General features: G+C 60.3%; 56 protein-coding genes and 1 tRNA gene (1 of these 57 cut by a window edge). 23 read left to right on the top strand and 34 right to left on the bottom strand.

Annotated features, from left to right (window positions below):
• Nucleotides 1-60: 60 nt before the first annotated feature.
• Both BMZ70_RS25085 and BMZ70_RS25090 read left to right on the top strand, forming a co-directional pair.
• A complete protein-coding gene (locus BMZ70_RS25085; RefSeq protein WP_092280674.1) occupies nucleotides 61-474 on the top strand; it encodes a CopG family transcriptional regulator in 414 nt (137 codons plus the stop codon).
• Nucleotides 475-482: 8 nt separating this feature from the next.
• Complete coding sequence (locus BMZ70_RS25090; protein ID WP_229205587.1) at nucleotides 483-1634, top strand: extracellular catalytic domain type 1 short-chain-length polyhydroxyalkanoate depolymerase; 1152 nt, start codon at nucleotides 483-485, stop codon at nucleotides 1632-1634.
• On the opposite strand, the gene BMZ70_RS25095 is transcribed toward BMZ70_RS25090, so the two are convergent.
• A complete protein-coding gene (locus BMZ70_RS25095) occupies nucleotides 1635-1961 on the bottom strand; it encodes a hypothetical protein (protein WP_092280676.1) in 327 nt (108 codons plus the stop codon).
• Between the two features lie 20 nt (nucleotides 1962-1981).
• On the bottom strand, nucleotides 1982-2200 hold the full coding sequence (locus BMZ70_RS25100) for a cysteine-rich CWC family protein (protein ID WP_092280678.1): 219 nt from the start codon (nucleotides 2198-2200) through the stop codon (nucleotides 1982-1984).
• 165 nt (nucleotides 2201-2365) lie between these two features.
• On the opposite strand from BMZ70_RS25100, the gene argB reads away from it, so the two are divergent.
• On the top strand, nucleotides 2366-3259 hold the full coding sequence (gene argB / locus BMZ70_RS25105) for an acetylglutamate kinase (RefSeq protein WP_092281155.1): 894 nt from the start codon (nucleotides 2366-2368) through the stop codon (nucleotides 3257-3259).
• 52 nt (nucleotides 3260-3311) lie between these two features.
• Nucleotides 3312-3386 (top strand) — tRNA-Thr (locus BMZ70_RS25110).
• Between the two features lie 40 nt (nucleotides 3387-3426).
• Here the strand turns inward: BMZ70_RS25110 and BMZ70_RS25115 are convergent.
• Nucleotides 3427-4326, bottom strand: coding sequence for a TraB/GumN family protein (locus BMZ70_RS25115; protein ID WP_092280680.1), 900 nt, complete (start codon nucleotides 4324-4326; stop codon nucleotides 3427-3429).
• A gap of 25 nt (nucleotides 4327-4351) precedes the next feature.
• Here BMZ70_RS25115 and BMZ70_RS25120 point away from each other — a divergent pair, with 25 nt between their 5' ends.
• The 3 genes from BMZ70_RS25120 to pabB are packed head-to-tail and all read left to right on the top strand — an operon-like array spanning nucleotide 4352 to nucleotide 7532.
• On the top strand, nucleotides 4352-5077 hold the full coding sequence (locus tag BMZ70_RS25120) for an HAD-IA family hydrolase (RefSeq protein ID WP_229213615.1): 726 nt from the start codon (nucleotides 4352-4354) through the stop codon (nucleotides 5075-5077).
• A 23-nt stretch (nucleotides 5078-5100) separates the two neighbouring features.
• Nucleotides 5101-5676, top strand: coding sequence for a nucleoid occlusion factor SlmA (gene slmA / locus BMZ70_RS25125; protein WP_092280684.1), 576 nt, complete (start codon nucleotides 5101-5103; stop codon nucleotides 5674-5676).
• A gap of 11 nt (nucleotides 5677-5687) precedes the next feature.
• Nucleotides 5688-7532, top strand: coding sequence for an aminodeoxychorismate synthase component I (gene pabB / locus BMZ70_RS25130; RefSeq protein WP_092280686.1), 1845 nt, complete (start codon nucleotides 5688-5690; stop codon nucleotides 7530-7532).
• On the opposite strand, the gene BMZ70_RS25135 is transcribed toward pabB, so the two are convergent.
• Complete coding sequence (locus BMZ70_RS25135; protein ID WP_092280688.1) at nucleotides 7519-7878, bottom strand: DUF1428 domain-containing protein; 360 nt, start codon at nucleotides 7876-7878, stop codon at nucleotides 7519-7521. The two genes, pabB and BMZ70_RS25135, sit on opposite strands and share 14 nt — an antisense overlap.
• A gap of 25 nt (nucleotides 7879-7903) precedes the next feature.
• Nucleotides 7904-8857 carry a transcriptional regulator FtrA gene (gene ftrA, locus BMZ70_RS25140; RefSeq protein WP_092280690.1) on the bottom strand — a complete coding sequence of 318 codons (954 nt, stop codon included), beginning with the start codon at nucleotides 8855-8857 and terminating at the stop codon, nucleotides 7904-7906.
• Nucleotides 8858-8954: 97 nt separating this feature from the next.
• Here ftrA and BMZ70_RS25145 point away from each other — a divergent pair, with 97 nt between their 5' ends.
• Entirely contained in the window at nucleotides 8955-9347 is a 393-nt protein-coding gene (locus BMZ70_RS25145; RefSeq protein ID WP_092280692.1) for a rhodanese-like domain-containing protein, read from the top strand.
• Here the strand turns inward: BMZ70_RS25145 and BMZ70_RS25150 are convergent.
• On the bottom strand, nucleotides 9344-9949 hold the full coding sequence (locus BMZ70_RS25150) for a glutathione peroxidase (RefSeq protein WP_092280694.1): 606 nt from the start codon (nucleotides 9947-9949) through the stop codon (nucleotides 9344-9346). The genes BMZ70_RS25145 and BMZ70_RS25150 overlap by 4 nt on opposite strands.
• Nucleotides 9950-10077: 128 nt before the next feature.
• Here BMZ70_RS25150 and BMZ70_RS25155 point away from each other — a divergent pair, with 128 nt between their 5' ends.
• On the top strand, nucleotides 10078-11094 hold the full coding sequence (locus tag BMZ70_RS25155; RefSeq protein ID WP_229205588.1) for an extracellular catalytic domain type 2 short-chain-length polyhydroxyalkanoate depolymerase: 1017 nt from the start codon (nucleotides 10078-10080) through the stop codon (nucleotides 11092-11094).
• Here the strand turns inward: BMZ70_RS25155 and BMZ70_RS25160 are convergent.
• Genes BMZ70_RS25160 through BMZ70_RS25170 form a run of 3 tightly spaced genes read right to left on the bottom strand, consistent with a single transcriptional unit; the run spans nucleotide 11081 to nucleotide 15057 of the window.
• A complete protein-coding gene (locus BMZ70_RS25160) occupies nucleotides 11081-11923 on the bottom strand; it encodes a polyphosphate kinase 2 family protein (RefSeq protein WP_092280696.1) in 843 nt (280 codons plus the stop codon). The two genes, BMZ70_RS25155 and BMZ70_RS25160, sit on opposite strands and share 14 nt — an antisense overlap.
• Nucleotides 11924-11935: 12 nt before the next feature.
• Nucleotides 11936-13546, bottom strand: a complete 1611-nt coding sequence (locus tag BMZ70_RS25165; protein ID WP_092280698.1) for an NAD(P)-binding protein — start codon at nucleotides 13544-13546, stop codon at nucleotides 11936-11938.
• Nucleotides 13546-15057, bottom strand: a complete 1512-nt coding sequence (locus BMZ70_RS25170) for a polyamine aminopropyltransferase (protein ID WP_092280700.1) — start codon at nucleotides 15055-15057, stop codon at nucleotides 13546-13548. The genes BMZ70_RS25165 and BMZ70_RS25170 overlap by 1 nt, the downstream gene beginning before the upstream one ends.
• Nucleotides 15058-15119: 62 nt before the next feature.
• On the opposite strand from BMZ70_RS25170, the gene BMZ70_RS25175 reads away from it, so the two are divergent.
• The 6 genes from BMZ70_RS25175 to BMZ70_RS25200 are packed head-to-tail and all read left to right on the top strand — an operon-like array spanning nucleotide 15120 to nucleotide 18934.
• Entirely contained in the window at nucleotides 15120-15506 is a 387-nt protein-coding gene (locus tag BMZ70_RS25175; protein WP_092280702.1) for a DUF350 domain-containing protein, read from the top strand.
• 12 nt (nucleotides 15507-15518) lie between these two features.
• Nucleotides 15519-16547 carry an SPFH domain-containing protein gene (locus tag BMZ70_RS25180; RefSeq protein WP_092280704.1) on the top strand — a complete coding sequence of 343 codons (1029 nt, stop codon included), beginning with the start codon at nucleotides 15519-15521 and terminating at the stop codon, nucleotides 16545-16547.
• A 4-nt stretch (nucleotides 16548-16551) separates the two neighbouring features.
• Nucleotides 16552-18021, top strand: coding sequence for a DUF4178 domain-containing protein (locus BMZ70_RS25185; RefSeq protein WP_092280706.1), 1470 nt, complete (start codon nucleotides 16552-16554; stop codon nucleotides 18019-18021).
• Entirely contained in the window at nucleotides 18018-18197 is a 180-nt protein-coding gene (locus tag BMZ70_RS25190) for a hypothetical protein (protein ID WP_092280708.1), read from the top strand. Before BMZ70_RS25185 ends, BMZ70_RS25190 begins: the two co-directional genes overlap by 4 nt.
• Nucleotides 18194-18559, top strand: a complete 366-nt coding sequence (gene speD / locus BMZ70_RS25195) for an adenosylmethionine decarboxylase (protein ID WP_092280710.1) — start codon at nucleotides 18194-18196, stop codon at nucleotides 18557-18559. The genes BMZ70_RS25190 and speD overlap by 4 nt, the downstream gene beginning before the upstream one ends.
• A 9-nt stretch (nucleotides 18560-18568) precedes the next feature.
• Nucleotides 18569-18934, top strand: coding sequence for a VOC family protein (locus tag BMZ70_RS25200; protein ID WP_092280712.1), 366 nt, complete (start codon nucleotides 18569-18571; stop codon nucleotides 18932-18934).
• Nucleotides 18935-18937: 3 nt separating this feature from the next.
• Here the strand turns inward: BMZ70_RS25200 and BMZ70_RS25205 are convergent, their stop codons facing one another.
• Complete coding sequence (locus BMZ70_RS25205; protein ID WP_092280714.1) at nucleotides 18938-19567, bottom strand: glutathione S-transferase family protein; 630 nt, start codon at nucleotides 19565-19567, stop codon at nucleotides 18938-18940.
• Between the two features lie 87 nt (nucleotides 19568-19654).
• On the opposite strand from BMZ70_RS25205, the gene BMZ70_RS25210 reads away from it, so the two are divergent.
• The 4 genes from BMZ70_RS25210 to BMZ70_RS29010 all read left to right on the top strand — a co-directional run bounded on the left by BMZ70_RS25210 (nucleotide 19655) and on the right by BMZ70_RS29010 (nucleotide 21808).
• The gene (locus BMZ70_RS25210; RefSeq protein WP_307184376.1) at nucleotides 19655-20464 is read left to right on the top strand and encodes a helix-turn-helix domain-containing protein; all 810 of its coding nucleotides are present in this window, start codon (nucleotides 19655-19657) and stop codon (nucleotides 20462-20464) included.
• A 47-nt stretch (nucleotides 20465-20511) separates the two neighbouring features.
• The gene (locus BMZ70_RS25215; RefSeq protein ID WP_092280718.1) at nucleotides 20512-20835 is read left to right on the top strand and encodes a type II toxin-antitoxin system RelE/ParE family toxin; all 324 of its coding nucleotides are present in this window, start codon (nucleotides 20512-20514) and stop codon (nucleotides 20833-20835) included.
• Nucleotides 20807-21124 (top strand): helix-turn-helix domain-containing protein, encoded by a 318-nt coding sequence (locus BMZ70_RS25220; RefSeq protein WP_130301012.1) that lies wholly within the window; start codon nucleotides 20807-20809, stop codon nucleotides 21122-21124. The genes BMZ70_RS25215 and BMZ70_RS25220 overlap by 29 nt, the downstream gene beginning before the upstream one ends.
• 255 nt (nucleotides 21125-21379) lie before the next feature.
• On the top strand, nucleotides 21380-21808 hold the full coding sequence (locus BMZ70_RS29010) for a DUF433 domain-containing protein (RefSeq protein ID WP_229205589.1): 429 nt from the start codon (nucleotides 21380-21382) through the stop codon (nucleotides 21806-21808).
• A 48-nt stretch (nucleotides 21809-21856) separates the two neighbouring features.
• Here the strand turns inward: BMZ70_RS29010 and BMZ70_RS25230 are convergent, their stop codons facing one another.
• The 15 genes from BMZ70_RS25230 to BMZ70_RS25300 form a co-directional block, all read right to left on the bottom strand.
• Entirely contained in the window at nucleotides 21857-22279 is a 423-nt protein-coding gene (locus tag BMZ70_RS25230) for a F0F1 ATP synthase subunit epsilon (RefSeq protein WP_092280722.1), read from the bottom strand.
• A gap of 58 nt (nucleotides 22280-22337) precedes the next feature.
• Nucleotides 22338-23738 (bottom strand): F0F1 ATP synthase subunit beta, encoded by a 1401-nt coding sequence (atpD, locus tag BMZ70_RS25235; RefSeq protein ID WP_092280724.1) that lies wholly within the window; start codon nucleotides 23736-23738, stop codon nucleotides 22338-22340.
• Between the two features lie 30 nt (nucleotides 23739-23768).
• Complete coding sequence (gene atpG / locus BMZ70_RS25240) at nucleotides 23769-24644, bottom strand: F0F1 ATP synthase subunit gamma (RefSeq protein ID WP_092280726.1); 876 nt, start codon at nucleotides 24642-24644, stop codon at nucleotides 23769-23771.
• A 61-nt stretch (nucleotides 24645-24705) separates the two neighbouring features.
• Nucleotides 24706-26247: a F0F1 ATP synthase subunit alpha gene (gene atpA / locus BMZ70_RS25245; protein ID WP_092280728.1), complete on the bottom strand. Its 1542-nt coding sequence runs from the start codon at nucleotides 26245-26247 to the stop codon at nucleotides 24706-24708.
• A gap of 69 nt (nucleotides 26248-26316) precedes the next feature.
• Nucleotides 26317-26862 (bottom strand): F0F1 ATP synthase subunit delta, encoded by a 546-nt coding sequence (locus tag BMZ70_RS25250; protein WP_092280730.1) that lies wholly within the window; start codon nucleotides 26860-26862, stop codon nucleotides 26317-26319.
• Nucleotides 26863-26864: 2 nt separating this feature from the next.
• Nucleotides 26865-27335 (bottom strand): F0F1 ATP synthase subunit B, encoded by a 471-nt coding sequence (locus BMZ70_RS25255; protein ID WP_092280732.1) that lies wholly within the window; start codon nucleotides 27333-27335, stop codon nucleotides 26865-26867.
• A 40-nt stretch (nucleotides 27336-27375) separates the two neighbouring features.
• A complete protein-coding gene (atpE, locus tag BMZ70_RS25260; RefSeq protein ID WP_092280734.1) occupies nucleotides 27376-27654 on the bottom strand; it encodes a F0F1 ATP synthase subunit C in 279 nt (92 codons plus the stop codon).
• Between the two features lie 58 nt (nucleotides 27655-27712).
• Nucleotides 27713-28507, bottom strand: a complete 795-nt coding sequence (atpB, locus tag BMZ70_RS25265) for a F0F1 ATP synthase subunit A (RefSeq protein WP_092280736.1) — start codon at nucleotides 28505-28507, stop codon at nucleotides 27713-27715.
• 21 nt (nucleotides 28508-28528) lie between these two features.
• Entirely contained in the window at nucleotides 28529-28894 is a 366-nt protein-coding gene (locus tag BMZ70_RS25270) for an ATP synthase subunit I (protein WP_092280738.1), read from the bottom strand.
• A 184-nt stretch (nucleotides 28895-29078) separates the two neighbouring features.
• The gene (locus tag BMZ70_RS25275) at nucleotides 29079-31196 is read right to left on the bottom strand and encodes a cellulase family glycosylhydrolase (RefSeq protein WP_092280740.1); all 2118 of its coding nucleotides are present in this window, start codon (nucleotides 31194-31196) and stop codon (nucleotides 29079-29081) included.
• A gap of 79 nt (nucleotides 31197-31275) precedes the next feature.
• On the bottom strand, nucleotides 31276-32145 hold the full coding sequence (locus BMZ70_RS25280) for a ParB/RepB/Spo0J family partition protein (RefSeq protein ID WP_092280742.1): 870 nt from the start codon (nucleotides 32143-32145) through the stop codon (nucleotides 31276-31278).
• Between the two features lie 9 nt (nucleotides 32146-32154).
• Nucleotides 32155-32925, bottom strand: coding sequence for a ParA family protein (locus BMZ70_RS25285; protein ID WP_092280744.1), 771 nt, complete (start codon nucleotides 32923-32925; stop codon nucleotides 32155-32157).
• 112 nt (nucleotides 32926-33037) lie between these two features.
• Nucleotides 33038-33688, bottom strand: coding sequence for a 16S rRNA (guanine(527)-N(7))-methyltransferase RsmG (gene rsmG / locus BMZ70_RS25290; RefSeq protein WP_092280746.1), 651 nt, complete (start codon nucleotides 33686-33688; stop codon nucleotides 33038-33040).
• Nucleotides 33685-35610, bottom strand: a complete 1926-nt coding sequence (mnmG, locus tag BMZ70_RS25295) for a tRNA uridine-5-carboxymethylaminomethyl(34) synthesis enzyme MnmG (RefSeq protein ID WP_092280748.1) — start codon at nucleotides 35608-35610, stop codon at nucleotides 33685-33687. The genes rsmG and mnmG overlap by 4 nt, the downstream gene beginning before the upstream one ends.
• A gap of 168 nt (nucleotides 35611-35778) precedes the next feature.
• A complete protein-coding gene (locus tag BMZ70_RS25300; protein WP_092280750.1) occupies nucleotides 35779-36543 on the bottom strand; it encodes a sulfite exporter TauE/SafE family protein in 765 nt (254 codons plus the stop codon).
• A 123-nt stretch (nucleotides 36544-36666) separates the two neighbouring features.
• Here BMZ70_RS25300 and BMZ70_RS25305 point away from each other — a divergent pair, with 123 nt between their 5' ends.
• Complete coding sequence (locus tag BMZ70_RS25305) at nucleotides 36667-37824, top strand: iron-containing alcohol dehydrogenase (protein WP_092280752.1); 1158 nt, start codon at nucleotides 36667-36669, stop codon at nucleotides 37822-37824.
• On the opposite strand, the gene BMZ70_RS25310 is transcribed toward BMZ70_RS25305, so the two are convergent.
• From BMZ70_RS25310 to BMZ70_RS25345, 8 genes are all read right to left on the bottom strand, one after another.
• Nucleotides 37821-39830: a 3-hydroxybutyrate oligomer hydrolase family protein gene (locus BMZ70_RS25310; RefSeq protein WP_092280754.1), complete on the bottom strand. Its 2010-nt coding sequence runs from the start codon at nucleotides 39828-39830 to the stop codon at nucleotides 37821-37823. The two genes, BMZ70_RS25305 and BMZ70_RS25310, sit on opposite strands and share 4 nt — an antisense overlap.
• A 7-nt stretch (nucleotides 39831-39837) precedes the next feature.
• Entirely contained in the window at nucleotides 39838-40812 is a 975-nt protein-coding gene (locus BMZ70_RS25315) for a branched-chain amino acid ABC transporter permease (protein ID WP_092280756.1), read from the bottom strand.
• Entirely contained in the window at nucleotides 40812-41696 is an 885-nt protein-coding gene (locus tag BMZ70_RS25320; protein ID WP_092280758.1) for a branched-chain amino acid ABC transporter permease, read from the bottom strand. The genes BMZ70_RS25315 and BMZ70_RS25320 overlap by 1 nt, the downstream gene beginning before the upstream one ends.
• A gap of 115 nt (nucleotides 41697-41811) precedes the next feature.
• Complete coding sequence (locus BMZ70_RS25325; RefSeq protein WP_092280760.1) at nucleotides 41812-43008, bottom strand: ABC transporter substrate-binding protein; 1197 nt, start codon at nucleotides 43006-43008, stop codon at nucleotides 41812-41814.
• 21 nt (nucleotides 43009-43029) lie between these two features.
• Nucleotides 43030-43737, bottom strand: coding sequence for an ABC transporter ATP-binding protein (locus tag BMZ70_RS25330; RefSeq protein WP_092280762.1), 708 nt, complete (start codon nucleotides 43735-43737; stop codon nucleotides 43030-43032).
• Nucleotides 43737-44507, bottom strand: coding sequence for an ABC transporter ATP-binding protein (locus BMZ70_RS25335; protein WP_092280764.1), 771 nt, complete (start codon nucleotides 44505-44507; stop codon nucleotides 43737-43739). Before BMZ70_RS25335 ends, BMZ70_RS25330 begins: the two co-directional genes overlap by 1 nt.
• Before the next feature lie 106 nt (nucleotides 44508-44613).
• Complete coding sequence (locus tag BMZ70_RS25340; protein WP_092280766.1) at nucleotides 44614-46224, bottom strand: GMC family oxidoreductase; 1611 nt, start codon at nucleotides 46222-46224, stop codon at nucleotides 44614-44616.
• Nucleotides 46225-46234: 10 nt separating this feature from the next.
• Nucleotides 46235-47272, bottom strand: a complete 1038-nt coding sequence (locus BMZ70_RS25345; RefSeq protein WP_092280768.1) for an NAD(P)H-dependent flavin oxidoreductase — start codon at nucleotides 47270-47272, stop codon at nucleotides 46235-46237.
• Nucleotides 47273-47618: 346 nt separating this feature from the next.
• On the opposite strand from BMZ70_RS25345, the gene BMZ70_RS25350 reads away from it, so the two are divergent.
• Both BMZ70_RS25350 and BMZ70_RS25355 read left to right on the top strand, forming a co-directional pair.
• The gene (locus BMZ70_RS25350; protein ID WP_229205590.1) at nucleotides 47619-50282 is read left to right on the top strand and encodes a bifunctional diguanylate cyclase/phosphodiesterase; all 2664 of its coding nucleotides are present in this window, start codon (nucleotides 47619-47621) and stop codon (nucleotides 50280-50282) included.
• A 354-nt stretch (nucleotides 50283-50636) separates the two neighbouring features.
• Entirely contained in the window at nucleotides 50637-51323 is a 687-nt protein-coding gene (locus BMZ70_RS25355) for a 5'-methylthioadenosine/adenosylhomocysteine nucleosidase (RefSeq protein ID WP_092280770.1), read from the top strand.
• A 42-nt stretch (nucleotides 51324-51365) separates the two neighbouring features.
• Here the strand turns inward: BMZ70_RS25355 and putA are convergent, their stop codons facing one another.
• The gene (putA, locus tag BMZ70_RS25360; RefSeq protein ID WP_092280772.1) at nucleotides 51366-55019 is read right to left on the bottom strand and encodes a trifunctional transcriptional regulator/proline dehydrogenase/L-glutamate gamma-semialdehyde dehydrogenase; all 3654 of its coding nucleotides are present in this window, start codon (nucleotides 55017-55019) and stop codon (nucleotides 51366-51368) included.
• Between the two features lie 212 nt (nucleotides 55020-55231).
• On the opposite strand from putA, the gene BMZ70_RS25365 reads away from it, so the two are divergent.
• Nucleotides 55232-55586: the 5' portion of an Lrp/AsnC ligand binding domain-containing protein gene (locus tag BMZ70_RS25365; protein ID WP_008443393.1), read on the top strand. It continues 101 nt past the right edge of the window; the window shows 355 of its 456 coding nt (coding positions 1-355); the start codon lies at nucleotides 55232-55234; its stop codon lies beyond the right edge, outside the window.

The raw sequence follows: 55586 nt of genomic DNA on the forward strand, positions 1-55586 counted from the left end.
CTTGGGGAAGCGGAGGCGTAGACTACCATCCATATAGATGGCGATTAGATGGAGACAGTAATGGCTAAGCAAGAAATAAAGCTGAAGATCGCCGATTCGGAAAAAATCACCATCAATCTGGGCCCGGTCGACCTGGGACAGATCGACTTGCTGGTGCAAGAGGGATTTTATTCCAACCGCACCGACCTGATCCGCACGGCGATCCGCAACCAGCTGAACCAGCACGCCGAGGTGGTCAGGCAGACCGTGGCGCGCAAGAGCCTGGTCCTGGGCATGCAGCATTACTCGCGCGCCGACCTGGAGGCCATCCAGGCGGCGGGCGAGCGCTTGCAGATCCAGGTACTGGGCCTGGCCAGCATCGCCAGCGACGTTTCCGTCGAACTGGCGCTGGCCACCATTGAATCCATTTTCGTTCTCGGCTCGTTGCATGCCAGCGCGGTCCTCAAGACCGCACTGGCACCGCGCATCCATTAAGGAGTGCCATGAAGCTCAATATTCTCACCCAGATGCGCGAAGCGGCGCAGCAATTGCTCAGCAAGGGCATCCCTTTGCAGCGCGTATTCGACCGTCCCGCTCCGGCTCCGGCCATGCGCGATATTAACCCGCCGCCGCCCAATGCAGCGCCGACGGAACCGCCACCGGCCGCAGCGCCGCAGCCGCCGCCGCAACAGCAGCAGCAGCCGAATCCGGCCACGCATCCCAACGAATTCGCGCAAGACATACTGAACCGCATGGGGATCGCGATTGATCTAGGCTCGCTGCTGCATCCGGCACCGGTGGCGCCGCCTGTGGACGGCGCGCAATTTATCAACGGCAGCTACACCAATCACGCCGGTACGCGGAACTACAAGCTGTACGTTCCTGCCAGTTACCACGGACAAGCCATGCCGCTGCTGGTGATGCTGCATGGCTGCACGCAGAATCCCGACGATTTTGCCGCCGGCACGCAGATGAACCAGCTGGCCGAAGAAGTGGGTTTCTTCGTGGTCTATCCGGAGCAAAACGCCAATGCCAATCACTCCAAGTGCTGGAACTGGTTCAATGAGATCGATCAGAAACGCGGGCAAGGCGAACCCTCGATCATTGCCGGTATTGCGCAGCAGATTATCGATGAGTATCCGGTCAACGAGCGCCAGGTATATGTGGCCGGCCTGTCGGCGGGCGGGGCGATGGCGGTGATCGCCGGCACCTTGTATCCGGAATTGTTTGCGGCGGTGGGCGTGCATTCGGGCTTGCCGTTTGCGTCGGCGCAGGATTTGCCGTCGGCGTTGTCTGCGATGAAGCGCGGCGTACATCGCGCAACCAAGGCGGGCGATCCATCACAGCCGATTATCGTGTTTCATGGCGACAGCGACACCACCGTGCATCCGGTCAATGGCGAACAGGTGATGGCGCAGCGGCTGCATCATCATCGCGGCGCACGGCCGTCGGTGCAATCGGGCGCGGTGCCGGACGGCTACCGCTACACGCAGACCACCCACATCAAGCCAGATGGCACGCCGCTGGGGGAACATTGGGTAGTGCACGGCGCCGGCCATGCGTGGTCGGGCGGCAGCGCCTCCGGCAGCTACACCGACGCCAAGGGCCCGGACGCCAGCCGCGAAATGCTGCGCTTTTTCCGCACGGTGAGTTGACTACGGTCCGATGAACCGGAGCAGGATGGCAATGCTGGTAGTCATCTGGGCAATGAGTATTCCGGCTAGCCAGTAAAACTGCCGGTCCATCTGGTGTATTAACTGCCAATTGGATTTGTCGATCTTGTCGTCCAGGCTGTCACGGACGCCGTCAATCTTTTTATGCATGGTTTCAAACTGTGCCAGCATGGCCAGATGGTTTTGTTCCTGCGTGCGCTGCAGGGCGGTAAGAGCACTGGTGACGTTGTCCATTTGGGTCTCCAGCTTCACGATGCGGACGATATTCGTATCGTCTGCCGCGCCACTTTGCTTGTCAAGCGAGCTCATTTGCGTACTCCCGGTGGGGTTTATACGCTATTGTCGGACGGCGAACCGGGCTGGGTTTGAGCTTGCTCAACGATGTGCTGCTTCAGGCATGCCGGGCACCAGCAACTGGCGCCGGGGGCGGACGGGACGGCGACGGCGGGCGGCAGCGTAGTGCACCAGCACGGCTCGGCCGGCGCCGACGGATCGGCATCCTTCATGGCGCAGGAGAACTGCGCGCCGCAGCGGGAACAGGTACTCATGTTATTTCCAAGACAATCAAGAGCGCCCAGCCTACCCCAGCGCCCAAGAAAATACCACCATATGGCCCTATAATGCGTACTTGAGCGCCAACTGGCTGTAAAATTGCGCCCAAAATTCTACTTACCGGACTCGCCATGACCCAACTGACCAACCTGAACTTAGGCATGAATGACGATTTGACCGCGGTCTCCCCGCAGATCAAGGCGCAGATTCTGGCTGAGGCCCTCCCGTACATCCGCAATTACCACGGCAAAACCATCGTCATCAAATACGGTGGCAACGCCATGACCGAAGACCGCCTGAAACACGGCTTCGCGCGCGATGTCATTTTGCTCAAACTGGTCGGCATGAACCCGGTGGTGGTGCACGGCGGCGGTCCGCAGATCGACAACGCCCTGAAAAAAATCGGCAAGCAAGGCACTTTCGTGCAGGGCATGCGCATCACCGACGAAGAAACGATGGAAGTGGTGGAGTGGGTGCTGGGCGGCGAAGTCCAGCAGGACATCGTGATGTTGATTAATCACTACGGTGGCCAGGCAGTCGGCCTGACCGGCAAGGACGGCGGCCTGATCCGCGCCCGCAAGATGGCCATGCCGGACAAGGAAAACCCAGGCCAGACCCTGGACATCGGCTTCGTCGGCGAAATCGAAGCGATCAACCCGGCCGTGGTGAAAGCCCTGCAGGACGACGCCTTCATTCCGATCATCTCGCCGATCGGTTTCGGCCAGGACGGCCAGGCCTACAACATCAACGCCGACGTGGTCGCCGGCAAGATCGCGGAAATCCTGAAAGCCGAAAAGCTGATCATGATGACCAACATCGCCGGCGTACAAGACAAGCAAGGCAATCTGGTCACCGACCTGTCGGCGCGCGAGATCGACGAGATGTTCGCCGACGGCACGATTTCGGGCGGCATGCTGCCTAAAATTTCATCAGCCCTGGACGCTGCCAAGTCCGGCGTGAACACGGTTCACATCATCGACGGCCGTATCGAGCATTCTTTGTTGCTGGAAGTCTTGACCGAACAGGCTTTTGGCACTATGATCCGGTCTCACTGAAAAAAAGGCGGTCTCGCCGGACTTCGGTGAAACCGCCACATTTTCAGGCAATGCCCTTTTAGCTCAGTGGTAGAGCACTCCCTTGGTAAGGGAGAGGCCACGTGTTCAATCCACGTAAAGGGCACCATTCTTCCTGTAGTACCCTCCTCCCGCAGTTACTTCCCGCTTTAGTAAATTCGCTCCACCGTCAGCCCGCGTTTGCGCAGCAGTTCCGGCACACTCGTTTTGCCGACCAAATGCAGCACGCCGATCGCCGCCACGCTGTTGTTTTCGCGCGCCATTAGCTTGAGCATGCCATCGGCCAGCGCCGGATTGCGGCCATCCAGCAGCACCTGCTGCACGAAACGGCCCGAGAAGGTGTCGTCCTGCTCCGCCTTCAGCGCCAGCGCGTCCAGCGCCTGTATGTCGGCGTTGCGCCATGCATCGGCGATCTCGCGCGCCTGGCTGGCCTGTTCCTTGTCCTCGATGCCAGCGATGGCCTCCTGCAGGAACAGCAGCTGCTCGGCGGGCGTCATCTTGTCGAACAGCGCCATCTGGCTGTCGGCCGATTCCAGCTCGACGATTTTCTGGCCGGCGGCATGCGCCTGCTTCGACAAGTGCGCATCCACCGCCAGCGAGGCCTCGTAGCCTTGCGACGCGAACTCGCTCACCGTCAGCAGACTGGCAAGCAGCCAGGGCTTCATGCTGGCCACCCCTTCCGGTTCAATGTTGTACTGCTTGAGTAAGCGCTCAAGGCGCTGGCGCCATGCCGGCGTCATGCCCGTCATGGGTTTGTTGCTGAGACCATGCTGCTGCACCGCGCGCGCCAGCTTTTGCGGATCGCCGAGGGGATCGATCTCCAGCGCCAGCACCGGCGCTTTTTTCAGCAAGCCGGCCAGACGCGGCTCCAGCGGATAAAAATCCTTCGAGCCGACATGGATGGTGCCGAACAAGTACAGCGTGTGCGCGCCCTGCTGCACCTTGAACAACGCGCCGCGATTTTGCGCCGGCGCCGGATCGGCGGCCCGCGATGGGCCCAGCACAAAAAAGAACAAACTACAGAACAACACTATAATCTGGCGCTGCATGGTTTCCTTTGATGGTAGGTCTGATGTGAATATTACTCGCTCCTCGCCCGTATGGCTGTTTGATCTTGATAACACGCTGCACAACGCCTCGCACGCCATCTTCCCGTCCATCATGGCCGGCATGAACCGCTATCTGGCGCGCCTGCTGGGCGACGGCGTGACGCCCGCCAGCGACGAGGTGGTGAACGCCACCCGCACCATGTACTGGCAGCGCTACGGCGCCACCACGCTGGGCGTGGTCAAGCACCACGGCGTCAAGGCCGAGCACTTTCTCGACGAAACCCACCAGTTCGACGACCTGGCGGCCATGATCCGCGCCGAGCGCGGACTGCGCCAGCTGCTGCGCCGCCTGCCTGGCCGCAAAATCCTGCTGACCAATGCGCCGCACCGCTACTCGTCGCAGGTGCTGCGCCATCTGGGTTTGCAGCGCCAGTTCCAGCACCACGTGGCAGTGGAAGCGATGACCGTCCATCGCCACATGCGTCCCAAGCCGTCCAAGCTGATGCTGCATCGCCTGATGCGCCGCCATCAACTGACGCCGCGCCGCTGCATCCTGGTGGAAGACACGCTGGCCAACCTGCGCAGCGCGCGCGAGATCGGCATGCGCACCGCGTGGGTCACGCAGTACCTGACCATCGGCGACACCGCCGGCCTGGCCCATCCTCAAAAAAGGTTAATTCGCCCCGCTTATGTCGATGTCAAAGTAAAATCTGTCAGGAACCTGCCGGCGCGTTTGCATCGCCTGCGCTAACGAACTTTTAACTGCGAGATCATATGGCAAGCACACCGCCAGGCCAGCGCCGTTTGCAAATCCTGCAGGCGCTGGCGGAGATGCTGGAACAGCCCAAGGGCGACAAGATCACCACCGCTGCGCTGGCGCGCAAGCTGGAGTTTTCCGAGGCCGCGCTGTACCGGCACTTCGCCAGCAAGGCGCAGATGTTCGAAGGGCTGATCGAGTTCATCGAGCAGAGCGTGTTCGGCCTGATTAACCAGATCGCCGACCGCCAGACCGATGGCCTGGCGCAGGCGCGCGATATCGTCGCCATGCTGCTCAACTTCGCCAGCCAGAATCCGGGCATGACGCGGGTGCTGATCGGCGATGCGCTGGTCAACGAGGACGAACGCCTGCAACTGCGCATGAACCAGTTCTACGACCGCGTCGAGCTGGCGCTGAAACAGGCGCTGCGCCTGGCCGCCAGCGAAGGGCAGGCGCACGAAGCCGACACCGCCGCGCGCGCGGCGATGCTGACCAGTTTTGTGATCGGACGCTGGCACCGCTACGCCAAGAGCGGCTTCAAAAATAATCCGTCGCAGGACGCGGCGCTGCATATCACCCTGCTGCTATCGTAACCACTGTAAGTATGGACACCGAAGTATTCGCCCTGCTGGACGACGCCAGCCCGGAAGCAGCACAAACCGGCAGCCGTTCGCGCCTCTACACCGGCCACACCGGCACCCTGCGCTGCGACGATATCGCGCAATGGCCGCAGGTGCTGGAACAAATGCAGGCGGCGCTCGCACGCGGCGAATACGCAGTCACCGTGTGCGCATATGAGCTGGGCGAAGAATTGCTGTCGCTGGACGCGCCTCGTCGCCAGCACAACGCGCCGCTCGCGCGCATCCTGCTGTTCAAGGACTGCGCCCAACTCGACGCGCAGCAAGTCAGCGACTGGCTGGCGGCGCGCTCCTTCCCGATAGACCGTCCGGCCGGCATCGCCAATATCCGCGCTAACATCGACCAGCAGGCGTTCACCAATGCGCTGGCGCGCATCCACGACTACATCGCGGCCGGCGACACCTACCAGGTTAATTACACCTACCGCCTGCGCTTCGACGCCTTCGGCGGCATCCACGCCCTGTACGCGCGCCTGCGCGGCCGCCAACCGGTGCCCTACGGCGCCTTGATCGCGCTGGATGACGGCACCGCCGTGCTGTCGCTGTCGCCGGAACTATTCGTGCGTCATGAAGATGGCGTGCTGACCGCGCGCCCGATGAAAGGCACCGCCCCCGCAGCGCCGCCGGCGCAGCAAGCCGAGAACATCCTGCGCGCCACCAACCTAGCAGCCGATCCAAAGAACCGCGCCGAGAATTTGATGATCGTCGACCTGCTGCGCAACGATATCGCGCGCGTGGCCGCCACCGGCAGCGTGGAAGTACCGGCACTGTTCGAGGTGCATCGCTACGCCAGCGTGCTGCAAATGACCTCCACCATCACTGCGCAACTGCGCGACGACGCCACCTTGGCCGATATCTTCGATGCGCTCTACCCGTGCGGCTCCATCACCGGCGCGCCGAAGCGCCGCACAATGGAAATCATCCGCGAACTGGAGCCCGATGCACGCGGCATCTACACCGGCGCCATCGGCTGGTTCGATCCGCGCGAAGATGGCAAGGTGGGCGACTTCTGCATGTCGGTCCCGATCCGCACGCTGACCCTGCAACCGCAGGGCGAAGACGGCGTGCGCCACGGCGAAATGGGTGTCGGCGCGGGCATCGTGTTCGACAGCGACGCGCTGGAAGAATACGCCGAGTGCAAGCTCAAGGCGCGCTTCCTCACCGGCCTGCAAAACGACTTCGATATTTTCGAGACCATGTACGCCACGCCGGCCGATGGCATCCGCCATCGCGAGCGTCACCTGAAACGGCTGGCCGCATCGGCGCAGTACTTCGGCTTCCCGTGGGACGAGAAAGCGGCCAACGCCTATCTGGATGCGGCCAGCGCCATGCTGGAAGCGGAACATGCAGCGTACCGTGTGCGGCTGGCGATCAATCCATCCGGCGCGTTCGCGGTGCAGCATGCGCCGCTGACGCCATTGACTGAACCGGTGCGCGTGCTGCTGGCCGACGACGCCACCGACAGCGGCGACCTGTTCCTGCGCCACAAAACCAGCATCCGCGCGCGCTACGACGCCGCCTGGCGTGACGCCGAGGCGCAAGGTGCCTTCGACACCCTGTTCTTCAACGAGCGTGGTGAATTGACCGAAGGTGGCCGCAGCAGCGTATTCGTGCGCGTGGATGGCAAGTGGCTCACGCCGCCGTTAAGCAGCGGCGCCCTGCCCGGCGTGATGCGCAGCGTGCTGCTGGACGATCCGTCATGGAACGCCAGCGAAGCCGTCATCACCCGCACCATGCTGGAAGCCGCCGACGACATCATCATCTGCAACGGCCTGCGCGGTGCCGTGCGCGCAACGATCACAAGTCGATAATCATCTCGAAGCCGCCGTAGATCATGCGCTTGCCGTCGAACGGCATATTGGCGGGATCCATATAGCTTGCGATGCGCGGATCTTTCATGACCTTCTCATTGATCTCGTCGCGGCGCGCGCGCGATTCGTAGACGATCCACGAGAACAGCACCACCTCGCCTTCCTCCAGGATCACGCTTTGCGGGAAGGAGGTGAGCTTGCCGGGCGGCGCGTCATCGCTCACATTTTCACGGAACTCCAGCGCGCCGTATTCCTTCCACACCGCGCCGCATTCACGCGCCATTTTCTTGTACGCCTCAAGATTTGCCTTGGGTACAGGAATCACAAAACCGTCTACGTAAGCCATAGCCGTCTCCTTGATGATGAGACGATCAAGTTAGCACGAAACGCTTTCGGTAAGCGCCCGGTGTCGTCGCAGCAAGACGGCGGAAATGATGGCGCAGCGATTCCTCGGAGCCAAAACCAGCCCGCTCGGCAATCTGCGTCAGCGGCACATCCGGCTCTTCCAGCATCTCCTTGACAATGGCCACCCGCTCGCGGATCAGCCACTCAACCGGCCCGAAGCCAGTCGCCTGCTGAAACTGACGCTGCAAGGTACGCGGACTCATGGCCGCGCGCTCGGCCATGCTGGCCACCGTGTGCGGCTGCTCCGGATGGCTTCGAAGCCAGTCCATCAGCTTGGACAGCCTGCCCTGCTCGCCCTGAGCCATCGGACGCGGCAGGAACTGCGCCTGCCCGCCCTCGCGATGTGGCGCCACCACCAGCCGCTGCGCCACCATGTTGCCGACCTTGGCGCCATGATCACGCCGCACCAGATGCAGCAGCATATCCAGCCCGGCAGCCGAACCGGCGGCGGTGATAACCTGGCCGTTATCCACATACAAATCGTCGGGCTGGACGGCAATCTGCGGATAACGCCGCGCCAAGCGCTCGGCATAACGCCAGTGCGTGGTGGCGCGCTGGCCGTCCAGCACGCCAGCTGCCGCCAGCACGAACACGCCCGAACAGATCGAGCACAGGCGCGCGCCGCGCGCGTGGGCGGCGCGTATCCATTCCAGCAATTGCGGCGGCGGCAACTCATCCGCATCACGCCAGCCCGGAATGATGATGGTGTCAGCCAGCGCCAGCAATTCCGGCGTGTACGGCGCCTGCACCGTAATGCCGCCCGCCGCGCGAATCGGCCCCTCCTCCACCGCGCAAACGGCAAAGTCGTACCAGTGCACGCCCAGCTCCGGGCGTTCCAGCGCGAACAGTTCGACCGTGCAGCCAAACTCAAATGTACACAGGCGGTCGTAAGCCAGCGCCACCACGAGATGTTTTTTCATGGCGCAATCTTACCGCAGAATGGCTTATGCGCCACTTCTGGCCGTGACGGCACGAGGCCACAATGTGCTCATTCGTTTATCACTACAGGAGAACCGCATGTCCCTCGTTACCGCCATCCCCGCCGCCGACAGCGCCGCCGCCCTGGCCCACTTTGAGGCCAGCTTCAGCTTCGAGACCGATTGCTGGGACGTGCACGATGCGCTCACCAGCGGCAAGCAGGATTTCGTGTTGCTGGACGTGCGCGGCACGGAGAAATACGCGGCCGGCCACGTGCCGGGCGCGCTCGACCTCGCGCATCGCAAGATCATCGGCTCGAAAGTCGCCGAATTCCCGGCCGATACGCTGTTCGTGGTGTACTGCGCCGGACCGCACTGCAATGGCGCGGCCCGTGCCGCCGTGCGGCTGGCGCAGCTGGGACGCCCGGTCAAGGTGATGCCGGGCGGGATTACCGGTTGGCTCGATGAAGGTTTCGAGCTGGCGCGTGCTTAGGAACCCAGCGCTTTTTCGACCGCGCTGACCAGTTGCTTATCGGTCGGCGTGACTTTGCTGCCAAAGTTGGTGACCACGTTGCCGTGGCGGTCGATCAGGTACTTGTGGAAGTTCCATGCCGGCGCCTTACCGGTGGCCTTGATCAGATTGGCAAACAGCGGGTTAGGTTCCTTGCCCGACACCACCGACTTGGCAAACATCGGGAATTTCACGCCGTAGGTGTTGTAGCAGAAATCGGCGATTTCCTTGCTCGAACCCGGCTCCTGCTGGCCGAAGTCGTTCGATGGGAAGCCCAGCACCACCAGTCCCTTGCTGCCGTACTTGGCGTACAGGCCTTCCAGCCCTTCATACTGGTTGGTGAAGCCGCAGTAGCTGGCGGTGTTGACCACCAGAATCACCTTGCCCGAGTACTGGCACAGGTCTTGTGGCGCTTCGTCTTGCAGGCGCTTGAAAGTTTGCTTGAGGATGGCCGGGCAGCTGCCGGGCGCAGTCGCCGCAGCCGGGGTGGCTGGCGCGGCGGCTGGCGCTTGCGCCAAGGCGAAAGAGCTGGCCAGCACGGTCAGCGAAGAAACGAGGCACAGCTGGGCGATGGATTTGGACATGGTGGTCGGATGGAAAGAATGAAAGAAAATTCATTCTAGTCCAAATTAGTGCCCCTCGCACGATTGAGCCAGATTAAGCAAAGTGCGCGGCATCGTCCTATCGTCTTCCGTATGACGCGGGAGGTGGTATGCGGATCTTTTGGCTGTTATTGCTGTTGGCAAACGCCGCGATGGCGCAGGTGGCGTCGCTGCCGGCGATGCGCGCCGGGCAGGTCAGCGTGTCCGGCCTCTCGTCGGGCGCCTACATGGCGGTGCAATTCGAGGTCGCCTTTTCGCGCACCGTCATGGGCGCGGGCGTGATCGCCGGCGGACCGTATTTCTGCTCGCAAGGCAGTGTGTTCACCGCCACCACCAGTTGCAGCTGCACCAGCGACCTGTTCACCTGCCGCGTGCGCCCCGGCGGCACCCGCGTCGACGACCTGATCGCCATCACCGACTGGTTCGCCGCCTCGCAAACCATCGATCCTACCAGCGCCCTGGCCAGCCACCGCGTGTGGATGTTCTCCGGCACCGCCGATTCGGTCGTGCCGCAACCCGTGATGAACGACCTGCAAAGCTACTACCGCCACTACATCGGCGCTAGCCGCATCTCCTACCAGCGCAACCTCAACGCCGAACACGCCATGCCCACCGACAGCTACGGCAACAGCTGCCGCACGCTCGGCTCGCCCTACATCAACAACTGCGGCTACGACGCCGCCGGCGAACTGCTGAACTGGATCTACGGCCCGCTATCCGCGCGCAACAGCGCCCCGCTCACCGGGCGCTTCATCGCTTTCGACCAATCGGAATTTATCTCCCTGCCCACCTGGCACGGCATGGCGGATTTCGGCTACCTGTACGTGCCGCCGTCGTGCGACAGCACTGGTGGACAAGGCTGCAAGCTGCACGTGGTGTTCCACGGCTGCCTGCAGGATCCAGACGACGTCGGCACCACCTTCATACGCCACGCAGGCTACAACGCCTGGGCCGATTTCAACCGATTGATGATTTTGTATCCGCAAGCGTCCGCCACCTACACCAATCCCAATGCGTGCTGGGACTGGTTCGCCTACGACGACACGCGCTACGCGCAAAAATCCGGCCGCCAGATGGCCGCCGTCAAACGCATGGTCGACCGCCTGACCGGCCTCACTCCACCGTGAACGAGGACAGGTCGGGATGCGGCGCTGGGTAACTGAGATCCATCCCTTCCAGCGTTTCCAGCAGCAGGCTGGCAATCACCAGGTTGCGATGGGTCTTGGAATTGGCCGGCACGACGTACCACGGCGCGTGCGGCGCATTGGTCTCGCGGATCGCCTTTTCGTAGGCGCGCTGGTAGTCGTCCCACTTGGCGCGCTGCTTTATATCTTCCGGATTGAATTTCCACTGCTTGTCCGGATCGTCCAGCCGTTCCTGCAGGCGCTCGCGCTGTTCTTCCTTCGAGATATGCAGGAAGACTTTCACGATCACCGTGCCGGTTTCCGCCAGCATGCGCTCGAAGTCGCGGATCTGCGCGTAGCGGCGCTTGCACTCGTCGTCGTCGATCCATTCCTGCACGCGCGTGATCAACACATCTTCGTAGTGACTGCGATTGAAGATAGCGATCTCGCCCAGCATCGGCACATGCTGATGCACGCGCCACAGGTAATCGTGCGCCAGTTCGTTGTCAGTCGGCGCCTTGAAGGCCACCGCGCGCAGGCCCATCGGACTAATCCCGCTGAACATGGCGCGCACCGTGCCGTCCTTGCCGGAGGTGTCCATGCCCTGCAGGATCAACAGCACCTTCTGCTTGCGCTGCGCGTACAGCTTGTCCTGCAAGGCGGCGATGCGGTCGATCAGCGCGGCGGTGCGTTCAAGATCCAGCGCCTTGCCGCGCGCCTTGGTGAGCTTGGGATTGGCGGCGCGGCTGGAAAAGGTGGCGTCGTCGGCATCCTTGTCGCGCAGCTTGAGTTTGGAGGTGGCGCGGAAGCGCTGGCGGGCGTTGTGTGTCATGGGCTTAGCCTATCAGTTAGCGGCCAGTTTCGCCGCACGGTAGCCCCACCACGCGGCTTCCTCGAACACCGAGAAGCCGGACAAATCGGCATGGGCAAACAAAATCGGTCCATCGACTTCGCGCAGCGCCTTCATGCCGGCGTTGCTGCGGAAGTGAGGCCACGGGACGGCCATCGCGTGGCCGCGTAAAGTGATGTCGACCCGCTCGACGCAAGAGGCAAACTGCGCACCGTAAGCGGTTATCAAATCGGCGCTGGCCAGCGCCAGCAATTCTTGCGGCTTGGCGGACGCCATCCAGCCGCGCGCGCTGCTGGCCTTGCGGTCCGATAGCGCGACGTAGGCACTGAACACCGTCTTCTCCGGCGGCCGCACCCGGATGTCCTGATGGGTGGACACCACAAAGCCCAGTCCCGGCTCGCCGTACACCACGTTGTCCCAGCACAGCGGCTGGCTTGGTAATTCTTCAGGAAAGCGCTTGAGCAGGAAGTTCGCCACCATCCACGGCGCGTATTCCGGCGCGTGCTTCGCCGCGTCGAAACCGTATTCGCCGATGTTATCCACAACCCGCGCCGCCACATAGGTCGGCATGGCGCAAATCGCTTTACGGGCGCGCACCAGATAGCTGGCAGGCTTGCCGTTTTCCAGCACGAAGCACAAGGCTTCCACGCCATCCGCCGTTTTTTTCAATGACACCGCCGTGCCGGCCTTGCGCTTGACGTCCGCCGCACGCTCCATGCCCGCAGCCAGCGGCTGCAAACCGCCCGGCCAGGTGAGCCACGCGCCGTTGCCGGCGTTGGCCGCTTGTCCCCAGCGGCTGCAGTAGTAATGCAGCCCGGCCCATGCCGATACCTTGTCGTAGCGCGTGCCGTAATCGTCGCGGCAACAGTAGTTGAGATACCAGTGCAGCGTCGGCGACTTGTAGCCGTTCTGGTCCATCCACTGCTTGAGCGAGATGCGGTCCAGCGCCTGCCACACCGGGTCTTCCGATGACAGCACCGTCGGGAATACGAACACGCGGCGGCCATCGGCGCCATGCAGCTGGCGCAGACGATGCACCTCGTCGAAGAAGCGCTTGTGCTCATCGAGTTCCCACTGCGGCACGCCGTCGGTGGGAATGAAGCCTTCCTGCCAGTGGCCGTTGAACAGCAAGCGTTCTTCAGGCGCGTGCAGGATGAAGCGTTCGTCGTAGTAAGGCTTCTCCGCAAAGGCATCCTTCTGGATGATGCCAAGGTCCGCGAGGATTTCACGCACGTGCGTCGATTCCGGCGATGGCAGCGGCAAATAGTGCGCGCCGGTCGGGTATTCGTACTCGCCGAACGCGCCACCGGCCGCATTGCCGTACGGCTGCGGGCCGTCGATCATCAGCACATCGGTCTTGCCGAGCTTTTTCAGCTTCCACGCTGCGGTGAGGCCGGACACGCCGGAACCGAGAATGACGATATCGGTGTGGATAACTTGCGATGGCGGTGGCAGCGCGCGGCGGTCGCGCAGGAAGTGGCCTTCATCGCGGCCCACGTAATGCAGCGTCGGCGTAATCTCCTGCCAACGCTGGAACGCGAGGCCACTGCCGGCGGCAGTCAGCCCGCTAGCGCCAGCCCATACCAGAAAAGATCGGCGCAGCATCAGCGGATCACCCTGCGCCAGTCCTGCTCGAATTCATGCACGAGCGATTGCGTGTTGAGGCGATTCGGTTCCATCGCCATTGGCTTCATATCGGGCGGGAAGGTGAACATCTCGCGCGTGGTGTCGGCATTCAGGTAGCGCATTGGCAGGCGGTAGCTGGTGGGCGGCGTGTACTGCGCCTGCGGCGTCGCCAGGATAAAGCCCCACTCACCGAACGACGGCACGTAGGCGTGATACGGATACGTTTTCAACCCCACTTCGCGCAAGGTGGAGTCGATGGTCCAGTAAGCATGCGGCGCAAAGAACGGCGACGTGGATTGCACTACCATCAATCCATTCGCCGCCAGATGCTTGCGCACCATGCCATAGAACGGCACCGAGTACAGCTTGCCCAGCGCGAAGCTGGATGGATCGGGAAAGTCCACGATTACTGCGTCGAACATATCGTCGTTGTGCTGCAGCCAGATCGCCGCATCGGCATTCACCACGCGCACGCGCTTGTCGCTGAAGGAGCCGTGATTGAGCTTCACCAGTTCTTCGCGCTGCGTGAAGGCGCCGGTCATGGCCGGGTCGAGATCCACCAGGGTCACATGCTCGATATTCTGGTAGCGCAGGATTTCGCGCAGCGCCAGGCCGTCGCCGCCGCCCAGCACCAGCACCCGCTTCGCCCACGGCAAGGGCTGCAGCACCGGATGCACCAGCGCTTCGTGATAGCGGTACTCGTCGCGCGAGGAGAATTGCAGGTTGCCGTTGATGTACAGGCGCGTATCGTCCTTCCACTTGGTGATGACCAGGCGCTGGTACGGCGTGGTGGTGGCAAACACGATCTCGTCGCCGAACAGGCCATGCTCGCCCCAGTAAGTCAGCTTGTCGGCAAAGGCGAAACCGAACACCAGCGCACACAGCACCGCGCAAGCGCGCAGCATGCGCCCCGTGACATTTTTCAGCTCTGTGGAAAACGCCTTGATTGTCCACAGGGCCACGCCGACATTCAGCATCCCGAACAGGAAACCAGTGCGCACCAGCCCAAGGTAAGGCGCCAGCACCAGCGGGAACAGCAGCGACACCGCCAGCGCGCCGAGATAATCGAAGGTCAGCACCTTGCTGACCAATTCATTGAAGGCCGTCTGCCGCGCATTCAGTGCACGCATTACCAGCGGCACCTCCATGCCGACAAACGCCCCGACCAGAAACACCATCGTATAGAGCAGCGTGCGGAATGGCGCCGGCATCCACGAGAAGGTCAGGAACAGCACCGCCGCCGACAAGCCGCCCACCAGCCCCACCGCCAGCTCGATATCGACAAACCGCGACAACACGTCCTCATCGCGCACGTACTTTGAGAAATGCGCGCCCACGCCCATCGCAAACAGGTAGCATCCGATAATGGTGGAAAATTGCAGCACCGAGTCGCCCAGCAAATAGCTCGATAGCGCACCGGCGATCAGCTCATATGCCAGCCCGCAGGAGGCCACCACGAAGACGGACAGGATTAGAATCTTTTTGGTCATTTACGCCCGTTTGCATTAATATCAACGAATTGTCAATTCGCCACTTTACCTGAAGGTGCGCCGTGCCTGCCATCCTAAACTATCTGATCCACCTGTTGCTGGCCGCCGTGCTGCTGGCGGTGTTCTTCAAAGCCTACACCTGGATGACGCCTTTCGATGAAGTGAAGCTGATCCGCCAGGGCAATCAGGCTGCGGCACTATCGCTGGGCGGGGCGCTGATAGGTTTTTCCATCACCATCGGTTCGGCGCTGATGCATACTGCCGATTACCGCGAATTCTTTGCCTGGGCCTTCGGCGCGATGGTGGTGCAGATGCTGGTCTACGCCATCACCACCCGCGTGCTGAATATGTCGAAGGACCAGATCGAAGCCAATAACACTGCGTTTGGCGGGCTGCTGTCCGCCATCTCCATTTCCATCGGCGTTATCAACGGCGCCTGCATTTCGTAAGCGAGGACCATCATGGGTATCGGCAGCTTTATCAAGAAGCAGTTTATCGATGTACTGCAATGGAACGAGGACAGCGACGGCGTGCTGGCATGGCGCTATCCGATGGCCGACCAGGAGATCCAGAATGGCGGCCAGCTGGTGGTACGTGAATCGCAGGTGGCGGTGTTCGTCAATGAAGGCCAGGTGGCCGACGTATTCGGCCCCGGCACCCACACGCTCACCACGCAAACCCTGCCGGTGCTGACCAACCTGAAAAACTGGGACAAGCTGTTTGCGTCGCCGTTCAAATCGGATGTCTATTTTTTCAGCACCCGCGTGCAGACCGGCCGCAAATGGGGCACGGCGCAGCCGATCACCATCCGCGACAAGGACTTCGACATGGTGCGCGTGCGCGCCTTCGGCATGTATTCCTACCGCGTGATCAACGCGCGCGCCTTCTTCAGCGAAATCAGCGGCACGCGCGAGGTGTACACCCGCGATGAGGTGGAAGACCAGCTGCGCGGCATCCTGATGGCGACGATGGCCGGTTCGCTCGGCGCATCGCAAGTGCCCTTCCTCGACATGGCGGCCAACCAGGCGCTGATGGCGCAGCAGGTCAAGGGCGACCTGACCGCCGCGTTTGCGCGTTACGGCATCGGGCTCGATGAATTCAATGTGGCCAGCGTCAGCCTGCCGGAAGAACTGCAAGCGGCGCTGGATGAGCGCATTTCGGCCGGCATGAAGGGCGGCATGAGCGCCGACAAAATGGCCGGCTTCACCAAGTATCAGGTGGCGAGCGCGATTCCGCTGGCGGCGCAGAACGAAGGCGGCTTGGCCGGCATCGGCGCGGGACTGGGCGCCGGGCTGACGGTGGGTCAGGCTATCGGCCAGAGCATGGGCGCGGCATTGGCTCCTCAAGCTGCACCCGCTGCAGCCGCGCCGGCCGAGGATTCGGTCGAAGCACGCCTTGAAAAACTCAAAGGGCTGCTCGATAAAGGCCTGATCTCGGCCGCCGACTACGACAGCGCCAAGGCCGAACTGCTGAAAAAACTGATCGGCTAGGCGCGTGCAAATCGTTTCCTGCCCCAGCTGCGGCGCGGAGGTCAAATTCCGCTCGCATGCCTCGGTCATGGCGGTCTGCGAATATTGCAGCACACGGGTGCTCAAGGACGCGGACGCGGTCAAGGACCTCGGCAAGATGTCGTCCGTGCTGGAGGACTATTCGCCGATCCAGATTGGCACCGCCGGTGTGCTGGGCGGGCGGCCGTTCACGGTGGTCGGCCGCATCCAGCTGCGCTACTCCGCCGGCATGTGGAACGAGTGGTATCTGTTTTTCGACGACGGTAAAACCTCTTGGCTGGGCGATTCGTCCGGCATGTACACCATCACGGCGGAATATCAGGGCGACGCGCAGTTGCCGGCGTTCGAGCAGCTGCAGCCGGGGCAGAACGCCTACATCAACGGCGCTCCCTACACCACGGCCGAAATCCGCGTGGCCGATTGCGTGGGCGGGCAAGGCGAGCTGCCGTTCAAGGTCGGCGACGGCTATCAGGCGCGCGTGGCGGACTTCCGGCGCGGCGTGGAGTTCATCACGCTGGATTACTCGGACGGGCCGCGTCCCGTCATCTACACCGGCATCGCCGTCACGCTGGACAGCCTGCAATGCCAGCTGCTGCGCGACGACGACACCATCCAGCGCGCCGCCGGCCGTTATCGCGGCAAGCTCGATGCGCTGGACTGCCCTTCCTGCGGCAGCCCGATTAAATACCTGCCCGGCGTGACGGCCAACCTGGTGTGCCCTGCCTGCGCCACGCAAATCGATGCAGCCAGCCCGGAAGCGCAAGTGGTGGCGGCAGGCGAACGCGTGGCCGCCGTGCCGCTGACGCTGGAACTGGGCGCGACCGCCAAAATCAACAATCAGGATTTCACCATCATCGGCATGATGCGCCGCGCCGACGATGAAGGCACGCAGTGGAACGAATACCTGATGTACGGCCCGCGCTCCGGCTTCTCGTGGCTGGTGGAGACGGACGAAGGCTGGTCCGGCGCCAACGTGCTGGCAGATTGGCCAGTGTCGTACACGCCGGGCGCGCCGAATGTGTTTGTGGATAAGGTCCAATTTTCCCACCTATACACATACGGTGCGAAAGTCACTTACGCGGTGGGCGCCTTCAACTGGCGCGTGGCCGTCGGCGACAGCACGGTGGTGAGCGAATTCGAAGCCGGCCAGCTGCGGCTGGCCTCAGAGACCACGCCGCAGGAAATGACCTGGTCGCGCTCCTCGCCGGTGTCGGCCGACCAGCTGAAGGCGTGGTTCGGCGAAGCCTTCAAGGGCCGCGTGAAATCGCCGTCGAAATCGCAGCCATTCGCCAATAACCGCTATCGCAAGAGCGCCAAGTACATCATCTGGCTGATGCTGGCGCTGAACGCGATCCCGCTGATGGCGAATTTTTCCGGCACCTGGTTCCTGAGCGCGATCGGCGCGCTGGCCATCTACCTGCCGGCGATCTTCCTGGATAACAACGACCAGACATGAGCAGATTTTTCATCTACGCGATCATCGTCACCTTGCTGACTTCGGGCAGCAGCTGGATGCGCATGGCGGGCGGCGGCGGCTCGGGCAGCGGCTATCGCGGCAGCACCTGGAGTTCGCACACCGGCGGTGGCGGCGGCAGCTGGGGCGGCGGTTCGGGCGGCGGAGGCCACAAATGATGCACGCCCCGATTCACGCGCCATCGGGCACCCACGTGCTGGCCGACCTGAGCGGCATCGCTGCTGAAAAATTAAGCGACTGCGGCGCGCTCGAACAACTGCTGCGCGACGCCGCGCTGGCCGCCGACGCGCGCGTGCTGTTCAGCCACTTCCACGCTTTCGGCGAAGGCCAGGGCGTGACCGGCGTGGTGCTGCTGGCCGAATCGCACATCACCATCCACACCTGGCCGGAATGCGGCTTCGCCGCCGCCGACATCTTCATGTGCGGCAGCGCGCAGCCGGAGTTAGCGCTTGCTCTCATCAAACAGGCCCTGGAGCCTGAGGCCACCCATATCCACACCGCGCGGCGCGGGCCGCGATAAGGAGCCATCATGGGATTGTCGACACTGGGGCAAATCGCCCTCCCCGTCACCAGCACCGACCGCGCCGAGCAGTTTTACGGCGAAGCGCTGGGCTTGCCCAAGCTGTTCCGCTTTGGCGAACTGGTGTTCTTCAACTGCGGTGGCGTGCGGCTGATGCTGGAAGGCGGCAAGGACAAGGTCGACGTCGGCACCGGCGTGTGCCACTACTTCAAGGTCGAGCAGGTCGAGGCAGTGGCCGCCGACCTCCAAGCCAAGGGCGTGACCTTCGAACGCGAACCGCACCTGATCGCCAAGATGCCCGACCACGAATTGTGGATGGGCTTCTTCCGCGATCCGGACGGCCATCTGCTGGCGGTGATGGAAGAGAAACGCTGACCGTCAGGCAGCGGCCTGCTCCGCCGCCAATGCCGCATCCTTTTCGTGCGCGGCGATGGCGGCCGGGCGGCTGTTCACACGCTCCACATACTGCTCGATGACGGGCAGCTTGGGCACGATGCCGAACATCAGCATCCAGCCAAACGCCGTGCCCCACAGCACATCGAGCGCGCTGAACTGCTCGCCCAGCAGATACGGCCCCTTGGACAACTGCTCGACCAGCGTGTTGAACATGGTGTCGAAATCGCCGTAGTGGCAGGCTTGCTTGTCGGCCGGCTTGTTCTTCATCCACTGGTCGACGATGGCCGGCTCGAAGCAGCTGCCGTAGAACGCCATCCAGCGCAGGTAAGGGCCGCGCAGCGGATCGCCCAGCGGCGGCGCCAGCTTCGCTTGCGGGAACAGGTCAGCCAGGTAGAGGTAAATCGCCACCTGCTCGGTCACGACAGCGTCGCCGTGGCGGATGGCCGGCACCTTGCCCATCGGGTTGATGGCCAGGTAAGGGGCGGCGCGGTTCTCGCCCTTCTTCATGTTCATCACATGCAGCTCGTAGGGAGCGTGCAGTTCTTCCAGCAAGGTCAGCACACCGGTCGAGCGCGAGTTCGGGCAGTGGTACAAAGTCAGTTGCGGCGCCATGAATTTCTCCTGAGGATGGGTGAAAAACGCACGATAACTCTTGCTAAGATGATGGTCTTGTAAAAACGCGAATATACGATGACAACAATGGAGAGTCTACCGCGTCCGACCCGCGGCGTGGTGAATCCGGCGGCCAGCGAAAAAGTCTTCCGGCTCGAGCGCTACCTGCCGGCCGACGACCTGGCGCCGTTTGTCGAATACTTCTGGCTGGTGGCGTGGTCGCTGCCGGACGGCGTAACACACGCCCAGCGCACCCTGCCCCGGCATGCCATCCACGTGGTATTTGACGAGGGCCGCACGGCGGTATTCGGCGTGATGACGGGATCGTTTGAATACACACTGCGCGGCAGCGGCCGCGTGCTCGGCGTGAGCTTCCGACCCGGTGCGTTTCGCGCATTCCTGCGGGCCGAAGTGCAGTCGATCACCGATCGGGAACTGCCGTTGTCGGCCGTGTTCGCGTGCGACGATGCAGCGGCCGAGCGCAGCGTGCTGGACGCGGCGGATGACGCCGGCATGGTGGAGGCAGCCAGCGCGATATTGCGCAGCGCCCTGCCCGCGCCCGATCCGGAAGTGGCGCGTATCGCGGCCATCCTGCGTGCGATAGAAAGCCAGGCCGAGATCACGCAAGTGCAGCAGCTGGCCGATCACGTCGGCGTCAGCGTGCGCAGGTTGCAGATGCTGTTCAAGGACTACATCGGCGCCAGTCCCAAGTGGATCATCCGCCGCAAGCGCCTGCTGGACGCGGCCGACCTGCTGGCCACAGGCAGCGCGATCGACCTCGCCGCGCTCGCCCAGCAACTGGGCTACTACGACCAGGCCCACTTCACCACCGACTTCGAAAAACTCGTCGGCAAGCCCCCCGCCGACTACCGCCGCAGCTGCAAAATTGGCCCATAACTGCGCCAAATCAAATCGACTATACTTTCAAGAAGTAGGCTCGGTTGATGCTCACCGTCGTCGAAACCTCCTACTTTTCACGCCATTGGCCCAGATACTGGAAAGAGGCCGACTACACCGACTTTGTCGAATTTATTGTGAATAATCCTAATGCGGGCAGCATTGTTCCCCATTCGGGCGGGATACGAAAGATTCGCTGGCGACGTGAAGGCTCAGGCAAATCTGGCGGTGTCAGGATTATTTATTTCGTGCAGAGTCCAGAAGACAAACTTGTTCTGCTGACGATTTACGCAAAAGCGGCAACCAGCAATCTGACCGCTGCCAAGTTGAAGGAACTACGCCGTGCGCACGAAAAAAACATTACCTCTTAGCGATGAAGAACTAGAAGCGTATGAAGCCACGCGCGATCTATACGCCGAGCTAAAACTGGGTTTGGAAGAAATGCAAGCTGGGCTAGGACGCGTCGTCTACTCGCCGCTGATAGCCGCTCGAAAAAAAACCGGGCTAACTCCACAGCAATTTGCTGAGCTATTGGGCATTTCGACCGCTACCCTGGAAAACTGGGAACAGCAGCGCGAAGAACCCACCGAAGCGGCTGGTAACCTAGTGGCCCGAATTCTGGCAGATCCCACAACCGTTCATGACATGACAACTAAGTAGCATCGCCTGACCTCGGGATACTAAGACCACAACCGGTCCCCAACCATCTCACTCGCATTGCCTCAACGCCCCACCGCTGCCTGATCTAAAGACAAGAAAGTGCTTAGCCGATGAGTGAGCAAAATCAATGCGGCTTTAGCCATCATGGCTAAAGTCGATTGATGCTCACCATCGGCTCGCCGCAGCCCAAAACGACGGCCGCGAACCAAGCGTCTAATTCGGAGTCTATTAGTTTTTTGGTGAAGAGGGACTGACATGGCTAAGAAAAAACCTACATCCTTTCCTGCCACGCATGAACTGGGAGAGTTGTTACTCAAGGCTGCTGCGGAAATGGAGGCGCAAAAAGGCTGGGACCAGCACGGCGAAAGGCCAAGCGAAGTGGCGCGTGCTTTTGTTGATCTGTTGTTTGAAACGGAAGGCCAGCCGATGCCAGGCAACTTTGCTGAAGCAACGGATAAAAAATCGTACCACAGCGATCCCGAGATCATGGACGGCACTCCCGTCTTCTGTGGGTCGCGTGTCCCCATCTCCTGCCTGTTTGATTATCTGGGGGCAGGAGAATCCCTCGATGTGTTTCTCGATCAATACCCCACCGTATCCAAAGAAGCAGCCATCTCCCTGCTGAATGCCGCAAAGCAGCTGCTTGAGGAAGATGCGTATTTCGCCGCTGAGTTTGGACGATAAAAAAAGGCAGCCGAGGCTGCCTTTTTTGCTTGATGCTGCTTGCGTTGCTTAGTGCTTGGCGCGCAGTTTGGCGATCGCTGCCAGCTGGCCGATGGCCGCTGCCAGTTCGGCTTGCGCTTTCGCGTAGTCGATGCCCGCGCTGTTGTTGGCCAGCGCTTCTTCGGCACGTTTCTTGGCCGCGACCGCTTTGGCCTCGTCCAGATCCTTGCCGCGAATCGCGGTGTCCGCCAGCACCGTCACGGCGCCCGGCTGCACTTCCAGCAGGCCGCCGGCGACGAAGACGAACTCTTCTTCAGCTTGGCCAGGAACCTGGATGCGCACCGCGCCCGGACGAATGCGGGTAATCAGCGGCGTGTGCTTAGGGTAGATACCCAGCTCGCCCTGCTCACCCGGCAACGCGACGAATTCAGCTTCGCCAGAGTAGATCAACTCCTCTGCCGAGACCACGTCAACGTGAATAGTGTTTGCCATGTGTGTCCTATCGGGTGGAACGCCCCCGCCTTGCGGCAGGGGCGAACAACTCAACTAATTAGTTGAGCTTCTTGGCTTTTTCGATGGCTTCTTCGATCGTGCCGACCATGTAGAACGCTTGCTCTGGCAGGTGATCCAGTTCGCCCGAGGCGATCATCTTGAAGCCCTTGATGGTGTCTTTCAGCGACACGTATTTACCAGGCGCGCCGGTGAACACTTCAGCAACGTGGAATGGCTGCGACAGGAAACGCTGCATCTTACGTGCGCGTGCTACCAGCAGTTTGTCTTCCGGTGCCAGCTCGTCCATACCCAGAATCGCGATGATGTCACGCAGTTCTTTGTAGCGCTGCAGGGTGCCCTGGACAGCACGAGCGGTGTCGTAGTGTTCCTGACCAACCACCAGCGGATCCAGCTGACGCGAGGTCGAATCCAGTGGGTCCACCGCAGGGTAGATACCCAGCGAGGCGATGTCACGCGACAGAACCACGGTCGAATCCAGGTGACCGAAGGTGGTCGCTGGCGACGGGTCGGTCAAGTCATCCGCTGGAACGTACACGGCCTGGATCGAGGTGATCGAACCGGTTTTGGTCGAGGTGATGCGCTCTTGCAGACGGCCCATTTCTTCGGCCAGGGTAGGCTGGTAACCCACTGCGGAAGGCATACGGCCCAGCAGTGCGGATACTTCGGTACCGGCCAGGGTGAAGCGGTAGATGTTGTCCACGAAGAACAGAACGTCTTTGCCTTCGTCACGGAACGCTTCCGCCATCGTCAGGCCGGTCAGCGCTACGCGCAGACGGTTGCCTGGTGGTTCATTCATCTGACCGTAGACCATCGCCACTTTCGAGTTGGCTGGGTTTTCCAGGTCAACCACTTTGGCGTCAGCCATTTCGTGGTAGAAGTCGTTACCTTCACGGGTACGCTCACCAACACCGGCGAACACGGACAGACCCGAGTGCGCTTTAGCGATGTTGTTGATCAGTTCCATCATGTTCACGGTCTTGCCTACACCTGCACCGCCGAACAGACCAACTTTACCGCCTTTGGCGAACGGGCACACCAGGTCAATCACCTTGATGCCGGTTTCCAGCAGGTCCTGCGATGGCGACAGTTCGTCGTAGGCAGGAGGAGCGCGGTGGATCGAGGCGATCTGGTCGTGAGCGACCGGGCCGCATTCGTCGATCGGGTTACCCAGCACGTCCATAATACGGCCCAGGGTTGCTTTACCCACTGGCACCATGATTGGCTTGCCGGTGTTCTGGATTTGCATGCCGCGACGCAGACCGTCCGACGAACCCAGAGCAATGGTACGCACAATACCGTCACCCAATTGTTGTTGCACTTCCAGCGTCAGCTCGGAGCCTTCCATCTTCAAGGCATCAAATACCTTAGGCATTGCGTTGCGTGGAAACTCAACGTCAACCACCGCGCCGATACACTGAACGATTTTGCCATCAGCCATGTTCGTTCCTTCAAATATAGTTAAATTCGTTTAAACCGCTGCCGCACCGGCGACGATTTCGGAGAGTTCTTTGGTAATCGCGGCTTGGCGGGTCTTGTTGTAGATCAGCTTCAGTTCGCCGATCACACTACCTGCGTTGTCGCTTGCCGCCTTCATCGCCACCATCCGCGCCGATTGCTCGGACGCCAGGTTTTCCGCGACCGACTGGTACACCAGCGCTTCTACATAGCGCTCCAGCAGTTCGTCGATGACAGTTGCCGCGTCTGGCTCGTAGATGTAATCCCAGTTGTGATTACCTGCGTCAGCCTGTTTCTTCGCGGCCGGCAGCGGCAGCAATTGCTCCACGACCGGTTCCTGTTTCATCGTGTTGATGAACTTGGTGTAGCACAGGTAAACCGCATCCACCTCGCCGTTCTGGAATTTTTCCAGCATGACTTTGACGGGGCCGATCAGTTTTTCCAGGTGCGGGGTGTCGCCGATTTGGGTTACTTGCGCAACCACCGGCACGCCAACGCGATTCAGGAAACCCAAACCTTTATTACCAATCGCCACTGCAGCAATCTTGTTGCCAGCGGCTTCCAGCTCACGCGTTTTGTTCGTCACCAGACGCAGCACGTTGGTGTTCATGCCGCCGCACAGACCCTTGTCGGTCGTGACGACGATGAAGCCAACCGCTTTTGCCTCGTCCTTGGCTTCATCGGCCAGGAACGGGTGCGTGTATTCTGGATTTGCGTTCGCCAGATTAGCAGCGATGTTACGAATCTTCTCACTGTAGGGACGGGCGGCGCGCATACGATCCTGCGCTTTGCGCATTTTCGATGCGGCGACCATTTCCATCGCCTTGGTGATCTTCTTCGTATTTTCTACGCTTTTGATCTTGCCACGTATCTCTTTGCCTACTGCCATGAGTCCTTACTCCTTCTGCGCTGAAGGCGCTCCAGTTGAACAACCGGAGCGCCAAGCTAACTTAAAATGCGCCGGATTTCTTGAAGTCGGCGATGGCAGCGGACAGGGCGGCTTCGCCGTCTTTGTCCAGTTGCTTCGACGATTCAATCTTCGACAGCAGGTCAGCTTGTTTGGTCTTCAGGTACGCATGCAGGCCGGCTTCGAACGACAGTACTTTCTTCACTTCGACGTCGTCCAGGTAGCCCTTGTTCACTGCGAACAGCGAAGCGGCCATCAGCGAGATCGACAGAGGCGAGTACTGCTTCTGTTTCAGCAGCTCGGTCACGCGGGCGCCGCGGTCCAGCTGCTTACGGGTCGATTCGTCCAGGTCCGAAGCGAACTGCGCGAACGCAGCCAGTTCACGGTACTGGGCCAAGTCGGTACGGATACCGCCCGACAGGTTTTTGATGACCTTGGTCTGGGCAGCGCCACCGACGCGCGACACCGAGATACCGGCGTTAATCGCAGGACGGATACCAGCGTTGAACAGCGAGGTTTCCAGGAAGATCTGGCCGTCGGTAATCGAAATCACGTTGGTTGGAACGAACGCCGAAACGTCGCCAGCCTGGGTTTCAATGATTGGCAGCGCGGTCAGGGAGCCGGTCTTACCTTTGACTTCACCTTTGGTGAAGGCTTCGACGTAGTCGGCGTTCACGCGGGCGGCGCGTTCCAGCAGACGGCTGTGCAGGTAGAACACGTCACCTGGGTATGCTTCGCGGCCTGGTGGGCGGCGCAGCAGCAGGGAGATCTGACGGTAAGCAACTGCTTGCTTCGACAGGTCATCGTAGACGATCAGCGCATCTTCACCGCGGTCGCGGAAGTATTCGCCCATCGTGCAACCCGAGTAGGCCGAAATGTACTGCATCGCAGCCGATTCCGAAGCCGATGCGGCCACAACAATGGTGTACTCCAGCGCGCCGTGCTCTTCCAGCGAGCGCACGATGTTCTTGATGGTCGAAGCTTTTTGGCCGATTGCAACGTAGATGCAAGTCATGCCCTGGCCTTTTTGGTTGATGATCGCATCAACCGCAACAGCCGATTTACCGGTTTGACGGTCGCCAATGATCAGCTCACGCTGGCCACGGCCAATTGGTACCATCGCGTCGATCGATTTCAGACCGGTCTGCATAGGCTGCGAGACGGACTCACGGGCGATAACGCCTGGAGCGATCTTTTCGATTGGCGAGGTCAGCGAGGTCGCGATCGCGCCCTTGCCGTCGATCGGCTGGCCCAGTGCGTTGACCACGCGGCCACGCAGTTCAGGACCGACTGGCACTTCCAGAATACGACCGGTGGTTTTGACCGTGTCGCCTTCCGAGATGTGCTCGTAAGCACCCAGAATCACGGCGCCGACCGAGTCGCGCTCCAGATTCATGGCCAGGCCAAAGGTATTGCCTGGGAATTCCAGCATCTCGCCTTGCATTACGTCCGACAGACCGTGGATGCGGACGATACCGTCGGCGACGGAAATAACCGTGCCTTGGTTACGTACTTCAGCGCCACCATCAAGGCCTTCGATACGGCTCTTGATCAGCTCGCTGATTTCAGATGGGTTGAGTTGCATACTAACTCCTAAAAGTGTTTCTCTCAGCTTGCGCGAGATGAAGAATCTGTTCTAAGCGGGTCAGCTCGTTTAAGCGACCAGTGCAACACGCATTTGCTGCAGCTTGGCGCGCACCGAAGTGTCCAGCACTTCGTCGCCGACCACCACGCGCACGCCACCGATCAGGGCTGGGTCCACGGTCACGACCGGGTTCAGCTTGCGGCTGAATTTCTTTTCCAGCGTGGCGATCAGGCTGCTCACTTGCGCAGCGTCCAGCTCGAAGGCGCTGGTGATGACCGCGTCTGCCGCACCTTCCGCAGCGTTTTTCAACGCCAGGAATTGCGCGCCGATTTCCGGCAGCAGACTGATGCGGCCGTTTTCGACCAGCATCGACAGGAAGTTATTGGCTTCCGTGTTGAACGGGGTTTTCACCAGGGCCTTGAAGGCGGCGACGATATCGCTGGCCGACGCTTTCGGGTTGCGGGCAAATGCTTGCACCTCGGGATGGGCACCGATCTGGGCCAGTTCGGCCACCAGTTCGGCCCACGCCGCGAGGTTGAACGATTCCTTACCTGCTTGGGCTACGCGGAACAAAGCTTCCGCGTAGGGACGGGCGACGGTTGCGTTTTCTGCCATGATTACAGCTCGACAGACAGGCGCGACAACAGATCGGCGTGAGCCGAGGCGTTGACTTCGCGCTTGAGGATTTGCTCGGCGCCCTTCACAGCCAGGTCAGCCACCTGAGCGCGCAGCGCTTCGCGCGCCTTGGCCAGTTGCTGCTCGGCTTCGGCCTTGGCTTGCGCAATGATGCGGTCCGCTTCAGCTTGTGCATTCGCTTTGATTTCTTCCGCTACCAGTTGCGCGCGCTTTTCAGCGTCGGCAACGCGTTGCGAAGCTTCTTCGCGTGCACCGGACAGCGCTTCGGCGGCGCGCTTTTCAGCGGCGACCATTGCTTGCTGGCCTTGGTCGGCAGCGGCCAGACCATCGGCGATGCGCTTGGCACGCTCATCCAGCGCTGCGTTCAGCGATGGAAATACGAACTTCATCGAAACCCAGACCAACACCGCGAAGGTGATCATCTGGCCGATGAGAGACATATTGATGTCCATACCTATGCTCCTAACTAAAAGTTTCTCCTAGGGGAGCAGATTACTGAGCAACAGCTTGCAGGGCAGCCAGGAATGGGTTGCTGAAGGTGTACAGCAGAGCAACACCAACGCCGATCATCGAGATCGCATCCAGCAGACCAGCGATAACGAACAGTTTGGTTTGCAGTTGTGGCATCAGTTCTGGTTGACGAGCCGAAGCTTCCAGGAATTTACCGCCCAGAATGGCGAAACCCAGAGCGGTGCCGATAGCGGCCAGGCCGATGATGATAGCGGCGGCCAGAACGGTCATGCTTTGTACTTGTGCGATCAGAGCTTGCATTGAAATTTCTCCTAAGATTTAAAAAAGACTACAGATACTAAAAGATTAAAAACGAAAATTAGTGCTTCTCAACCGCAATGGCCAGATACACAACCGTCAGCGCCATGAACACAAACGCTTGCAGGGTCACCACCAGGATGTGGAAGATAACCCAAGGACCACCGAGCAGCCACTGCGCCCACCAAGGCAACAGGGCGATCAGGATGAACAGCAGTTCGCCGGCGTACATATTGCCGAACAAACGCAGCGACAGCGACAGTGGCTTAGCCAGCAACTCGATCAGTTGGAAAGCCAGGTTGACCGGCGCCAGCACGATAGCCATGAAGCCATGCGCGTGGAATGGTGCGGTCAGCAGCTCTTTACCCCAGCCGCCGAGACCTTTGGCTTTGATCGAGAAACCAATAATGCACAGCATGACGCCGAAGGACATGCCGAAAGTGTGATTGACGTCGGCGGTCGGCACGACGCGCAGTTTGTGGACGCCAACGAAAGACAGGAGCTTAGGCAGCAGGTCGACCGGCAGGAAGTCCATCGCGTTCATCAGCCAAACCCAGCAGAAAATGGTGATCGCCAGCGGGGCGATGACCTTGCTCTTGGCGTGGAAGGCCGAATTGACCACTTCGTTGACCAGTTCCATCACGGCTTCGACGAAGTTTTGCAGCTTGCCCGGCACGCCGGCGGTGGCGCGGCGCGAGGCCAGCCAGAAAACGCCGAGGAAAATCGCGCCCAGAATGGCCGAAACCCAGAACGTGTCCAGGTTATACATGCCGTCGGCCGATTTCAGGTGGCTCAAGTGGTGCTGAATGTACTCGATATTTGTGGGCGCTTCGTGCCCGACGTGTTCAGTGGTCATAAAAATATAAGATTTTGGTGATTAAATTGCGAGCAGTGAAAACCAGTAAGCCAAGGTTGCCACCGCGAAACCCAAGATCAGCCATAACCATGAGGCCGACTGAAACAACGCTAGTGCCAACACAAACAGCACTACCGTGATAAAAATCTTTGTTACTTCCGCGCGCACATGCGCGCGCAAAGCGACTTTGGCGTCATTTGCTCCGCGCGCAACAATCATCGCGTACATCAGACTCCCGATGACTGCGATTGCTCCGCCATAAGCGGCCGACCAAGCTTTGTGTACTCCGCCCAAGTTCCAGGCGAGCAAGGCGAATCCAGTAGCGATGGCGAACTGGAGGGCGACGACTCGGAACACCGGCCTGGAGATGCTCGTGGAATTACTCACTGCCGAGCCTCCCTTAAAAGCCGATTAAACCCAAAGACGCGTGATTATATGTGTCTTTCCTGTATCACGTCAAACATGCTGCACCGCAGCAAGGCATTTGGTGCACGAATGCGACGCTTTTAGAAACATTTCAGCGCGCTTTGCACCAAGTTGAAGCGAGTTAGACGTTCGACAAATTATGGCCTCAATTTCCGCAGAGCGCGTTCACGGCAGCGTCGATGCGCGTCCGGTAAGTAGCCACGTCGGTATCGGCGTTGACCGCCGCCAGCAGGGTGCGGCCCAACGCGACCGCATTCTTGCCGGTATAGCAATCGCGGCGTTGCGGGGTGCTCAGGCTGGCCGTGAAGGCGGCAGCCACGGCGGCCTTCTTGCTGCCGCTGGCCGCATCCAGTTTCGCTTGCGCGCTGCCGGCGCCGAGGCTGCCCGCAAAAATCGTCGCCACCGCCCTGCTCTTCTCCAGGCCAAAGTAATTGAGATTGTCGCTCCAGTATTTCAAACCGTCGGCATCGGGCTGGCGATTGAACAACCGCAGGTAGATTTGCTGCACGTAGTCGCTGCTGCGCTCAGGCGTGTAAATCTCGCTGAAGGAACTGCTGTTGTACAAACTGTCCAGCAACTGGCGCAAGGCCGGCTCGCTTTGGTAAGCCTGGTCCAGCGCGCCCAGGTTGGGCTGCAGCTCCAGGCCCCGGGCATGCATGTCGGCGGCCAGCTCCGCCAGCTGCGCCGAGAAATTCTGCAAGCCGGCCGGATCGGCCGGGTAGCCGAGGTAGGCCAGATACAGTTGCTGCACCACCGGCATCCAGCGGCCACGCTGTACCAGCTTGCCCGCCGGCTTGAGCTCGCCTTCGGGCGTGAGCACCGAAAAGCCTTGCTGGTTAGGGCTGGGTGAAAGCGACCACAGCATGAAGCCACGATCGGCCACCGCCAGGCTGTCGAGGAAGCGCTGGTAATAGTCGGCGTTGAAGTCGCCATCGGGATCGGCGTTGCCAAACTCGCCGACCACCAGCGGCATGGCGCTGCCCATTTCGCGGCGCATCTCGCGCAGCGCGGCATCGGCCACAAAATTGACTTGATCGAGCGTGTCGCGCTCGGCGCTGGTGGCGTACACATACAAGTGCGGGCTGGCAAAGGACGAGATGTCTTTCCAGTATTTGAGCAGCGGCAGCTGGGCTTCGCCGACCGTGGTCGGATGCAGGCCATCATTGGCGCGCACCAGGTTGTACATGGCATCGACGGCGCGCACCACCGAGGCGTAGTCGGCATCCGCATGAAGGCAGTCAAACGCCAGCGCATTCCACATCGGCTCGTTCATGATGTCCCAGGCCAGCAGCGCCCGGTGGGATTTGAATCGCTTGACCAGTGCGTCGGCGCTGTCGCGCACGTCGAGGAAGCTCTTCTTCCAGTAACAGTTGGCGTCGTACTTGGTGTAGCCGTCCAACACCAGGATCACTTTCAGGCCGGCGGCGTCGGCCTTGTCCATGAAGGCCTGGACCTTGTCGATCACGCCGCGCGCCAGCAGCGCGCTGTTGGTTTCAGCGCCCCATTCCGGCTTGGCCGGATCGGCGCAGACGTTCTGGTAGCGCGGACTGGCGGCGATCCAGTCAGACGGCACGCCCGGCTTCTTCGGCGGCAGGATCACCGCCATGCGCAGGACATTGAGTCCCATTGCCAACGCGTTGTCGATGATGGCGTCGGCATCCGCGCCTTCCGGCAGCCAGGCCGTGTGGTCGCACAGCCGGTTGTCTTCGAAGGTCTGCATCAGTACATTGGCGCCACGGAAATTGGCGAAGGTGTAGGCCTTGGGATCGGTCGCCACCGGCGGCGCGATCGGCGGCGCCAGCGAAGTGACCGCCGGCGCGTCATACAACTCCACCCGCGTGTTGACGCCACGGCTCAACCACGCCTGGTGCTCGAGCACCAACCCCCATTGAAAATCGCAGGCGCTCACCCTGGCATACATGGTGGCGTCGCAATAGCGCTGGTCGCCGACGGCAACATCGAAAGTGAAGGTGTACAACGCCCCGGGCGCCACGTCCACGCCGGGCGGCAAGTCGACGCGGTCGGCGCCCCAGCGGCGGGTATCGTTGGGATTTTGCGCACCGAGACGATACTGGCCGCTGGTCCAGCGGGTGCTGCCGGTATTTTGATAGGTAACCGAAACTGTGTAGCTCTTCCCCAATTGCATGGTATTGGGGACACTCTGGGAAATAAAGGTAGCGCCGGCCTCAGCCAGGGCGGCGCCATGCAGCAGCCAGGCGGCCGCGCCGGCGCACAGCGCCTTGTTTAATACACTTTTCGGCATCCATCTTTTCCATTAGAGAATATTGCCAAATAAGTATATCGTATCTTACAACTAATTTCCCAGAGTTAATTCAACTACCTTAAGCGCGCAGGCGGGCCAGCACGCCGTCAAGGATGTCGAGGTCGGCAAAGTCGATAATCATCTGGCCGCGACCTTTGGCGCCCATCTTGAACACCACCGGCGTGGCCAGGGCGTCGGACAGCTCTTCTTCCAGGCGGACGATGTCGCCCGACTTTTCCTTGATCCGCGCTTCCTTCGGCGAGGCTTTCAATTCTTCCAGCGTCCTGGCCACCAGTTTCTCGGTTTCGCGCACCGACAGCCGCTTGGCCACCACCATATTGGCCAGGTTGATCTGGGTGGCGGCATCGACCGACAGCAGCGCGCGCGCGTGGCCCATGTCGATATCGCCGGCCATCAGCATGGTTTGCACCGGCGAGGCCAGATTCATCAGACGCAGCAAGTTGGACACCGCGCTGCGCGAACGACCGACCGCAGTTGCCGCCTGCTCGTGGGTGAAACTGAAATCGGTGATCAGGCGATGAATGCCCTGCGCCTCTTCCAGCGGATTGAGATCCTCGCGCTGCATGTTCTCGATCAGCGCCATCGCGGCGGCGGCCTGGTCGTCGACATCGCGCACCAAAACAGGGAGCACTTCCAGGCCCGCCAATTGCGCAGCGCGGAAACGGCGTTCGCCGGCGATGATCTCGTATTTATCCTTGCCGATCGGACGGACCAGGATAGGCTGCATGATGCCTTGGGTCTTGATCGATGCGGCCAGCTCCTGCAGGCCGCCCTCGTCCATGCGGGTACGCGGCTGGTATTTACCGGCCTGCATCTGAGTGACGTTCAGTTCGGACGGGGTGTTCGCATCCGGAGTGGTGATGTCGCCGTCGCCGCCCAGCAGCGCTTCCAGGCCGCGACCCAGGCCTTTGAGTTTTTTGGTTGCCATGTCTATGCCTTACATTTTCTTGATGCGCTTGACCATCTCGGCGCCGAAGGCGATGTACGCCTGCGCGCCCTTGGAGGTCGGATCAAAGGTGACGCCCGGCACGCCGTACGATGGCGCTTCGGCCAGGCGCACGTTGCGCGGAATGATGGTCTTGAAGACCTTGTCGCCGAAGTGCTGCTCGAGCTGGGCCGACACTTGTTGCGACAGCGTCATGCGCGGGTCGAACATCACGCGCAGCAGGCCGATGATCTTCAGGTCCGGGTTCAGGTTGGCGTGCACCTTCTTGATGGTGTTGACCAGATCGGACAGCCCTTCCAGCGCATAGTACTCGCACTGCATCGGGATGATCACGCCGTGCGCGGCGCACAGGCCGTTCAGGGTCAGCATCGACAGCGCCGGCGGGCAGTCGATCAAAATGAAATCGTACTCTTTATCCACAGCCGCCAGCGCGTCCTTCAGGCGGCGCTCGCGGTTGTCCAGTTCCACCATCTCGACTTCGGCGCCGGCCAGTTCACGGTTCGACGGCAGCACATCAAAGTGGCCGGGCTCGGAACGTTGGCGCGCGGTGGCAACGTCGGCGCTGCCGAGCAGTACTTCATAGGTCGATGCAGGCAAGCCTGCCTTGTTGATGCCGGCGCCCATTGTGGCGTTGCCCTGCGGGTCGAGGTCGACCAGCAATACGCGCTGGTCCAGTTTTGCCAAACCGGCGGCGAGGTTAACAGTCGTGGTAGTCTTACCTACGCCGCCCTTTTGATTTGCTACGCAAAAAATTTTTGCCATGTATTTCTTATCGTGTGTTGAAGCTATAGATTTATACGATATAAACGGTATAAACGATTTATATTGTTTATACTATTTATACGATATAAATCATTTATACCGTATAAACCGTTTATGCAGTTTCGGCTTGAATGAAAACCAGATGGCGCTCTGCGTCCAGCCCCGGAACCGCCAAAGGCTCTAATTTCTGCACTTTCCAGGGGGCTGGAAGTCGCTCCCGCTCCTCCGCTGGCGCCGTCCCTTTCAAAGCGATGAATCGCCCGCCCTCTTGCAACAGGTGCCCCGACCAATTAACGAAGTCGGACAGGTCTGCGAACGCCCTCGACGTAATGACGTCGAATTTCGTCTTCACTTCCAGCTCCTGCACCTTCTTGGTGTACACCGTCACATTGCCCAGCTCCAGCTCCGCCTTCACCTGGTTGAGGAAGGCGGTCTTTTTGTGCACAGTGTCGATCATCGACACCTTCATGTCCGGGCGGCTGATCGCCAGCACCATGCCCGGCAAGCCGCCCCCTGCTCCCACGTCCAGCACGTTGACCGCTTCCTTGAACGCAGGCACGGCAGTCAGCGAGTCCAACAGGTGCAGCTTCACCATTTCCAGCGGATCGCGCACCGAGGTCAGGTTGTACACCGCGTTCCACTTGTTCAGCAGGTGCAGGTAGTCCAGCAGCTTTTCTACCTGTTCCTCGCTCAGCTGCAATGGCAGCTGCTTGATGCCTTGTTTCAGAACATCCGCTACTACTTCGCGGTTGAATACCTTCATGCTGCCTCTTCTTTATTCACGAATCCACCGAAACCGGCTTTCTTCAAATGCACCAGCAGCAGCGAAATCGCCGCCGGGGTAACGCCAGAAATACGCGATGCCTGACCCAGCGTTTCCGGACGCTGCGCGTGCAACTTCTGGCGCACTTCCACCGACAGCGCGGTGATGTCCAGATAGTTGTAGTTCTCCGGCAGCTTCAGGTTTTCGTAGTGCTCGTGGCGCTCCACTTCCTTGGTCTGGCGATCGATATAGCCCGAATATTTGAGCTGGATTTCGATCTGCTCTTTGACCGCTGCATCGGTTTCACCCGGACCGGCCAGCTCGCGGCCGTCCACGCCTTTCAGCGTCATCAGCTTGTCGTACTCCACGCCGGGACGGCGCAGCAGGTCAGCCAGCGAATATTCGCGTTCGATGGCCTGGCCAATCACACGTTCCGATTCCGCCGCTTCGAGGATGCGCGGGTTCACCCAGGTGGCGCGCAGGCGTTCCAGTTCCTTGGCCACCGACTCGCGTTTGCGGTCGAAGGCTTCCCACTGCGCATCGCCAACCACGCCCAGCTTGCGGCCGATTTCGGTCAGGCGCATGTCGGCGTTATCTTCACGCAGGCTCAAGCGATACTCGGCGCGGCTGGTGAACATGCGGTACGGCTCCATCACGCCTTGCGTAACGAGATCGTCCACCATCACGCCCAGGTAGGCTTCCGAACGCGCCGGCGTCCAGGCTTCCTTGCCCTGGGTTTGCAGCGCGGCGTTGACGCCGGCCAGCAGGCCTTGGGCCGCCGCTTCTTCGTAACCGGTGGTGCCGTTGATCTGCCCGGCGAAGAACAGGCCATTGATGGCCTTGGTTTCCAGCGATGCTTTCAGGCCGCGCGGGTCGAAATAATCGTACTCAATGGCATAGCCCGGACGCATGATATGGGCGTTTTCCAGGCCCTTCATCGAACGCACCAGCTCGATCTGCACATCGAATGGCAGGCTGGTAGAGATACCGTTTGGATAGAACTCGTGGGTCGTCAGGCCTTCCGGCTCGAGGAAAATCTGGTGCGATTCCTTGGACGAGAAACGGTGAATCTTGTCTTCAATCGACGGGCAATAACGCGGGCCGACACCCTCGATCACGCCGGTGTACATCGGGCTGCGATCCAGGCCGCCACGGATAATGTCGTGGGTTTTCTGGTTGGTGTGGGTCACCCAGCATGGCATCTGCTCGGGGTGCATGGACGTATTGCCCATCACCGAGAACACTGGTACCGGGTCCAGGTCGCCCGGCTGCTCGGTCATCTGCGAGAAGTCGATGCTGCGGCCGTCGATGCGCGGCGGCGTGCCGGTCTTCAGGCGGCCTTGCGGCAGCTTCAATTCTTTCAGGCGCGCCGACAGCGACACGGCTGGAGGATCGCCAGCGCGGCCACCCGAGTAGTTGTTCAGGCCGACGTGGATCTTCCCGTCGAGGAAAGTACCGGCGGTCAGCACCACGGCGCGCGCGGCAAACTTCAGGCCGATCTGGGTGACGGCACCGACTACCCGGTCGCCCTCCACCATCAGGTCGTCCACAGCCTGCTGGAACAGCCACAGGTTGGGCTGGTTTTCCAGACGCGAACGGATTGCGGCCTTGTACAGGATACGGTCGGCCTGGGCACGAGTGGCGCGCACGGCAGGGCCTTTGGAGGAGTTCAGGATGCGGAACTGGATGCCCGATTCATCGGTGGCGATCGCCATAGCGCCGCCCAGTGCATCGACTTCTTTGACCAAATGGCCTTTGCCGATACCGCCGATGGATGGGTTGCACGACATCTGGCCCAGCGTCTCAATGTTGTGGGTGAGCAGCAGCGTCTTCTGCCCCATACGGGCGGAAGCAAGGGCGGCCTCGGTACCGGCGTGTCCACCGCCGACAACGATGACGTCGAAATTCGTAGGAAATAACATGGTGGAAAAGTTTAAAGCGAAGGGATCAAGAACAGATTATAGAGTTTTTTTGATGCTGCGACTTTTTTAGGCAAAAATATTCTTGGCAATGTGGTCTTATGTTCCACGTGAAACAATAAAAAAAGGGCACTTATGTGCCCCTTTATCAATGTTCCACGTGAAACAGTATCACCATCGCAACCAAGCATCATGACCGGTCTTAACAATAAGTACAGACACCACTACCAAGAACAGCTTGCGCACGAAACCGCTGCCGTGCTTCATTGCCATACGCGAACCGATCAGGGAGCCGGCGATCTGGCACACTGCCATTGTCAGGCCCAGCTCCCAGATCAGGTGGCCGCTGTAGCCGAACCAAACCAGCGCGGCGAAGTTGCATGCCACGTTGACGATCTTGGCCACGGCCGACGCGCCGAGGAAGTCGAAGCCGAATACGCGTACGAACAGGAATACCAGGAAGCTGCCGGTGCCCGGACCAAAGAAGCCGTCGTAGAAACCGATCGCCGCGCCGACCACCAGCGCCAGCGACTGTTCCTTGGCGCCGGAGTGGATCGGTGCGTGGACGCTGCCAAAGTCCTTCTTGGCGAAGGTGTAAATGGCTACAGCCAGCAACACCACCGGCAAGGCCAGGCGCATGAAGTCGGCCGAAACCTTGGTCACGGTGTATGCGCCGAGAAAGGCAAACACCAGCGCCGCCAGCGCGGCGGGCGTCGCCACGGTCCAGGCAATCGCCACCCGGCGCGCGTAGCTGACCGCCGCCACGCTGGTGCCGAAGATGCTGGCCAGCTTGTTGGTGCCGATCAGCGTGGCCGGAGCCATGTTGGGGAACACCGTGAACATGGTCGGTAGCTGGATCAGCCCTCCTCCACCCACCACCGCATCCACCAACCCTGCGCCGAACGCAGCCGCACCCAACACCCAGAAGTCCACCATGATCCCGTCTTTCTCAGCTTGCAAAGGCTCTATTGTACGGAAGAAATCTGCGCAAGCTTATGCGGATGCGGCATGGCTTGGAGTAAGCTAGGCGCTGCGATCTACACGTGAACGGATGCCGTCATGACCGATTTTGTTTTCAGCACAGTGGCTAACATCGTCTCGGAACTGGGTGCCGCAGGACGCCTGGGCCAGCACATCGCCCAACGTTTTCCAGACGCCCGGCGCGCCCTGCTGGTGACCGATCCGGGCTTTCTGCGGACCGGGCTGGTGGATGCGCCAGCCGCCAGCCTGAGGACGGCAGGGCTAGCTGTGGAGATCTATTCACAGGTGATGGCGGATCCCCCCGAGGCGGTGGTGCTGGAAGCCGTGGCAGCGGCACGGAGCTTCGGCGCCGATATCGTGATCGGCCTTGGCGGCGGCAGTTCGATGGATGTGGCCAAACTGATTGCCGTACTGGCAGACAGCGATCAGCCCATCAGCGCCATCTACGGCATCGGCAATGTGAAGGGAAAGCGGCTGCCGCTGGTGCAGATTCCCACTACCGCCGGGACGGGATCGGAGGTGACCAACATCGCCATCGTCACCACCGGCGCTACCACAAAGATGGGCGTGGTCGCGCCTCAACTCTATGCGGATTTGGCATTGCTGGATGCAGAGCTGACCATCGGCCTGCCATCGACGGTGACTGCCGCCACCGGCATTGATGCGATGGTGCACGCCATCGAGGCCTACACCAGCAAGCACAAAAAGAATCCGCTGTCCGATGGGCTGGCGCGCAAGGCGCTCGGATTACTGTCAACAAACCTGATTACGGTGTGTGAGGATGGCCGCAACCTGGCGGCACGGCAGGCCATGCTGCTCGGCGCGCTGCTGGCCGGGCAGGCGTTTTCCAACGCGCCAGTGGCGGCGGTGCATGCGCTGGCCTATCCGATTGGCGGCATATTTCACGTGCCACATGGGCTGTCGAATTCACTGGTGCTGCCGCATGTGCTGCGCTTCAATGCGCCGGACGCCGCCGGGCTGTACGCGGAATTGGCGGAGATTGTGGTGCCGGCCGCCAGCGGCAGCATCGAGGCGAGGGCGGAAGCGTTGGCTGTTGCCATGCAGCAAATCGCTATCGTGACAGGAATAGAACGCACGCTGCAGCAGGTGGGCATCGCCGAAACAGATCTGGACCGGCTGGCAGATGACGCCATGCTGCAGACCCGCTTACTCGGCAATAACCCTCGCACCGTCACGCGCGACGATGCAAGGGCAATCTACTTAGCGGCGCTTTAGTTTGGCACAGCCACCGTGGCGCCGGTGACCGTGATAGCGTCACCGGCCGCTGGCGTGGCAACAATCGGCGGCAGGTTGGAGGTGTTGATCACGCTGGTGTTATCCGGCCGCGTAATCGTCCGCACCACTTGCGACTGCGGCAGCGCGGTCGAACTGCGCAGGCTGGCCAGCATCGCATCCAGCGCCCGGAACAGGTACACATGCAGCGGCACGATATTGGCTGGCAGCACATTGCTGAACGAGTCGAAGTGATTAGCATTGGTCACCTCGATGTAGCGCAACTTGCTCGCACTGCCCTCCACCGACGCATTCAATCCCACGTACGCACGTGAAGCAAAGTTCACCGGGATCAAGGTATCGCTGCGGCCGTGCACGATGATGGCTGGCTTGCCGCGCAGGTTGCCGGTGGCCGCCACCTCCGCCATGCCCGCCCTCACCCGCGCGCTTTGGGCCGCCAGCGTGCCGGTCAACGCTGCGCCGCTGACCGCATCCACACCGGTCGCCAGCGCGCGCAGGCACAGGAAAGCATCCAGCGATTGGTCCGCCAAGCCGCTGCTCGGCGAGACGCCGAAGTTGTAGGCCTTGGCCCCGCCTACCGAATCCTCATACACCACGCTGCCGATAATCCCGTTCTGCGTAGCAAAGCTGGACGCTTTCTGCGCCGCCGTGAACGGCACCGGCACACCACCCGCATCAGTCGGTGCGAACGTGAAGCCGCACACCTTGTCGGTCACGGAGAACTTGCCGTAAGCGTAGGCATAGGTCGCCGCGACCAGGATATTGGTGCCAGCATGCGCCGCCTGCAGCACATCGGAATCGGCCAGCCAGCCGTAGGCTTTGAGCTTGGCCTTGGCATCATTCTGCTGCGCCGTCAGGTCGCCGCCACTGAGCAAGCCCTTGGCGACCAGCGCCGTGCAGCGTCCCGGCGCAGCGGCCGTAGCGGCGATGCAAGGCTGGTACAGCGCGGCATAGGTCGAGTAATCGAACAGCGCCTTGCCCGCCTTCGGCTGGATCTGCGGCTCGCTGGCGGCCACGCCGGAGATCAGCCCCTTGCTGTCCTGCTCCGCCGCCAGCAAGGCCGCGCCGGCGCCGTTGGAAATGCTGGAAGCGATGGTGATGGTGTTCTTGGGCGACAGCGCGATCAGGTGGCTCTTGTTATCCTTGGCCAGCGTGCCGTACTTTTCGTTCAGCACGTAGAAGGCGAACTCCACCGCCTGCAAGGTCACCTTGCCCCAATCTCTTTCCGGATTCTGCTGCGAGTGCGCGTGCTTGAAGGCGACCCGGCCCGGATAGGCGGCAGCGAATGCGGCCCGCTCGGCATCGGTCAGCGCCGGCGTGAAGCTGCTGTTCTTGCCCGCCGCCGTGCGCGTGGCGCGCACGCCATTCTGCAAGTTCACGCTATCGTCATCGAAAGTGTACAAGCCGGTGCCACTGCCCTTGTCGGCATACGCCACAGCGCAATTGTTCTTCAGGCCCCACTCGCCGGCGCTGCCGATGGCGCCATAAATCCCGCGCGATCCGCTCGAGGTGCCGGTAACGATGCAGGGATTTTTCACGTCGAACCCGGCCGGCACCTGCACCATCAAGGTCACGTTCTGGTTGCCGCTGCCGTCGTCGGCATAGGCGATGTACTCGGTGCCGGCGATCATGCCCTCGCCCGCTCCGGGCACGCCCTTGGCGTCGACGTTGGGGCCGTACAAGGTGCCGTAGCCGCTGTTGGCTGAGATATCCAGCACCGCCCGGTAATTGGCGTGGATGGCGTTGCGGCGCAGTTCGGCGGCGGTGGGGTTGGCGGGATCGGCGTAGGCCGGAGCGGCCAGTGCCAGTTTGGTCTTGCCCAGGCCGGCGGTCAGCAAATCGTCGCTGACGCCGTCGTAGGTTTTGCTGCTGATGTCGCCGAGGTAGCTCGGCTTGATGTTTAAATCTTCTTGCTGGTTAGGTTCGTTCGAGCCGCAGGCGGCGACTGCGATGCCGGCCAGCGCCAGCACAACCGTTTTAATTTGCATATCGTCCTCACGTGGGTTTCCTCTTTCCGGCCAGGGCGATGAACTCGCCGATAATCCCGCGCCGGAACAACAGCACACAAATAATGAAGATCAGGCCAACCACCATGTTGACCGCTTCGCCTATGGTGTTAAACCACTCAATGCCGGAGATGCGGGCCAGCAGCGTGCCCCAGTCGCCCAGCTTGTTTTCCAGCGCGATGATGATGATCGCGCCCAGCATCGGGCCGGACAGCGTGCCCATGCCGCCAACCAGAGTCATCAGGATAACCAGACCAGACATCGTCCAATGGACATCGGTCAAGGTTTCGAAACCCAGCACCAACGTTTTGCTGGCGCCGGCCAATGCCGCCAGCGCAGCCGACAGCACGAAGGCTAGCAGCTTGTACTTATCGACGTCGTACCCGAGCGAAATCGCGCGCGGTTCGTTTTCCTTGATCGCCTTCAGCACCTGCCCGAACGGCGAATGCACGGTGCGCACGATCAGCATGAAGGCCAGCACGCAGATGCCGAGGATGACGAAGTACAGCGTGGTGTCATTGGCGAGGTCGACCACGCCGAGGAAGCGTCCACGTGGAACGCCTTGCAAACCATCCTCGCCGCCGGTGAACTCCCCTGCCCGCAACGCGCCGAAGTAGACCATCTGCGCCAGCGCCAGCGTGATCATGGAGAAGTAGATGCCCTGCCGGCGGATCGCCAGCGCACCCATCACCAGCCCGATGGCGGCGCCCGCCACCACGCCGGCGAGCAAGCCCAGCTCCATCGGCCAGCCCCAGTTCTTCATCGCGTTGCCGGCCACGTAGCCGGCCATGCCGAAGAAGGCCGCGTGGCCGAACGACAGCAAACCGGTAAAACCGATCAGCAGGTTGAAGGCGCAAGCAAACAGCGCGAAGCACAGCAGCTTGGACAGGAACACCGGGTAGCCCACGAACGGCGCGGCGACAGCAATGGCAAAGGCGATCAGGTAGCCGATTTTCTTGTTCATCATTTTTCCTTACCAAACAGGCCGGCCGGGCGCAGCAGCAGCACCACCACCATCACCAGGAACACCACCGTCGACGAAAACTCCGGGTAGAACACCTTGGTCAGGCCCTCGATCACGCCCAGTCCGAGACCGGTCAGGATGGAGCCCATGATCGACCCCATGCCGCCGATCACTACAACAGCGAATACGACGATAATCAGGTTCTGACCCATCAGGGGCTGCACCTGGATGATTGGAGCCGCCAGAACGCCTGCAAAGCCCGCCAAAGCGACGCCAAAGCCATAGGTCAGGGTCACCATCAGCGGCACGTTGATGCCGAACGCTTCCACCAGCTTGGGATTCTCGGTGCCGGCGCGCAGATAAGCGCCCAGCTTGGTCTTCTCGATCACGAACCAGGTGGATAAACACACGGCCAGCGAGGCCACCACCACCCACGCGCGATAGTTCGGCATCACCATGAAGCCGAGGTCGGTGGCGCCGGCCAGCGCTTCCGGCACCTGGAACGGCTGGCCGGAAACGCCGTAGAACGAGCGCAGCACGCCTTCCACCAGCAGCGTGATGCCAAAGGTCAGCAGCAGGCCGTACAGGTGGTCCAGCTTGTACAGATGGCGCAGCATGGTCTTCTCGATGATGACGCCGAACACGCCCACCAGCAGCGGCGCGAGGATCAGCATGGCCCAGTAGTTGAGGCCGAAGTACTCGATGCCCATCCACGCCAGGAACGCGCCCAGCATGTACAGCGCGCCGTGGGAAAAGTTAATCACATTGAGCAGGCCGAAGATCACGGCCAGGCCGAGCGACAGCATCGCGTAGAACGAGCCGTTGACCAATCCCAGCAGCAGCTGGCTCATCATCGCGGGCAAAGGAACGCCGAAGATTTCCATGAGAATCCACAATTCAGTTGTCGGAGGAACCGTCATTCCGGCGCAGGCCGGAATCCAATGAACGCTGGCCGGTGGGCTTAGCTTGGATTCCGGCCTTCGCCGGAATGACGCGGGTTTATTTCCACAGGCTGCACTTGGTTTCCGCCTTGGTGGCGTAAGCCTGGTCGCCCGGAATGGTGGCGACGATCTTGTAGTAGTCCCAAGGATATTTCGATTCGGACTGCTTCTTCACTTCCATCAAATACATATCGTGCACCATGCGGCCGTCTGGACGGATCACGCCATTCTTAGCGAACATGTCGTTGATCTTGTTAGCTTTCAGATAGGCGATCACCTTGTCAGCGTCATCCGTGCCGACCGCCTTCACCGCTTTCAGGTAATTGCTGGCGGCCGAGAAGTCGGCAGCCTGCAGCATCGACGGCTCCTTCTTCATCTTGGAGAAATAACGCTTCGACCATTCACGGGTTTCCGGATTGGCGTCCCAGTACCAGCCGTCGGTCAGGTACATGCCCTGCGTCAGGTTCAGGCCCAGCGAGTGCACGTCGTTGATGAAGATCAGCAGGCCGGCCAGCTTCATCTTCTTGGTGATGCCGAATTCGTTGGCGGCCTTGATCGAGTTGATCGCATCGCCGCCGGCATTGGCCAGGCCGAGAATCTGCGCACCCGACGATTGCGCCTGCAGCAGGAAGGACGAGAAGTCCGACGCCGACAGCGGATGCTTGACCGCGCCGAGCACCTTGCCGCCGCCCGCCTTCACCACTTCCGCCGTGTCTTTTTCCAGCGACGCACCGAAGGCGTAGTCGGCGGTCATGAAGTACCAGTTCTTGCCGCCCTGCTTCACGATCGCGCCGCCGGTACCGCGCGCCAGTGCGATGGTGTCGTAAGCGTAGTGAATCGTGTACGGCGTGCATTCCTCGTTGGTCAAACGGGCCGAGCCGGCACCGATCGAGATGAAGACTTTTTTCTTCTCGGCGGCGATCTTGGCCATCGCCAGGTTGGCGCCCGAGTTGGTGCCGCCGATCAGCATGTCCACGCCCTGCTGGTCGAACCATTCGCGCGCCTTGGAGGCGGCGATGTCGGCCTTGTTCTGATGGTCGGCCGAGATGAATTCGATCTTCTTGCCATTGATGTTGCCGCCGGCATCGGCGATCGCCATCTTCACGGCTTCGGCGCCGCCGGCGCCATCGATGTCTGTGTACAAGCCCGACATGTCGGTAATCATACCGATCTTGATGGTGTCGCCGGAAATCTGTGCCTGGGCCGAGAACGACGCGCAAGCGGCTACTGCGAGGGTGATGGCTTTGATTTTCATTATCTGTCTCCCTACCAAGGTTTAAACACCCAATAGCTCGGTCAATACCGGCATCTTGGCGCTCAATTCAGATGCAACAAACGTCTCCACGATCTGACCGTGTTCCATCACATAAAACCGGTCCGCCAGCGGGGCGGCAAACCGGAAATTCTGTTCCACCATGACGATGGTGTAGCCCTTCGATTTCAGCGTGGTAATCATGCGCGCCAAGCCTTGCACAATCACCGGCGCCAGCCCTTCGGAAATTTCATCGAGCAGCAGCAGGCGCGCGCCGGTGCGCAGGATGCGCGCCACCGCCAGCATCTGCTGCTCGCCGCCCGACAGCCGCGTGCCCTGGCTGTGCTTGCGCTCTTCCAGATTCGGGAACATCGCATAAATTTCCGCCACTGACATGCCCTTGTCCGCACCATTCAAATGCGGCGGCAGCATCAGATTTTCTTCGGTCGACAGTGAAGAAAAAATGCCGCGCTCTTCAGGGCAGTAGCCGATGCCGAGGTGGGCGATTTTATGCGTCTGCAAGCCGATCGCTTCATTGCCGTTGACCTTGATCGAGCCCTTGCGCGCGCCGGTCAGGCCCATGATGGCGCGCAGCGTGGTGGTGCGGCCGGCGCCATTGCGGCCGAGCAGTGTCACCACTTCGCCCGGCTGCACCGTCATGTTGACGTTGTGCAGGATGTGCGATTCGCCGTACCACGCCTGCAGGTTGGAGATTTCCAGAGCGGCCGTCATCAGTGCGCTCCTTCCAGAACAGCGGCTTCCGTGCCCATGTAGGCTTCCATCACTTGCGGGTTGGTCGAGACCTCGGCGTAGGTGCCTTCGGCCAGCATGGCGCCGCGCTGCAGCACCGAGATTTTGTCGCAGATGCCGGACACCACTTTCATATTGTGTTCGACCATCAAAATGGTGCGGCCGGCCGATACTTTTTTGATCAGCTCGGTCACACGATGCACATCCTCGTGGCCCATGCCCTGGGTCGGTTCGTCGAGCAGCATCAGCTCCGGTTCCATCGCCAGGGTGGTGGCGATTTCCAGCGCGCGCTTGCGGCCGTAAGGCATATCGACCGTGATGGTGTCGGCAAATTCGGTGAGGTCGACTTCCGCCAGCAGCTGCATGGCGCGGTCGTTGAGCTTGTCCAGTGCGCGTTCGCTTTGCCAGAAAAAGAAGCTGCTGCCGAGCTGGCGCTGCAAGCCTATGCGGACATTTTGCAACACCGTCAGGTGCGGGAATACGGCCGAAATCTGGAAGGAGCGGATCACGCCCATGCGGGCGATCTGCGCCGGCCGGGCGGACGTAATGTCATTGCCGTTGAACAGGATCTGGCCAGAGGTGGGGACCAGGAACTTGGTCAACAAATTGAAGCATGTGGTTTTACCGGCCCCGTTGGGACCGATCAGCGCATGGATGTGGCCACGCTGTACTTTTAGATTCACATCATTGACCGCGGTAAAACCCTTGAATTCCTTGGTCAAGTGCTTTGTTTCCAAGATAACGTCGGACATCCTGTCTCCTTGTTATTCTTTTCAAAGTACTAAAGTTTTCTAGATCATACACAGTAACAAATTAGCTAACAATACAGTATAACTACGGTTGATTTTTGATCTAAATTCAGACGGAACGGATTAGTTGTGCAGCTTTTTCCGCAATCATGATCGTGGGGGAATTGGTGTTGCCGGAGGTGATGAACGGCATGACGGACGCATCCACAACGCGCAAGCCGGCCACGCCTTTCACGCGCAACTGGCTGTCGACCACGGCGTTCGGATCGTCGGCGCGGCCCATCTTGCAGGTGCCGACCGGATGGAAAATCGTGGTGCCAATGGCGCCGGCAGCGTCGGCCAACTCTTCCTCGGTGCGATAGTGCAGGCCCGGCTTGTATTCTTCCGGCGCATACTGTTGCAACGCCGGCGCGGCGACGATCTTGCGCGTCAGCGCGAGCGCTTCGGCCGCGACCTTGCGGTCTTCCGGCGTGCTCAAATACATGGGCGAGATTTTTGGCGGCGCGTACGAATCGGCGCTGGCGATGCGCACGTGGCCGCGCGAGGTCGGCCGCAGATTGCACACGCTGGCCGTGAAAGCAGGGAAGGTGTGCAAAGGCTCGCCGAATTTTTCCAGCGACAGCGGCTGCACGTGGTACTGCAAATTCGGCGTCTGTTCGCTGGCGCTGGAACGCGCAAACGCGCCCAATTGCGACGGCGCCATCGACATCGGCCCGCTCTGGAACAGCGCATACTCGAGGCCGATGCGCGCCTTGCCGAACCAGCTGGACGCCATTGTGTTCAACGTACGCGCGCTACTGCCGAGCTTGTAGATCATGCGCAGTTGCAGATGGTCTTGCAGGTTTTCACCCACACCCGGCAGGTCGACCAACGGCGCGATGCCAAGCTCGTGCAAACGCGCCGCCGGCCCGATGCCGGAGCACTGCAAAATCTGCGGACTTCCAACGGCGCCAGCCGCCAACAGGGTTTCTTTGTGCGCGATAGCGAAATATTGCGAGCCGCCGCCGGTGAAAATCACGCCCTTGCAAACGCCCTCTTCAATCTGCAAACGTTCCACGTGGCAGCCGGTCATGATGGTCAGGTTGGGGCGGCGCGACGCCGGTTTTAAAAATGCTTTGGCCGTGTTCCAGCGGATGCCGCGTTTTTGATTGACTTCAAAATAGCCGCAGCCGGCGTTGTCGCCGCGATTGAAATCGTCGACTTTCTCGATGCCGGTTTGCTCGGCGGCGTCACGGAAAGCGTCCAGGATCTGCCACGACAAACGCTGCTTTTCCACGCGCCACAGGCCGCCTTCGCCGTGGAATTCCGACGCGCCACCGTGGTAATCCTCGCTCTTCCTGAACAGCGGCAGCACAGACTCCCAGCGCCAGCTATCGTCGCCGGTCAGCGCGGCCCAGCGGTCGTAATCGTTGGCTTGGCCACGCATGTAAATCATGCCGTTGATGGAAGAACTGCCACCCAGCACTTTGCCGCGCGGATAGAGCAAGCTGCGGCCGCCGAGTCCGGGATCGGCTTCGGTACGGAAGCGCCAGTCGGTGCGGGGATTATCGATGCAATGCAAATAGCCAACCGGGATATGGATCCACACATAATCGTCGCGGCCGCCTGCTTCAAGCAGCAGGACTTGTTTATCCTTGTCGGCACTGAGCCGGTTAGCCAATACGCAGCCAGCCGAGCCTGCGCCTATGATGATGTAATCGTAGCTTCCTGCTGATTCCAAACCGCCTCCGTTATTGTGCGCTGATCTCCGCCAGCAAAGTCTCCACCAGTTTCGCCGCCGGCATCGGCCGCGCCCGCGCCACGCCTGTACCGCACCAGAGCGACATCAGTTCGCTGTCGCCACGCTTGGCCGCCTCTGCACGGATTGGCGAAGTTAGCGCATTTTGAATAGGATATGGCGGCAGTTGTCGCTCGATAGGGGCCATTTCGCGCATGAAGCGATTTTCCAGGCCGCGCGCATAGCGACCGGAAAACCCTCTAGTTAACCGCGTCGGATGACTCCCAGCGTTGAGCAAACGCTGCTTGTACGCCGGGTTGACGGTGGCTTCGTCGGTTACCAGGAACGCCGTTCCCATTTGCACCGCTTGCGCCCCAGCATTCAGAGCGCGCTTGATATCGGCGCCGTCCATGATGCCGCCCGCCGCGATCACCGGAATCTTCACCGCTGCCAGTACTGCCGGTAACAGCTCAAACACACCCAGCGTGGCATCTTCCTGTGCACCAATGAATGTGCCGCGATGTCCGCCCGACTCCACGCCGGAAGCAACCACGGCATCGGCGCCACTGTTTTCCCAGGCCAGAGCTTCATCAACATGCGTAATCGTGCCAATGACGAAAATACCCGCGTCATGCAAACGCTGAATTTGCTGGGCGCTGAGAATGCCCACGGTAAAACTGGCCACTGCCGGCCGCAATTCGAGCAGCGTTTCAAACTGCGCCGAGAAATCTTCGCACCACTTTGCCGGCGTCGGCAATTCGGTCCAGCCAAACGAAGACCAGTACGGTTTCAACCACTCTTTGGCCTGTTCAACCTCGGCATCCGTTGGTTTGGGCGTGTCCTGTGCGAAGAAATTCAGGCAAAAAGGCCGGTCAGTCAGCGCCCGGATCTGGGCAGTCTGCGCGCGGATTGTGTCCGGCGATAACAAACAACAAGCCAACGAACCCAAAGCGCCAGCGTTGGACACCGCAGCCACCTGCGCCGGCGTGTTAAACCCGCCGGCAGTCGGCCCCTGGATGATGGGATGCGGAAAAATGGATGCGAGCGTCATCAATTCCCCTCTTTACCCTTGTGGATAACCATATGGATATCCACAGGTGCCAAATGTGAGTAAACAAAGCGATTTTGGGGATGGCTTTTTTTATCCCAAAACAGTTCTTCGCCCATACAAGGTTTACGCGCCGCCTTATGCAGCCTGTAAACGCCTGATTCTAATCCAAAATGGGCACTTATCCACAGAAACCTGTCTGTGTTAACAACTATCACTATTTTTATATCTACGTCTTTAAAGTAAACCGATATACTGACTTTGCAAACAAACAGTCCCTGCGGGAGCCGTTTTGTCCTCCTACCGCAAAAATCCCAGGTCGCCTGCATATTTGCGGTTTCGGCGACGTTTGATCACCGGCCTTTTTCTGATGGCAACCCTTGCCATTGCCGTCGTGGTCAGCCAGTTCCACACTTCCTACGTCGAACGCGAACTCGCCGTTCAATCCCAGACCGAGCATTACGTGAAAGCGATGGAAGCCCACGTGATTTACTCGATTCAGTCGGTGGATTTGTCGCTGATCGGCTTCGCCAATGCCATCAAAGTTTTGCCTGCAAAGCAAAGCCAGTCTCCGGAAACCATTTCTGCCCTGCTTTCTTCACGCGGATCCAGTTTCGACAGCGACTACTGGATCACCTTCATTGATCCCAAAGGCAATGCGATTGCAAATTCCACTGGTTCCGACATCACAGGAACGTCCTACGCAGACCGCGACTATTTCAAAGCGCATGTCGACAATTCCAGCAAAGGCAAGCTGTTCATAGGCGAGCCTTCGATCGGCAGAATCAGCAAACAGAAGCTGTTTTTCATCAGTCGTCGCGTGGAAAGTGCAAAAGGCGAGTTCCTAGGCGTCGTCGTAGCACCGCTCAGCATCGAGCGTTACGTCAAAGTCTTTGAAAATTCGCGGTTTAATTCCGACATCTCGATGACGCTGGTACATGGCAACGGCAAAATCATCGCCCGCGCACCGCTGTTCGAGCGGGCATTCGGACGCGACATCGGCGATAGCGCCCTGTTTGACAATGTGCGCCAGGCCAACTCCGGAACGTACAAGACGCTGAGCAGGATCGACAATGTCGTAAGGGTTTTCAGCTATCGCGTGATTGACGGATTACCGCTCATCATGGTGGTCGGCAGCAACGACACCGAATCGGCGCGTCTGCTGCTGCGGAATTACCAGGTCGCCGGAGGCGGTCTGACGATTTTGCTGTTGCTGATGATGGGTGCCGGCCATTTTTCCCTGCGCACCTACACCCGGCAGGAAGAACGCGAGTTGCGCTATCGCGCCTTGTACACCGCCAGCCGGGAAATGGAAAAAAAACTGCTGGCCAACGAAGAATCCCTGAAGCTGACCGCCCTGCTGTTCCAGAACAGCGGCGAGGGCATGATGGTGACCGATGCCGACGGCGTCATCCTGACCGTGAACCCGGCATTTTCCCTGCTCAGCGGCTACACCGAGAAAGAACTCGTTGGCCATCGCAGTTATGAACTCACTTCCAGCCGCAACGACAAGGAATTTTTCGGCCGCATGTTCGAATGCGTGACCAAATCCGGCTACTGGAAGGGCGAATTGTGGCAGCGCAATCGCGATGGCGAGGAATACCTGGTCTCGATGCTGATCAACACGGTCTACGATGAGCAGGGAAATCCGTTCCGCTACGTCGCTTTGCTCAGCGATATCACCCAGAAAAAAGCGTCTGAAGAACTGATGTGGCGCCAAGCTAACTTTGACGCCCTCACTGGCCTGCCCAACCGGCGCATGTTCCATGAGCATCTACGCCAGGAAATGAAAAAAACCGACCGCTCGCAGCTGCCGATGGCGCTGGTGTTCGTCGACCTGGACCATTTCAAGGAAATCAACGATACGCTGGGGCACGACAAAGGCGATGTCCTGCTCAAAGAAGTGGCAACGCGGCTCTCCAGTTCGGTTCGCAGCACCGATACCGTAGCGCGATTGGGTGGCGACGAGTTCACTGTCATCCTGAGCGAACTGCGCAATGCCGGCGATGTCGTCCGCACAGCGCAGGAAATTCTGAAGAAAATGAGCACGCCGTTCCAGCTGGGCGAAGACATTGCTCATATTTCAAGCAGCCTCGGCATCACTTTGTACCCGGAAGACGGCAAGGATGCTGAAACTTTAATCAAAAACGCCGATCAGGCCATGTACGCGGCCAAGCAGCAGGGCCGCAACCGCTTCAACTACTTCGCGCCCTTCATGCAGGAAGCCACGCGCGAGCGCATGAGTCTGGTCACCGAATTGCGCGACGCGGTAGCGCGCGATGAACTGCGCATCCTGTACCAGCCGATTATCGACCTGGTCAGCGGCGCTATCGTCAAGGCAGAGGCGCTGGTTCGCTGGCAGCATCCAAGCCGTGGGCTGCTGAACCCAGCCGAATTCATTGGCGTTGCCGAAAGCAGCGGCATGATTGTCGGCATTGGCGACTGGGTTTTCCGTCAAGCGGCGCGTGAAGTGCAGAAACTGCAGGCGCTGAGCTCCCCGAGTTTCCAAATCAGCGTGAACAAATCGGCCTGGCAGTTCCGCGATGACGGCAGCAATTACCAGGAATGGCTGAATTTTCTGCAAGAACTGCGGCTGAGTCCGAACAGCATCATCATCGAGGTCACTGAAAGCCTGCTGTTGGAGACGGCCAACAACAATTCCGACAGCGTTCTGGCCTTCCAGCATGCCCATATGCAGCTTTCACTCGACGATTTTGGCTCCGGACACTGTTCCGTGGCATTCCTCAAGCGCTTTTCCATCGATTACATCAAGATCGACCCGGCTTTTGTCCACCAAGGGACGGATGGCATGTTGATTTGTGAGGCGATTATTGCAATGGCACACAAGTTGGACATCAAAGTCATCGCCGAAGGCATAGAAACACAGCAACAACTGACCGCTTTGACAGCTGCCGGATGCGATTTAGGGCAGGGATACCTGTTCTCCAGACCGATTTCGGGCGAAGAATTGGAAAAACAGCTACAAAAACAGTGCTCGCCTGTGTATAAGTGACTGGATATCCACAGGATGAGATGTGACCAAGCGTCTCTTTTGACCACAGGCACTTATTTTATCCAGAAACTGTTCCTGAACTGATACAGCGCTTATGCAGCGTGTTGTTTACGCTGTAAACAAATGATTTGTAAACGTATACATGACTTATCCACAGCTATTTGCACGTTTACTATTACCACTATTTTTATATAAACCTTTTGTAAACAACTAAAAGCATTGAATTAAACGGCTACTCGCCGTCTGGAAACCATCTAGCCATCAAAAAACGCCTTAAAATTCATTTTTTTCGCTACGCGATGTGGAAAAGACCGTTGATCTCCACAAGCAAGCTCGCAAAATTCAAGGAAAAACATGCGTTTAGGCATCATTAGTGCGTTGGCTGAAGAACAGCAGGGGCTGATAGAAGCCCTTGAGAGCCCTTCTAAGCACTTTTATGGGATGAGGGAGTACAGCAGCGGAAAACTCTGGGAAATCGACGCTGTGTGCGTTTTATCGCGTATAGGCAAGGTTGCAGCGGCAATGACAGCTGCAACTCTTGTGGAAAAGTTCGGAGTTACCCACATTGTCTTCACGGGCGTTGCTGGAAGCGGGGATAAAAACGTTAAGGTTGGCGATATCGTGGTGGCTGACTCGCTGCTTCAACATGATTTCGATGCCAGTCCACTGTTTCCGAGGCATGAAATCCCGCTGACTGGCCTGTCGCGCTTTGCGACTGACGTTGCTTTGACCGAGAGATTAGCTGGCGCTGCTGGGCAAATTACGCGTGTGCATCGCGGTTTGATTGCCAGCGGTGATCAGTTTATAGGCAAATTGAGCCAAATTCAGGCGCTGAAAGCGGAATTGCCTGATTTATTGGCCGTGGAAATGGAAGGCGCAGCAGTGGCGCAAGTGTGTTTCGAGCTTGGCATTCCGTTTGCCGTGATTCGAACGATTTCCGACAACGCCAACGATGACGCGGCCGTCGATTTCATGCATTTCATCAAAACGGTAGCCTCGCGCTACGCGTTTGATGTGATTCAAAACTTCTGCAAGTCGTAAAAAAAGCCGGGAGAACCCGGCTTTTTGCTTTCCAACGACTTTTTACGACGCTTGCAGCGTCATCAGGCTGGCGTTACCGCCTGCCGCCGTCGTATTCACGCACAGAGCGCGCTCAGCGAGCAAACGCCACAGCGGGATGGCACGGTCCTCATCGGTGCTGATCAGGCCCACCAGGGCGCCTTTACGGGCCGCCAAGGGGGCGTGCAAGCTGGCCGAGAGCATGTCTTCCACCAAAGCGATCTGGAAATCGGCGTTTTCCAGGCTGGAAACGGTCTGGATGCGGTCTTTTACGGCCGCAGGCAGGTCCGCCGGCAGTAGTTTGGCCACATCGCCCGGCACCAGCGCGATATTGCCGGTCGCCAGCGTTGCCGCCAGCTGGTTCAGCAAGCCGCCCAGCGTGCCCGCTGCGCAAGCGATGGCGCCACGGGACACCAGCGCCAGCGTGTTGCGTTCGCCGGTCGGGCCCGGCAGCGTGGTGAGGCTGCCCAGCAGGCTGGTGCGGCTGTATTGCTCGCCGAGGCTGGCAATATGCTGATGGCCGTGGGTTTTGGCCCATCCAACCAGCGCATCCAGCGCCGGCGTGCTCACGCGCTCGTGTTTAGGCAAGGCGATCGCGCCGCGTTGCAGGCGTTTCAGGTACAGCGGGCCGCCGGCTTTCGGGCCGGTGCCGGATTTGCCTTCGCCACCGAACGGCTGCACGCCCACCACCGCGCCGACGATGTTGCGGTTGATGTAGATGTTGCCCACGTGCGCGCTGCTGCTGATGTAGTCGATAGTTTCATCGATGCGCGAGTGCACGCCCAAGGTCAGGCCGAAGCCGCTGGCGTTGATTTGCTCCACCACTTTCGGCAGATCGGCGCGCTTGTAGCGAATCACGTGCATGACCGGGCCGAACACTTCTTGCGTCAGTTCGGCCAGCGAGCGGATTTCCAGCACGGTTGGCGGCACGAAGGTGCCGGCGCCGGTGACATTCGCAGGCAGGTCCAGCGAGAAGTAGTCCACCGCCGTCGCTTTCAGCTTGTTGATGTGGGCCAGCAGGTTTTGCTGCGCTTCGGCGTCGATCACCGGGCCGATATCGGTCACCAGGCGGTCCGGCGTGCCGACGTTCAGTTCCAGCATCGCGCCTTTCAGCATTTTGATGGTTTTTTCGGCGATATCTTCCTGCAGGAACAGCACGCGCAGCGCCGAGCAGCGCTGGCCGGCGCTGTCGAAGGCCGACGAAATCGCATCCTGCACCACTTGCTCAGGCAGCGCCGACGAGTCGACGATCATGGCGTTCTGGCCGCCGGTTTCGGCGATCAGCGGGATGTCGGCGTTTTCCGCCACGGCGCGCTTGGCCAGCGTGCGGTTGATCAGCTGCGCCACTTCGGTCGAGCCGGTAAAGATCACGCCTTTGACGCGGCTGTCGGCGGTCAGCGCGGCGCCGACCACTTCGCCACGGCCCGGCAGGAATTGCAGCGCGGCGCGCGGGATACCCGCCTGGTGCAGCAGTTCCACCGCGCGGTGGGCGATCAGCGGGGTCTGCTCGGCTGGCTTGGCCAGCACCACATTGCCGGCGGCCAGCGAGGCCGCCACCTGGCCGGTGAAGATCGCCAGCGGGAAGTTCCACGGGCTGATGCACGTTACCGGACCCAGCGCCAGCGAGTTGGTCGACCCGCTGATTTCAGCCGCGTAGTAGCGCAGGAAGTCCACCGCTTCGCGCAGTTCGGCGATGGCGTTGGGCAGCGATTTGCCGGCTTCGCGGATGGCCAGCGTCATCAGTTCCATCGCGTTGGACTCGAACAGGTCGGCGGCCTTGGTCAGCGCGGCGGCGCGGATCGATGGCTCGGTGGTTTGCCAGTCCATCGCGAAATTGCTGGCGCTGGTCAGCGCGGTTTCGACGTCGGCGGCGTTGGCTTCCACCAGCTGGCCGACGATATCGCTGCGTTGCGCCGGGTTGGTCACGTTCAGCACCGGCTGGCCGACGCTGATTTCACCGGCCAGCAGCGGCGCGGCGTGCCAGCTGCGCGGTGTCGCCAGCGCGTCGGAAATCTCGCGCAGCACGTTTTCATTGGCCAGGTCGAAGCCGGCCGAGTTCTTGCGCTCGGCGCCGAACATGTCCAGCGGCAGGGCAATGCCGGCGTGCGGCTGGCCGCCCTGCTCGCGTGCGCTGGCGACCGGGTCTTTCAGCAGCGACTCGATCGGGATGGCTTCATCGACGATCTGGTTCACGAACGACGAGTTGGCGCCGTTTTCCAGCAGGCGGCGCACCAGGTACGCCAGCAGCGTTTCGTGGGTGCCGACTGGCGCGTAAATGCGGCACGGCTTGTCGAGGTTGTCCTTGCCCACCACCTGGTCGTACAGCGATTCGCCCATGCCGTGCAGGCACTGGAATTCGTAGTCGGTCACGCCGTCGCGCTTGGCCCAGGTGTAGATGGTCGACAGGGTTTGCGCGTTGTGGGTGGCAAATTGTGGATAAATCAGGCCTTGTGCACCGAGCAGTTTCTGCGCGCACACCAGATACGACACGTCGGTGTAGACCTTGCGGGTGTAGACCGGATAGCCGCTCATGCCGTCCACTTGGGCGCGCTTGATTTCCGCATCCCAGTAAGCGCCCTTCACCAGGCGGACCATGAACTTGCGGCCGCTGCGCTTGGCCAGGTCGATCAGGTAATCGATCACGAACGGGCAACGTTTCTGGTAAGCCTGCACCACGAAGCCGATGCCTTCGAAACCGGCCAGCGCGGGATCGTGCGCCAGCGCTTCCATCAGGTCCAGCGACAGTTCCAGACGGTCGGCCTCTTCCGCATCGATGTTCAGGCCGATGTTGTAGTGCTTGGCCAGCAGCACCAGTTCACGCACGCGCGGCAGCAGTTCTTCCATCACGCGGGCGCGCTGGGCGCGGCTGTAGCGCGGGTGCAGCGCCGACAATTTCACCGAAATGCCCGGACCATTGCGGATGCCACGGCCGTTCGAAGCTTTGCCGATGGCATGAATCGCGGTTTCGTAGGAGGCGTAGTAGTTCTTGGCGTCGGCTTCGGTCAGCGCGGCTTCGCCCAGCATGTCGTAGGAATAACGGTAGCCGCGCGCCTCGTTGGCCTGGCCGTTCTTGATCGCCTCGTCGATGGTCTGGCCGGTGACGAACTGGTTGCCCAGCATGCGCATCGCCAGGTCCACGCCCTTGCGGATCAGCGGCTCGCCGCCCTTGGAAATCAGCTTGGTCAGCGCCGAGCCGAGGCCGGTCTCGCTGCTGGTCGACACCAGTTTGCCGGTAATCAGCAGGCCCCAGGTGGCGGCATTGACGAACAGCGACGGCGATTCGCCGAGGTGCTTGCGCCAGTCGCCCTTGCTGATTTTGTCGGCAATCAGGCGGTCGGCGGTGGCATTGTCGGGAATACGCAACAGTGCTTCAGCCAGACACATCAGTGCCACACCCTCGTCCGAGGACAGGGAAAACTCATGCATCAGCGCATCGACACCCGAGGCGCGGGTGCGTTCCGCACGCACCGAGCTGACCAGTTTATGGGCCAGTTGCTGGGCTTGTTCAATGCTGCCGGCGTCATGGTTTTTCAGCTGGTCGAGCAGCCATTGGACGGCGCTGACTTCGTCTTTGCGATAGGCCGCCGTCACTGCTGCGCGCAGGGGAATCGGGTCGCGCAGGACTTCCGCCTGGAGGGCGGCGAACGGGGTGTAACCGGAGGTGGTTGCTGCTTGCATTGGATACTCTCAGAAGAATTATTTTGAGCCGGTCCACGTACAAAAACACGCCCGGTCAGCGTGGCTGGCGAGCGTGATTTCAGGTGAACTGCTAATGATTCGATTGTAGAGGGATTTCTTCTGGATTAATTCTGGTAATGCGAGGGGCTAGCAATAGATAGTTTTTAGTGAGACAATTTAACCAAATAATATTTATTTGGGAGTTCCCGGAAATGTTAGACAAGATCAGCAAAAAAATCTTGATGGAATTGCAGAGCGATGGCCGGATCTCCAATGTGGAGCTGGCCGCGCGGGTAAATCTGTCGCCCGCCGCTTGCCTGGAACGCGTGCGCAAGCTGCACGAATCCGGGTATATCATGGGTTACACGGCGCAGCTGAATCCGCAGCTGCTCGATGTGTCCCTGCTCGTCTTCATCGAAGTCGTGCTCGATCGCACCACACCCGAAGTGTTCGACGCCTTCAAGCACAGCGTGCAGGTGATCCCGGAAGTGCTGGAGTGCCACATGGTTGCCGGCGGCTTTGACTATCTGGTCAAAGCGCGCGTCAAGGACATGGCTGCCTACCGCG

The organism is Duganella sp. CF402 (genome assembly GCF_900109645.1).
Lineage (GTDB): Bacteria > Pseudomonadota > Gammaproteobacteria > Burkholderiales > Burkholderiaceae_D > Rugamonas.

Bases quoted from the DNA above. Each gene is read 5' to 3' on its own strand.
- BMZ70_RS25085 (WP_092280674.1), top strand. From the start codon at position 61: ATGGCTAAGCAAGAAATAAAGCTGAAGATCGCCGATTCGGAAAAAATC.
- BMZ70_RS25090 (WP_229205587.1), top strand. From the start codon at position 483: ATGAAGCTCAATATTCTCACCCAGATGCGCGAAGCGGCGCAGCAATTG.
- BMZ70_RS25095 (WP_092280676.1), bottom strand. From the start codon at position 1,961: ATGAGCTCGCTTGACAAGCAAAGTGGCGCGGCAGACGATACGAATATC.
- BMZ70_RS25100 (WP_092280678.1), bottom strand. From the start codon at position 2,200: ATGAGTACCTGTTCCCGCTGCGGCGCGCAGTTCTCCTGCGCCATGAAG.
- argB (WP_092281155.1), top strand. From the start codon at position 2,366: ATGAATGACGATTTGACCGCGGTCTCCCCGCAGATCAAGGCGCAGATT.
- BMZ70_RS25115 (WP_092280680.1), bottom strand. From the start codon at position 4,326: ATGCAGCGCCAGATTATAGTGTTGTTCTGTAGTTTGTTCTTTTTTGTG.
- slmA (WP_092280684.1), top strand. From the start codon at position 5,101: ATGGCAAGCACACCGCCAGGCCAGCGCCGTTTGCAAATCCTGCAGGCG.
- pabB (WP_092280686.1), top strand. From the start codon at position 5,688: ATGGACACCGAAGTATTCGCCCTGCTGGACGACGCCAGCCCGGAAGCA.
- BMZ70_RS25135 (WP_092280688.1), bottom strand. From the start codon at position 7,878: ATGGCTTACGTAGACGGTTTTGTGATTCCTGTACCCAAGGCAAATCTT.
- ftrA (WP_092280690.1), bottom strand. From the start codon at position 8,857: ATGAAAAAACATCTCGTGGTGGCGCTGGCTTACGACCGCCTGTGTACA.
- BMZ70_RS25145 (WP_092280692.1), top strand. From the start codon at position 8,955: ATGTCCCTCGTTACCGCCATCCCCGCCGCCGACAGCGCCGCCGCCCTG.
- BMZ70_RS25150 (WP_092280694.1), bottom strand. From the start codon at position 9,949: ATGTCCAAATCCATCGCCCAGCTGTGCCTCGTTTCTTCGCTGACCGTG.
- BMZ70_RS25155 (WP_229205588.1), top strand. From the start codon at position 10,078: ATGCGGATCTTTTGGCTGTTATTGCTGTTGGCAAACGCCGCGATGGCG.
- BMZ70_RS25160 (WP_092280696.1), bottom strand. From the start codon at position 11,923: ATGACACACAACGCCCGCCAGCGCTTCCGCGCCACCTCCAAACTCAAG.
- BMZ70_RS25165 (WP_092280698.1), bottom strand. From the start codon at position 13,546: ATGCTGCGCCGATCTTTTCTGGTATGGGCTGGCGCTAGCGGGCTGACT.
- BMZ70_RS25170 (WP_092280700.1), bottom strand. From the start codon at position 15,057: ATGACCAAAAAGATTCTAATCCTGTCCGTCTTCGTGGTGGCCTCCTGC.
- BMZ70_RS25180 (WP_092280704.1), top strand. From the start codon at position 15,519: ATGGGTATCGGCAGCTTTATCAAGAAGCAGTTTATCGATGTACTGCAA.
- BMZ70_RS25190 (WP_092280708.1), top strand. From the start codon at position 18,018: ATGAGCAGATTTTTCATCTACGCGATCATCGTCACCTTGCTGACTTCG.
- speD (WP_092280710.1), top strand. From the start codon at position 18,194: ATGATGCACGCCCCGATTCACGCGCCATCGGGCACCCACGTGCTGGCC.
- BMZ70_RS25200 (WP_092280712.1), top strand. From the start codon at position 18,569: ATGGGATTGTCGACACTGGGGCAAATCGCCCTCCCCGTCACCAGCACC.
- BMZ70_RS25205 (WP_092280714.1), bottom strand. From the start codon at position 19,567: ATGGCGCCGCAACTGACTTTGTACCACTGCCCGAACTCGCGCTCGACC.
- BMZ70_RS25210 (WP_307184376.1), top strand. From the start codon at position 19,655: ATGGAGAGTCTACCGCGTCCGACCCGCGGCGTGGTGAATCCGGCGGCC.
- BMZ70_RS25215 (WP_092280718.1), top strand. From the start codon at position 20,512: ATGCTCACCGTCGTCGAAACCTCCTACTTTTCACGCCATTGGCCCAGA.
- BMZ70_RS29010 (WP_229205589.1), top strand. From the start codon at position 21,380: ATGGCTAAGAAAAAACCTACATCCTTTCCTGCCACGCATGAACTGGGA.
- BMZ70_RS25230 (WP_092280722.1), bottom strand. From the start codon at position 22,279: ATGGCAAACACTATTCACGTTGACGTGGTCTCGGCAGAGGAGTTGATC.
- atpD (WP_092280724.1), bottom strand. From the start codon at position 23,738: ATGGCTGATGGCAAAATCGTTCAGTGTATCGGCGCGGTGGTTGACGTT.
- atpG (WP_092280726.1), bottom strand. From the start codon at position 24,644: ATGGCAGTAGGCAAAGAGATACGTGGCAAGATCAAAAGCGTAGAAAAT.
- atpA (WP_092280728.1), bottom strand. From the start codon at position 26,247: ATGCAACTCAACCCATCTGAAATCAGCGAGCTGATCAAGAGCCGTATC.
- BMZ70_RS25250 (WP_092280730.1), bottom strand. From the start codon at position 26,862: ATGGCAGAAAACGCAACCGTCGCCCGTCCCTACGCGGAAGCTTTGTTC.
- BMZ70_RS25255 (WP_092280732.1), bottom strand. From the start codon at position 27,335: ATGGACATCAATATGTCTCTCATCGGCCAGATGATCACCTTCGCGGTG.
- atpE (WP_092280734.1), bottom strand. From the start codon at position 27,654: ATGCAAGCTCTGATCGCACAAGTACAAAGCATGACCGTTCTGGCCGCC.
- atpB (WP_092280736.1), bottom strand. From the start codon at position 28,507: ATGACCACTGAACACGTCGGGCACGAAGCGCCCACAAATATCGAGTAC.
- BMZ70_RS25275 (WP_092280740.1), bottom strand. From the start codon at position 31,196: ATGCCGAAAAGTGTATTAAACAAGGCGCTGTGCGCCGGCGCGGCCGCC.
- BMZ70_RS25280 (WP_092280742.1), bottom strand. From the start codon at position 32,145: ATGGCAACCAAAAAACTCAAAGGCCTGGGTCGCGGCCTGGAAGCGCTG.
- BMZ70_RS25285 (WP_092280744.1), bottom strand. From the start codon at position 32,925: ATGGCAAAAATTTTTTGCGTAGCAAATCAAAAGGGCGGCGTAGGTAAG.
- rsmG (WP_092280746.1), bottom strand. From the start codon at position 33,688: ATGAAGGTATTCAACCGCGAAGTAGTAGCGGATGTTCTGAAACAAGGC.
- mnmG (WP_092280748.1), bottom strand. From the start codon at position 35,610: ATGTTATTTCCTACGAATTTCGACGTCATCGTTGTCGGCGGTGGACAC.
- BMZ70_RS25300 (WP_092280750.1), bottom strand. From the start codon at position 36,543: ATGGTGGACTTCTGGGTGTTGGGTGCGGCTGCGTTCGGCGCAGGGTTG.
- BMZ70_RS25305 (WP_092280752.1), top strand. From the start codon at position 36,667: ATGACCGATTTTGTTTTCAGCACAGTGGCTAACATCGTCTCGGAACTG.
- BMZ70_RS25310 (WP_092280754.1), bottom strand. From the start codon at position 39,830: ATGCAAATTAAAACGGTTGTGCTGGCGCTGGCCGGCATCGCAGTCGCC.
- BMZ70_RS25315 (WP_092280756.1), bottom strand. From the start codon at position 40,812: ATGAACAAGAAAATCGGCTACCTGATCGCCTTTGCCATTGCTGTCGCC.
- BMZ70_RS25320 (WP_092280758.1), bottom strand. From the start codon at position 41,696: ATGGAAATCTTCGGCGTTCCTTTGCCCGCGATGATGAGCCAGCTGCTG.
- BMZ70_RS25325 (WP_092280760.1), bottom strand. From the start codon at position 43,008: ATGAAAATCAAAGCCATCACCCTCGCAGTAGCCGCTTGCGCGTCGTTC.
- BMZ70_RS25330 (WP_092280762.1), bottom strand. From the start codon at position 43,737: ATGACGGCCGCTCTGGAAATCTCCAACCTGCAGGCGTGGTACGGCGAA.
- BMZ70_RS25335 (WP_092280764.1), bottom strand. From the start codon at position 44,507: ATGTCCGACGTTATCTTGGAAACAAAGCACTTGACCAAGGAATTCAAG.
- BMZ70_RS25345 (WP_092280768.1), bottom strand. From the start codon at position 47,272: ATGACGCTCGCATCCATTTTTCCGCATCCCATCATCCAGGGGCCGACT.
- BMZ70_RS25355 (WP_092280770.1), top strand. From the start codon at position 50,637: ATGCGTTTAGGCATCATTAGTGCGTTGGCTGAAGAACAGCAGGGGCTG.
- putA (WP_092280772.1), bottom strand. From the start codon at position 55,019: ATGCAAGCAGCAACCACCTCCGGTTACACCCCGTTCGCCGCCCTCCAG.